Genomic DNA, 54,405 nt, shown 5'->3' on the forward strand with positions numbered 1-54,405 from the left:
CTGGGCGGCGTACGCCTCACGTCCCACCTTGGTCGCGGTGAAGGCCCCGCCGCCCGCGACGACGAAGCTGCCGGACATCACGGGGTCGCCGGTCCGCTTGAGCACCGGGTCGGCCTCACCGGTCAGCAGCGACTCGTCGACCTCCAGGCTGTCGGCCTCGGCGACCGTGCCGTCCACGACCACCTTGTCCCCGGGGCCCAGCTCGACCACGTCCCCGAGGACGATCTCGTGGGTGGAGATCTCGGCGGCCTTCCCGTCGCGCCGGACGGTGGGCTTCGCCTCGCCGATCACCGCGAGGCTGTCCAGGGTCTTCTTGGCGCGCCACTCCTGGATGATGCCGATGCCGGTGTTGGCGACGATCACGAAGCCGAAGAGGCTGTCCTGGATCGGCGCGACGAACAGCATGATCACCCAGAGCACGCCGATGATCAGGTTGAACCGGGTGAAGACGTTGGCCCGGACGATCTCGGTGACCGAGCGCGAGGACCGTACGGGTACGTCGTTGACCTCGCCCCGTGCCACCCGCTCGGCGACCTCGGCGGTGGTGAGGCCGGTGGCGTCGTGAGCCGACGGCGGCAGATCGACGGGGTGCACGGGGTCGAGCTCCGCCCCCGCGTCGATCATGGCCGGCCGGGAGGGTCCGGGATTGTGCTCCCCGGAGGAGTCGAGTGCCCGCTGCGTCATGGTTAGAAGGTACGGGCGTGCGGTGCGGATCACCCGCCGGGGGGTCGAAGATCCGACCAGGGGAGGAGCAAGTCGGTCCCGTGGTCGTACGAGGGGGGCGCGGCTCCCGTACGGGAACCGGGGTCAGCCGCCCTGGATCCCGTACGGGAACCGGGGTCAGCCGCCCTGAAGCCGTCCGGCCTCAGGCCGTCCGGTCGGCCCGTGTGCTCGTGCTCGTGCTCCTGGTCGTGCTCGCGCCGGGGCCGGCCTCCGTGCCCAGCGCGCCGTCCGCCGCCTCGGCCCCGGCGGCGTCCTTGGCCTCCGCCTGGGCGGCGTGCCGCTTGAGGGCGGCGTCGCGCCCGCGGACGTACCAGATGCCGATCAGCCCGAGTCCGGCTCCGGCCAGGGGCGTCCACACCCACCAGGTGTGCCCGCGGTCGGCGAACCAGCCGTAGAAGGGGAGCTGGGCGAGGAAGAGGACGAACCAGATGATCGTGCCGCCGACGACGGTGGAGACGACGGGGCCCTCCAGGGGCTCGGGCGCCTCGTGCTTCGGTGTCCACTTCTCCATGAGTTCAGTGTATGGGGCCACGCGAGCGGGGGTTCGCGGGCCGGACGGCCCAAGGGCCACGCGGGTCTACGCGCGGAGATAGCGATCTTCGCCTTATGTATTCATACTGAATCTGCTTTGGGCTGGCTCGATTTGTTCGTCTGAACATCCAATTTCGATCACCTTTCGCCCGTCCCGTCTCCCCGCTCCTCTACGTACGACTGAGGTCACCCATGCCCCCCTCGGCCACCGCTCCGGTCGACGCCCCGCAGCCTTCGTCTCCGCAGCCCAAGGGCAGCCTGGTCCGGTACTTCAGGATCTCCGAGCGGGGGTCGAGCGTCGCGCGGGAACTCCGCGGCGGGTTCGCCACGTTCTTCGCGATGGCGTACATCATCGTGCTCAACCCGATCATCCTGGGCAGCGCGAAGGACATGTACGGCCACCAGCTCGACAACGGTCAGCTGGTCACCGCCACCGTGCTCTCCGCCGCCTTCTCCACGCTCCTGATGGGTGTCATCGGCAACGTGCCGATCGCGCTCGCCGCCGGGCTCGGGGTCAACACCGTCGTCGCGCTCCAGCTCGCCCCCCGGATGAGCTGGCCGGACGCGATGGGCATGGTCGTCCTCGCGGGCATCGTGGTCATGCTGCTGGTCGCGACCGGGCTGCGGGAGCGCGTGATGAACGCCGTACCGCGGTCGCTCCGCAAGGGCATCGCGATCGGCATCGGCCTCTTCATCCTCCTGATCGGCCTGGTCGACTCCGGCTTCGTCTCGCGCATCCCGGACGCCGCCCTCACCACGGTGCCGCTCCAGCTCGGCGGTGACGGCCACCTCACCGGCTGGCCGATCCTGGTCTTCGTCCTGGGCGCGCTGCTCACGCTGGCGCTGATCGTCCGCAAGGTGCCCGGCGCGATCCTGATCTCGATCATCGCCATGACGGTCCTCGCCCTGGTGATCGACGCGGTGGCCGGCCTGCCCGAGGGGTCCTGGGGCCTGACGACGCCGGCCTGGCCGGGCAACCCGGTCTCCGCGCCGGACTTCGGTCTGCTGGGCGAGGTCAGCCTCTTCGGCGGCTTCGCCAAGGTCGGCTATCTGACCGGCGCCCTCTTCGTCTTCACCGTGCTGCTGTCCTGCTTCTTCGACGCGATGGGCACGATCCTGGGCGTCGGCGACGAGGCCAAGCTGATGGACGAGGACGGCAACTTCCCCGGCATCAACAAGGTGCTGTTCGTGGACGGCATCGCGGTCGCCGCGGGCGGCGGGAGCTCCTCCTCCGCCACCACCTGCTTCGTGGAGTCCACGGCGGGCGTCGGAGAGGGCGCCCGCACCGGACTGGCGAGCGTGGTGACCGGCCTGCTCTTCTCGGTGGCGCTGTTCCTCACACCGCTGGCGACCATGGTCCCGTCGCAGGCGGCCACTCCCGCCCTGCTGGCGGTCGGCTTCCTGATCATCGCGGGCTCGGTGCGGGACATCGACTGGAACGACTACACGCTCGCGGTCCCGGCGTTCCTGGCGATGCTGATGATGCCGTTCACGTACTCGATCACCAACGGCATCGGCATCGGTTTCATCGCCTTCTGCGTGCTGCGGCTGGCGGCGGGCCGGGGCCGGGAGGTCCCGATCGCGATGTACGTGGTGTCGGCGGTCTTCGTCTTCTACTACGCGATGCCGGCGCTCGGCCTCACGTGACGGGGTCTCCGGGGCCTGGCCGTCACGTCAACGAGTCTCTCGCCGTGATCGAGTCTCTCGTCGTCATCGAGTCCCGCGCCGTCAGCGGCTCTCCGGTCGTCCTCAGGTCTCCGGTGGTCGCTGGGTCTCCGGTGGTCACCGGCTCTCCGGTCGTCGCCGGGCCGTAGAACTTCTCCGTCTCGTCGACGGCCGCGTTGAAGCGTTCGTCGAAGTCGTCGCGAATGAGCGTCCGGACCACATAGTCCTGGACGCTCATTCCGCGTTTGGCGGCGTGCTGCCGGAGCCGGTCGAGCAGCTCACCGTCGATGCGCAGGCTGAGCACTGTCGATCCCATGCCAAGCAGGGTCGCCGCCCCGGGGCGCTTTTGGCGTCACTTTCCGCTCCCGTCTCACTCGTTCGGGTGATCGGTTTCTCGCGCGCGTACCATCGGGTGGTATTTAGTTTGGGTAATGAGTTACGCTAACAAACATGCCTGACCTGATCCACGACGGTGCCAGTGCCGCCGCCGTGAGCTCCCTCCGCTCAGCCGTGATGCTGCTGGGCCGGCGCCTGAAGCACCAACGCGTCGACGAATCGCTGAGCCCCACCGAGATGTCCGTGCTCGGCACCCTTGCCCGCTGCGGCTCGGCCACCCCCGGCGAGCTGGCCCGCAAGGAGCACGTACAGCCCCCCTCGATGACCCGCATCGTCGCGCTGCTGGAAGCGAAGGGACTCGTCAGGCTGGAAGCGCACCCCGATGACCGTCGGCAGAAGATGGTCAGCCAGACCGAGCAGGCCGAGGCCATGCTCGCGGAGAGCCGCACCAAGCGGAACGCCTGGCTGGCCCAGCTCGCCGAGGGCCTGGACGAGGACGAGTGGGAGACGCTGCGGGTCGCCGCGCCCGTGCTGGAGAAGCTCGCCCACCTGTGACCCCGCGGGCGCGTCGGCGGACCGTCGCCCCGGACCGGATGAGAGAGCCGGTCCGGGGAAGACGAACCGCCGGAGCGCCCGTCGTCACGTCCTCGTCGGACCGCACGCCGCAGACGTATGAGGAGATGAACCCTTTTGAGTACGGGATCCGGAGCAGACTCCGCCCCCGCACCGACTTCCGCCCACGAGAGCAAGACCGGCGGGACCTTCTCGTCGCTGAAGATCCGTAACTACCGCCTGTTCGCGACGGGCGCCGTGATCTCCAACACCGGTACCTGGATGTCCCGCATCACGCAGGACTGGCTCGTCCTGAGTCTGACGGGTTCCGCGACGGCCGTAGGTATCACCACGGCCCTCCAGTTCCTTCCCATGCTGCTCTTCGGCCTGTACGGCGGTGTCATCGCCGACCGCCTCCCGAAGCGGCAGATCCTGCTCGTCAGCCAGGCCATGCTCGGCCTGTGCGGTATCGCGCTGGCCGTCCTGACCCTCTCCGGCGTCGTCGAGGTCTGGCACGTCTATCTGGTCGCCTTCCTCCTCGGCATGGTGACCGTCGTCGACAACCCGGCCCGCCAGTCGTTCGTCTCCGAGATGGTCGGCCCCGCGCAGCTCCGCAACGCGGTCAGCCTGAACTCGGCGAACTTCCAGTCCGCCCGCCTCATCGGCCCCGCCGTCGCGGGTGTCCTGATCACCACGGTCGGCAGCGGCTGGGCGTTCCTGCTCAACGGCCTCTCCTTCCTGGCCCCGCTCATCGGCCTGCTGATGATGCGGACGAGCGAGCTGCACGCCTCGGTGCGGGTCCGCCGGGCCAAGGGGCAGCTGCGGGAGGGCCTGACGTACGTACGCGGGCGCCCCGAGCTGATCTGGCCGATCGTCCTGGTCGGCTTCGTCGGCACGTTCGGCTTCAACTTCCCGATCTGGCTCACCGCCTTCGCCGACGAGGTCTTCGACGGCGGCGCCGGGATGTACTCCTTCTTCAACATCCTGATGGCCGCCGGTTCGCTGGCCGGCGCGCTGCTCTCGGCCCGCCGCCGCTCCACGCGGCTGCGGATGCTGGTGGCCGCGGGCACGGCGTTCGGCCTGCTGGAGATCGCCGCCTCGCTGTCCCCGTCGGTCTGGCTCTTCTCGATCCTGCTGGTCCCGATCGGCATGCTCGGCCTGACGACGAACATCACCGCGAACACGAGCGTCCAGATGGCCGCCGACCCCGAGATGCGGGGCCGGGTGATGAGCCTGTACATGATGGTCTTCGCCGGGGGTACGCCGGTGGGCGCCCCGATCGTCGGCTGGATCAGCGACACGTACGGCGCCCGCGTCGGCTTCGCGTCCGGCGGCGCCATCTCGGTGATCGCCGCCCTGGGCGTCGGCTTCGCCCTCGCCCGCGTGGGCGGCCTCCGCCTGAAGGTCGACCTCCGCCCCGGCCACCCGCACGTGCGCTTCGTACCGCGCAAGCAGCTGGCCACGGCGGCGTGAGCCACGCGAAAGGCGCCCTCACCCGGAGAGATCGGGAGGAGGGCGCCTTTCGTGTGTCCGGGGCGGTCCGGGGCGCGGGCCCGGGGCGGTCCGGGACGCGCGGGTCAGTCGCGGGGGAAGGAGTCGGTCTTCAGGACCAGGTCCATGGAGGTGTCGGTGAGATCGACGTCGAGGCCGAAGTCGACGACCAGCTTCCTGTGGTAGTCGCCGTCCTTGGGCTCCGAGTGGAGGAGGCAGCGGCCGGTGTACGGATCGACGATGAGGAACAGGGGGACGCCGGCGGCCGCGTAGGCGCCCTTCTTGGGCCCGTAGTCGGCCGCGGCCGTGCCCTTGGAGATGACCTCGCCGACGAACTCGATGTGCTCGGGGAGCCAGCGGCCGCGGCTGTCCTTGGCCGCCTGGTCGAAGAGCTTCACGATGTCGGGGGCGAAGCCGTTGCCTTCGCCGAAGTCGATGCGGACGTCAGAAAGCAACCGGTCCTCGGCGAATCGAGGCAGAAGTTGCTTGATGATGGCCAGAATGATGCGCCAGTGCGTGTCCCGCTGTGGCGACATATGGACGGTCCCCTCGACGATCTCGACCTTGAATCCCTCGGGGGTGGGCTCAAGCCACTCGAACATCTCGTCCAGAGTCAGCTCGTCGCTGATGTCGGCCATCTCGATCCTGTCGGTGTCTACGACGGTCATCGTGCCGCTCCTCCCCGCCGCCGCACGGGCGTGCGGGCAGCCGCGTAGGACAACGATAGGGCCGGCCCCCCGGACACGCCCGGACCCGGCTTACGCCTTCCCGGTGCCGGGAGGTGGTACGGGCCTGGGCGCGGGACAGGGGGGCGGTGCGGTTAGGCTCGAAGGGTGGACCCGAAGACCAGAAACCGCATCATGGCGGCCGTGCTCGTGCTCATGTTCCTCGTCGTCGCCGTGGCGGCCGCCTTCGGCAGCTGAGGCGGGGGGCGTGCGCGGCGTCTGTGGCGTGCGCGGCGGTGCACCGGGCGGTGCCTCCGCGCCGCGCTGAGCCAGCACCACCGCACCGACGACCCCCGCCGCGCCCAGGAGCTGGAGCGGCCCCAGCGTCTGCCCCACGAAGAGGTAGCCCAGGACCGTGGCGCACAGGGGCGAGGCGAACGACAGGAACGAGGCGGCGAGGGCCGGCAGCCGCGCTATGCCGTTGAACCACACGACGTACGAGATCAGCGCCCCGACCACGCCCAGGTAGGCGAAGCCGCCGACGTTGGTCCAGGTCAGACTGGACGGGAGCGGTTCGCCGAGCAGGGTGACGGGGAGCAGGACCAGGCCGCCGACGGTGAGCTGCCACCCGGTGAACGCCAGCAGCGAGACCCCTTCGGGGCGCCCCCAGCGCTTGGTCAGCACGATGCCCGCCGCCATGCACACGGCCCCCAGGAGCCCCGCGAGGACGCCGACGCCGTCCAGGTCGGCCTGCGGCTGGAGGACCAGCAGCGCGACCCCCGCGGCGGCGAGCGCGCAGGCGCCGATGTGCAGGGGACGTATGCGGGTGGCGAGCAGGAGCGGGCCCAGGAGCAGCACGATCATCGGCTGGACGGTCATGACGAGGGCGGCCACGCCGCCCGGCAGGTGGTAGGCGGCGAGGAAGAGGAAGTAGAAGAAGGCGCCGATGTTCAGGACGCCGAGCACGGTGGCCCGCGCCCACCAGATGCCCCGGGGCAGTACGCGGGTCACCAGGAGCAGGACGATCCCGGCGGGCAGGGCGCGCAGGGTGGAGGCGAGCAGGGGCCGGTCGGGCGGCAGGAGTTCGGTGGTGACCAGATAGGTGGAGCCCCAGACGGCGGGGGCGAGGGCGGTGAGGAGGGAGATCCGGACCAGGCGTCGGTCGGTCATGGCGTGCTCCTGGGGGTGTCAGACCGGGCCGTACGGGGGGTGTCGACGGTGCTCGTACGGGGTCATCGGCGCCCGAACGTCTCGCTGAAGCAGGTCAGCGCGCGCTCCCGGCGGCCGGGGTGGGCGCGGGTCTCGGCGGGGTGGCCCAGGGGCATGAGCAGGGCGATGTGCAGGTCATCGCGGCCGCCGACGCCGATGGCCCTCTTCACCGCGTCCTCGTCCCAGCCGTTCATCGGGCTGGTGGCGAGCCCGGCGGCCTCGGCGGCGATCATCAGGAAGGAAGCGGCGATCATCGCGTCCTTGACGGCGTACTCGCGGGCCAGGCCCCGGGCCCGCAGGTCCTCGTTGAAGAGCCGGGCGTGTTCGGGCGAGGCGGCGGCGAAGGCCTCGGACCACGCCCCGCCGGCCTGGGCCGTCTCCCAGATGTCGCCGCGGTCCTCCTGATGGGCGGCGGACTCCGCGACGAACACGAGCATCACCGGGGCCTCCTGGGGGTGCGGCTGGCCCCCGGTCGCCTCGGTGAGGGCCCGGAGCCCGGCCGGTGAGGTGACGGTGACGAGGGAGCGCGCCTGGAGGTTGAAGCTGGAGGGCGCCTGGAGGGCGAGCCCGGTGAGTTCGTCGAGAACAGCCACGGGTATCGGGTCGGGCCGGTAGTGACGGATGCTGCGGCGGGCGCGGATGACGCGGGCGACGGTGGTGAGGTCGTCGTCGGTGGTGAGGTCGTCGGTAGTGAGACCGTCGGTGGTGAGGTCGTCGGCTGCGGAGCCCGCCCGGCAATCTTTCGACGTCGAACTATCTCTCATGGAATGGAAAGTAGGGCACGAGGTAGGCTGGCGTCAAACAGTTCGACGTGGAAGTATCCGGTCCGGATGAGGCCGGCGATGGACAAGGTGGGGCGCAGATGCGCGACTCGGTCGACGACTTCCTGGACCAGTGGGCCGCCCTGCGGTCCGATCTGGATCTGGAGGCCATGGGTGCGGTGGGCAGGCTCCTGCGGCTGACCCGGCTCGTGGACAAGGAGGTCAGCCGCTACCTGGCCGAACACGGCATGGAGCGCTGGGAGTTCGACGTACTCGCCACACTCCGCCGCAGCGACCGCCCGCTCACCCCCAAGGAGCTGGCCGCGAGCGTCATGGTCAGCTCCGCCGCCCTGACCAACCGGATCGACCGGCTGGCCGCCCGCGGCCTGGTGGCCCGGGAAGCCGTGCCCGGCGACCGGCGCAGCCTGCACGTCACGCTCACCGGCGCCGGACGGGTGCTCGTCGACAGCACGGTGGAGGGCCATGTCCGCAACGAGCGCAGGATGCTCGCCGATCTGGACGCGGAGGACTGCGACGAGCTGAACCGGCTGCTGCGGACGCTGGTGGTCACGCTGGAGGGCGGCCGCTGACGGCTGGGCCGGGTGCGCGGGGAGCGGGCGTGCCGGGGAGCGGGTGTGACGGTGGGCGGGCGTACCGGGGGAGCAGGTGCGCCGGTGGCGTGTCCGGGAGTGCGTGCTTGCCTGGAGTGGACTCGAAGGAGTTGGCTGGGGGGTCATGAAGTACACACAGCTCGGACGCACCGGACTCAAGGTCAGCCGACTCGTGCTCGGGACGATGAACTTCGGCCCGCAGACCAACGAGTCGGACAGCCACGCGATCATGGACGCCGCGCTCGGCGCGGGCCTGAACTTCTTCGACACCGCCAACGTCTACGGCTGGGGTGAGAACAAGGGGCGCACCGAGGAGATCCTCGGCACCTGGTTCGCCCAGGGCGGCGGCCGGCGCGACAAGGTGGTCCTGGCCACCAAGGCGTACGGGAACATGGCCGCCGACGGCGACGCCTGGCCCAACCACGACAAGCTCTCGGCCGTGAACATCCGGCGGGCGGTCGACGCCTCGCTCAAGCGGCTCCAGACGGACCACATCGACGTCTACCAGTTCCACCACGTCGACCGGAACACCCCGTTCGAGGAGATCTGGCAGGCGATCGACGTCCTGGTCCAGCAGGGCAAGATCCTGTACGCGGGTTCCTCGAACTTCCCCGGCTACAAGATCGCCCAGGCCAACGAGCAGGCGGCCCGGCGCGGTTCGCTCGGCCTGGTCAGCGAGCAGTGCCTCTACAACCTCGCCGAGCGCCGCGCCGAGATGGAGGTCATCCCGGCCGCGCAGGAGTACGGCCTCGGGGTCATCCCCTGGTCGCCACTGCACGGCGGCCTGCTGGGCGGCGTCATCAAGAAGGAGGCCAAGGAGGGCCGCCGCGCCTCGGGCCGCTCGGCCGACGCCCTGGCCAACAGCACGGTCCGGTCCCAGGTCCAGGCGTACGAGGACCTGCTGGAGAAGCACGGCCTGGAGCCCGGCGAAGCGGCCCTGGCCTGGCTGCTGACCCGCCCCGGCGTCACGGGCCCGATCGTCGGCCCGCGCACCACCGAACAGCTGGAAGGCGCCCTGCGCGCGCTGGAGTTGGAACTCCCGGAGGCGGTACTGACCGGCCTGGACGAGATCTTCCCGGGTCCGGGCCCTTCACCGGAGGCTTTCGCCTGGTGAGGTGAGCCCTGAGCCTTCGAGGTCCTGCCGGCCGCCGTCCCCACCGGGGCGGCGGCCGGTCGTGGTGTCCGGTCGTGGTGCCCGGCACGGCGAGGTCCGCTACCCCGCGAACCCGTCCAGCGCCGCCAGTACCGCTCGCCGGGTCGCGGGCCCGCCCAGGTGCCCGGCGTCGTCGATGACCGTCAACTCCGCCTCGGGCCAGGCCCGGCCGAGCTCCCAGGCCGTGATCAGGGGGCTGGCGAGGTCGAAGCGGCCGTGGATGAGGGCGGCGGGAATGCCGATCAACCGGTGGGCTCCGTCAATGAGTTGGTTCTCGCTGAGCCAGGCGTCGTGGGAGAAGTAGTGGGCGCAGATGCGGACGAGGGCCTGCTGTGCGCGGTCCGGGCGACTGCTGTACGGGGGCGGGCCCGGGTTGGTCTCCTGGGAGAGGACCGCGTCCTCCCAGGCGCACCAGGCGGCGGTGGCGCGTTTCCGTACGGCGGGGTCCGGGCTCTCCAGGAGACGGGCGTAGGCCCTGACCAGGTCGGTGGGGTCCGTGGCCTCGGGGACTCCCTGGCGGAAGGTGTGCCAGGCCTCGGGGAAGATCTGGCCGACGCCACGGTAGAGCCAGTCGATCTCGCTGCGGCGGGTCGTGGTGACCGAGGGAATGACGGCCTCCGTGACCCGTTCCGGGTGCGCCTGCGCGTACGCCAGGATGAGGGTGGAGCCCCAGGAGCCGCCGTAAAGCAGCCAGTTGGTGATGCCGAGGTGTTCCCGGAGGCGTTCCATGTCGGCGATCAGGTGGGGGGTGGTGTTGTGCCGCATGTCGGTCGCCGGGTCGCTCGCGTGCGGGGTCGACCGGCCGCAGCCGCGCTGGTCGAAGAGGATCACGCGGTAGCGGTCCGGATCGAAGTACCGGCGGGCGCGCGGCGTGCACCCCGACCCGGGACCGCCGTGGACCACGAGGGCGGGCTTCCCGACCGGGTTGCCGCAGGCCTCCCAGTACACGTGGTTGCCGTCGCCGACGTCCAGCATCCCGCTCTCGTACGGCTCGACCGGCGGGTACAGGTCGTCGGGCTGTATCCGGTCCACCTCAGCGCCTCCCCATCGGAACCCCGTGAACCGGACACCCTACGGGAGCCCCCGCACCCCGCGACGAGGCCGAGGAGCCCCCCCCGCACCCTCTCGGCCTCGACCGCCTCCACCGCATACGCCCGGATGGCTCGGCGGCACCGCGTAGAACAGCCGCCGGTGAACGCTGGTCGACGCCGGAAGGTAACTCCCCTTCGACCGAGTGAGGTTCGGGCATCCCTCGGCCTTCGGCCCTCGCGGTTTCGTCGGCGGGCCAACGAACCTGACGGGCCTAACCCATGTGGGCGCACACGAGTACGATCCCGTCCTGGCCCGTTCCGCCTCCGCCGACCCGGTCATCGACTTCGTCGATCCGACGCAGACGCCGGCATGCATGCGGGGGCCGTCCACGGCTCGCCCGACGCCACGATCTGCTCAAGGTGCCGCTGGCGTACCCGGCCATCACTGTGCCGGGAGTACAGGCAGTGCAAAATCACCTGCTGGTTCCGGCCAGGGGCGGCCGTACCGAATCAGGGCTCGGCTCCTCGTTGTAGATGCGCGACGGAATGGCGACGGTCTCGCCCTGCACCTCGACCTCGAAGGGCATCGCCGGCGCGCGAGCCTGGTCTCCGGCATGACCGCCAGGACGCTCCTCACGTCACCGGCAAAACGGGTCGGAATCGCTGCCACCAGGGCGTAGGCGACGTTCGACGGATCCCGAGGCAGCTGCACAACAGGAGGATAAGCCGCGGACCTCTCGGTCTCTCAACTGCCCACCTCAACGCTGCGGGACAGCCCTCAGGGTACTGGCGGGAGGCTGGAAGGGTTCAACAATGAAATACGCACGAGGCGCAACGTATGTGAAGATAAGTCTCAATGCTGGCCTCTCGGCAGCATTTTGTGGTGTAAGGCAGGCGAGTCCATGGGATATTGCAGCTGTCTGCTGGCGAGGGCATATCGGTAGCCGGGTGACTATAGCCCATGGAAGGGAATATGGTGGGCGGATCAGATGAGTTCTGTTGTGCTGCGAAGGGCGTCATGGGTCGCCATATCCTGGGTTGTTGTCGCAGGCCTGGGCATCGCTATGGTCGCGACTGTGTTAACGTCACGGCCGTGAGCGGGTTCCGTGCTGGATGGCAGGGGATTCCCGTGTTCCTGGCGCTCGCAGGTGTTATCGGCAGGGTCGCAAACTGTAAAGTTATCCTGCGAGGGGGCGAACTCGTGGTGGTGAACCCGCTACGGACGCATGTCCTTCCTGCGGCAGCAGTTCGCAAGGTGTCAGTCAGCGATGACGGAACCCTTGAAGTGGCCCTCGAGGGAGAGCGGATCATCTCGGTTTTCGCTTTCGGGGGGTCGATTTTCGACCACTTCAGAGGGTCGAGTCGAGAGGCTGAGAGGAAAGCCTCCGCATGGCTTCGGTCTGCTGAGGTAGGAGGCGAATTGGCCGTCGCCAATCCGCAGCGCCGCTGGACGCGCTGTCTTCACGCTGACGCTTCCCTGGTCCTGTGTTTTGCGATGTCGGTCGTAGGTGGCATTTGGATGGCTTTCCACTAATTGATGCGTGGAGCCCGGGAGGAATCCTCGGGCTTCGGCTGTCTCCTTCTGCCTCGGCTTCTGCCTTGGGGGAAGTGGTGTGAGATAGGTGGTCGATGAATTTCTGAAAACTTCTAGAGTTGCCTCTGGTTGCTGGTATGCTCCAACTTCTCCATTTCGCTGGCCTTGCCTCTCCGGGCCATAAAACTGGTCCGAGGGGCTGGTGATAGCGCTGGTTTGTTACCGTTCTCCCAGCAATTCCCTTGGCGTCGAGCCTTCGTGGCGGCTATCGGGTTCTTGGGCGAGTCGTCTCGGGCCTTCGGCCGGGCGTAACCTGGGCGCCGTGAACGTGACTCCCCGGGTGCTTGCCGTCCTGAACGAGATCCTTGCCTCCGCCCTCCCCGAAAGGCGTGGGGCGTTGTGGCATCTGGCTGAGGCGGGGCGGGAGTTGGACGCCAATCTCGTGCGGCTGCCGGCCGGGGCCGAGGTCGGGGAGCATCAGGAGGACGTGCTCGATGTGTTCCTGGTCGTGCTGGAGGGTGGGGGACGTGTGCGTACGAGGGACGGGGGAGAGGGCCTGGAGGTGGGGGCCTCCAGTGTCGTCTGGTTGCCCCGGACCTCCCGGCGGGCCCTCGTCGCGGGGCCGGACGGGCTGACGTATCTCACCGTTCATCGGCGTCGGCCCGGGATGGCCATCAAAGCGCCGACGGGTGAGGCGTACGAAGGGGGTGAAGGGCCCTGCATGCTGGATCGGGTCTGCCCGGAGTGCGGGCGGTTGTCCGAGGATTCCGCGCCCGTTTTTTGCAGCCGGTGCGGGGAGCGGTTTCCGGAGCGGTGAGGCCGGAGCGGTGAGGCCAGGGCCGTGACCCCTGCCTCGGTGCCCCTCGTGCTTCGTGCGGTGAGGCCGGGCCCGCGACCCTGCCTCGGTGTCTCTCGTGCTTCGTGCGGTGGGTGAGGTCGGGTCCGTAAGCCTGCCTCAGTGTCCGTCGCACTGCGTCAGGTCAGGCCGTCCCGGCGGGGTCTTCTTCTCCAGCAGGGCTGACAGGTTCTTCGTGTACATGTCCTCCCACACCTGCCCGCCCAGGATCTTCCGTAGCGCCGAGCACACCTCACCCTTCAGGAGTGGCGTCTCGGGGCGCATCGCCACGCCGTACCCCTCCACGCCCTGGATGTTCTCTAGCCGCCGCACCTTGCCCGGGTTGGCCTTCTCATAGCCCGCGAGGATGATGTCGTCCGAGGCCACCGCGTAGACGTCCGACTTCACGTCCAGCAGCTTGTCCAGGCAGTCCTGGTACGTGTTGGGCTGGGACTCCGTCATCGTGAAGCCCCGCTTGGGCAGCTCCGTCTCGTACGTCGACTCCCGTGCCGTACACACCTCGACGCGCAGGCGGAGCAGGTCGCTGGAGTCGTTGATCGTGTACTTGCTCGACTTCTCGCGGACCAGGAAGCTCCGGCTCGCCTCGTAGTACGGGCCCGCGAAGTCGACGCTGTATCCGCCGGGCGTCGCGGTCTTCCGTTCGGGCGTGATGCTGTACGAGGCGATGACGAGGTCCACCCGCTTCGCTTTGAGAGCGGTGCTCCGGTAGTCGGTCGGGACCGTGGTGAAGTCGACCTCGTCCCGGGTGTACCCCATGTGGTCGGCGATGGCGTAGGCCAGGTCGATGTCGTAACCGGAGTACGTGTCCGTCTTCTCGTCGTACATGCTCAGGCCCGGCTGGTCGTCCTTGATGCCGATCTTCAGGGTGTGGTTCGTGTCCTTCCACTTCTCCGGCACGGTGTCGCCGGCTGAACCGGCCGAGCCGGCCGTGGTGCTGTCGCCCTCGGCCTTGTCGCCGCCGATCCCGTTCGCCACCAGCCAGCCCGCCGTGCCCAGCAGCGCCACGCACAGCGTCGCCGTCGCCGCCTTCAGCCATGGTCGCTTCCGGTGGCCGCGCGGCGCCCGCTGACCGTCCGGCGCTCCCGGACCTCCCGGTGCCCCCGGACCTCCCGGTGCCTGCGGTCCGTCCGGAGCCCCCCGACCGCCCGGCGCCCTGGGCGCAGCGGGGACGGGAGGGCCGAGCGGTTCGGGAAGAGGAGTGACGGGAACGGGGGCGGGGGTGCGTACGGGGCCGGGTGCCGGTTCGGACACGGCCGTCGGCGGGTGTGTCGCCCCGCCGGCCGCCGCCGCGTTCGGGGCGAGCGGGTCGCCCAGCACCTCCCGCAGCATCGCCTCCGCCGTGGCCGCGTCCAGGCGCTCGTTCGGGTCCGGGAAGAGGAGGCCCTGGATCACCGGGCCGAGGGGGCCGGCGTACCGGAGGACCGGGTCGGGGGACTGCCGGATGTTCTCCTGGACCTCCCACACCTCCCCGCCGTCGAAGGGGACCCGGCCCTCGACCATCTCGTACAGCGTGATCCCCAGCGCCCACAGGTCGGAGGCGGGGGTGGGGCCGGGGGAGCCGGGCGCGAAGAGTTCGGGTGCCAGGTACCGGGGCGTGCCGATGACGCTGCCGGACCGGGTCACCTGGGCGGCGCCCTCGAACGTCGCGATCCCGAAGTCCACCAGGATCGCCAACCCGTCGTCCCGGACCAGCACATTGCCCGGCTTCACATCGCGGTGGACGACCGCCGCCGCGTGCACCGCCCGCAGCCCCTGGAGGATCTGGAGGCCGATGTCCGCCGCCCTCGGCACCGCGAGCACCTTCTCGGCGCGCAGCAGACCCGCGAGGGACCTGGCTTCGAGCAGCTTCATCACGATCCAGACCTGGTTGTCGGTCTCGACCTGGTCGTGGACCGTCACCACGTTCGGGTGCTCGATCTTGGCGATCGCCTCCGCCTCGCGGCGGGCCCGCTGCATCGCCGAGGCCTGGGTGCCGGCGGTCATCGAGTTCCGGTCGAGCAGGCCCTTCACGGCGACGAAGCGGCGCAGCCGCCGGTCGTGGGCCTTCCAGACCTCGCCCATGCCGCCGCTGCCGATCGGTTCCAGCAGCTCGTAGCGGCCCTCGATCACCACCTGGGGGCGGCCGGGGGAGGCCTCGCGCCGCGGAGTGCGCGGCCATTCCCGCGATACCCCGGAGTCCGCCGGTGCCTCGGAGTCCGCGCGCGGGAGGTGGTCGCCCACCCGGCGGTCCTCAGGGCCGCCATGACCACCGGCGGACCAGCCGTTCGCTCCGCCGGACCCGGTCCTGTCTCTGCCTTGCATGCGACCCCCTGTGCACTACATGGACCAGGCCACAGTAGACGTTCCGTCAGAGCTCCACAGGGTTGCGCCGGATGGTGTTACCGGGCGGGCTCAGGAAGCCGCGCCGCCGTTGCTCTTCAGCAACTGCCCGTTGACCCACTGACCTTGCGGCGAGCACAGGAAATCCACCAGGTGCGCGGTGTCCCGGGGCGTGCCGAGGCGGCCCAGCGGGGTGCCCCGGGTCAGGGCGTCGCGCAGCTCGTCGTTCATCCAACCGGTGTCCACCGGGCCGGGGTTGACGACGTTGGCCGTCACTCCGAGGTGGGCCAGCTCGTGGGCGGCGGCCAGGGTGATGCGGTCCAGGGCGCCCTTGCTCGCGCCGTAGGGCAGGTTGCCCACGGTGTGGTCGCTGGTGAGCGCGACGATGCGGCCCGTGGCGGTGTTCGGCCCGCTGGTCGGAGCGGCCCCTCGCACGTCGCCGGAAGCGCCGTCGGAAGCGCTGTCGCGCGCGCTGCGGAAGCGCAGCCCGTACTCGCGGATCAGCAGCCAACTGGCCCGCGTGTTCACGGCGAAGTGCCGGTCGAACGCCTCCACGGTGGTGTCCAGGAGCCCCGAGTCCACCGACTCCGCGTGCGAGAGGATGAGCGCCGTGACCGGGCCGAGGCGCTGCTCCGCCGCGTCGAAGATGCGGGCGGGGGCGTCGGGGGCGGTCAGGTCCGCCTCGATGGCCGCCGTACGGGCTCCGGCGCCCTCCAGCTCCTCCGCGATGGCGGTCGCGGCCCCGTCCTCGGCGCCCCACTCCATGCGCCGGTCGTAGGGCGTCCAGTAGGTGAAGGCGATGTCCCAGCCGGAGGCCGCGAGCTGCCAGGCGATGCCCGCGCCGATGCCGATGCTGCGTCCGACGCCGGTGATCAGGGCGACGGGGCGGGCCGACTCCGACTTTGATTCCGACTCCGGTCCCGGTCCCGGCCCCGACTCCGGCCGCGACTCCGAGGCACCTTCCGGGGTCACCTCCGAGGCCGGTGCCTGGGCGGGCGAAGGCTGTTCGTTGATCGTCACGGGCCGATCCTTCGTGATCCGTACGCGTACGTCAACGACTTTCCCGTCCATGGCCCCGGCACCTTCGTGCCCCCGCTGATCTGCGCTGATCCATCCTCCTGGTGGGCCGACAGGATCTTTGTGTTTCCCCGGAGCTGATGGACACGCCGTTCTTCCACCCGCAGGAGACGCCGGAGCGGGTGGAGTTCCACACGTCGCGGGCGGTGGGCGGTGGGCGGTCGGCTGACGGAGATCGAGGGCATCGTGCCGCTGGTGAGGTTCCTGGTCACCGAGGGCGGCTGGACCACCCGGCCAGACGATCTTCGCCAATGGTGGCTGCACGGTCCGCTGATCCCCTTTCGGACGTAGACGTACGGGAGGACCGCGTGACCCTGGACCTGCACAGGCTGCAACACCTCGTGGCCGCGGCGGAGGAGGGCGGGTTCCACCCGCGCGGCCGAGCGCTCCTGGTCCGGGCCCACCCGTACGTCGCCCCCACCTCCGCCGCCCCGGGCCCGGCGGGGGTTCGGCCTGCCTCTCTGATCAGGCGGCGCGTCCGTACGCCGGGGGCTCGCAGCCCGTATCGCATGCGCCGTAGCCGCCGTAGCCGCAGTCCGCGCCGTTGGCGCAGGTCTCATCGCCCTCGGCCTGCGCCGCGTTCCGGAGCAGGTGCCGCTGCCGGGCCCGCAGGGCGGCCCAGGAGAGCAGGAGGGCACCCGTCAGCAACCAGGCCCCGGGCCACACGAGGGGCCACCAGTCGGCGGTCGGGTGGAAGAAGGCTTCGGCGGCGGTGCCGAGCATGGCGGCTCCGTGGCTCCAGCACAGCAGCACCCCGGACCAGCGCGTAGCGCGGTCGATGCTGCGGAATTCGGGTCTGGCCTGCGGCCCGTACCCCTTCATCTTCTCCCCGTTCGTCGTGATCGTCTCTGCCCGATATTGACCGCTCATCAGTTCGAGTGCGAGGTTCCCCTGCCTGTAGGGGTGGTTTTCAGCCCCATTTAGTTGAGGGTCAAACAGTTGCCACCAGGGAAGTTAAGGGAAACACAGGGCTTTCCTGGACATAAGGGTCGGCAAGGTCGGCTTGTTCTGGCACGTTTGGGGGTTTCTGGTAGAGGACGTGTTCGTGTTACGTGAAGAACCCGTGACAGCGTTCGACCTCCAGTGACCGGTGGGGTTGCTGTGACGCATGTTCTTTCTAGGGGTTTGCATGGTTCCGCGTGCTTCCGGTATGCCGTTTCGGCGTGCCCGTACATCCGGCAGACACGCTCTGACCGCCGCCTTGGTGGTGGTATCGCTCGGCGCTTCGGCGCTGCCCGCTTTCGCCACCCCGGCGAACACCCCGGCGAACACCCCGGCGCCGGCCTCGGTGTGGGGACCGGGCGGACCGAAGGCGGAGATGCCGCCGGTGAGGGTCGGCTCCAACAAGCCGGTGCCCACGCAGGCGCAGGCGCCCGCCCCGCAGGAGGTGGCCGACTGGCGTGCGGCGGAAAAGAAGCGTGCCCGAACCCCCGCTCCGGGCAAGGCGGCCACGGTGGCGTCGCGCTCCTCGTCGGCCGCGACTGCGGCCTATGTGCCGGAGGGGCAGGGGTCGGTGCCGTGGCACGAGATCTCCGACTTCCGGATCACCGATTCGCTGGTGGCCCGGGTGAACCACTCCAACGGCAACCTGATGCTGGCGGGGACGGACTTCGAGGTCGCGGGGGTAGGGCAGAAGCTGCGGCTGGCCCGTACGTACAACTCGCTGGACGCCCCGTGGGGCAAGGTGTCGCAGCGGTGGTGGCAGGAGTACGAGCGCTACCTGAACCTGTCGGCGGCGGACGAGGTGGTCCTGTACAAGGCCACGGGCGGGGCCCTGCGCTTCGCCAAGGAGTCCAACGGGACGCTCACCACCCCGAAGGGCTACTCCAAGGACCTCGAGAAGAACGCGGACGGCACGTACACGCTGACCGACCGCAAGTCCGGCTCGAAGGACACCTACAACGTCAACGGCACGCTGACGAAGGTGACGGACAAGAACAACGGCACGATCACCGTCACCCAGCACGACGAGGGTTCCGAGCACAAGGGCTTCAAGCTCACCGAGACCCGCTCCGGGCGGTGGGTGGACCTGGTCAAGACGTATCCGAACCAGTGGCAGGCCAAGGACCACACCGGCCGTACCGCCGTCCTCGACCTCAACCCGGCGGGTGACCTGGCGAAGACGACGGACACCGAGGGCAAGGCCACGCTCTTCGGCTACGACTCCTCGCGCCGCCTGACGAAGATCACCACCCCCAACGGCCGGGTGACGGTCTTCACCTACGACAACCAGAACCGGGTCACCTCGATGCTCCGGGCCACGGAGCTGAACGGTTCCGGCCACACCGGCCCGACCTGGAGCTACGCCTACTCCGCCGCCACCCCCTCGGCGGCCGGCACGACCACGGTCACCGATCCGGAGCAGCAGGCGACGAAGTACGAGCACGACGCGGACGGCCAGGTGCAGAAGGTCACCGATGCGCTCGACCGCCCCCGCTCCAGGAAGTACGACGCGAACCGCAACGTGGAGGAGGCCGCCGACGCCATGGGTGTCGGCGGCGTGGGCGGGAACGTCACCACGTATGGCTGGGACGCCCGCAACAACCCCACCGGCTCCACTCTCCCCACCGGGGCGACGGCGAGCGTGACGGGCTATCAGACCATCGCGGGAGCCGACCTGCCCGGGACGCTGACGACGGCGGACGACGAGAAGACGAACTACACCTACGACACGGCGGGCAACACCAAGTCCGTCGCGGTCGAGGGCACCGGCGGCGGCAACCAGTCCTTCGACTACAACCCCGCCACCCCCACCTGTGGCGGCTTCCAGGGCCAGGCCTGCAAGGTCACCACGAAGATGACGGCGGCCAAGTCGGCGTCCACCACCTTCACCTACGACGCCAAGGGCAACCTCTCCAAGGTCACCCCGCCCTCCCCGCTGGGCACCAGCGCCTACACCTACGACTCGCTGGGCCGCCCGGAGACGGTCATCGACGGGCGGGGCATCAAGACCGTCTACGTCTACGACAACCGTGACCGCGTCACGATGGTCTCCTCCACGAACGCGACCGTCCGGTACACGTACGAGAGCGACGGCAACCTCATCCAGCGCTCCGACAGCACGGGTGTGATCACGTACGCGTTCGACCCGCTCTCCCGCGAGACGGTCCGCACGCTCCAGAACGGGTCGCAGACGGTCCTGGCCTACACCCCGGCGGGCAACGTCGACACGTACAAGGACCCGGCGGGCCTGACCGACTACACCTGGAACAAGGTCAACAAGCTCAAGGAGTTCAAGGACCCCCAGGGCAAGGTCACGACGTACGAGTACAACGCCAACGACGTCCGCACCACGACCACGTACCCCGGCAGCACGGTGCACACGGTCACCCCGGACAAGTCCGGCCGCCCGGAGAAGATCAAGGCCACCAGCCCGAAGGGCACCCTGGTCGACCTCACGTACACCTACGGCTACGGCACCGGCGGCGCGACCGACGGCAGCAAGACCCGCACCTCGACGGACGCGGTCGCCGGCACGAAGACGAGCTACGAGTACGACAGCGCCGGCCGCTTCTCGTACGCGGCGGAGAACAAGGGCGCCACCCTCAACTCCTCCTGGCAGTACTGCTACGACCTCGCCGGCAACCTCACCTCGCAGGGCGTCGACAAGGGCTGCCCGCGCGGCACCACCTACACCGTCAACGACGCGCAGCAGATCACCGCGAAGGACGGCTCCACGGCGAACTGGTCCTACGACCGGATCGGCAACGAGACGGCCGGTGCACCGACTCCTGAGGGCACCCGCACCGGGGCGAAGTGGTCGGACTACTCGCAGATGACGTCGGTCACCACCGGCGGCAAGACGTACGCGGGCCAGTACGGCTCCACCGACCAGTCCGAGCGCATCAGGCTCGGCGACACCTTCTTCCACAACGGACCGCTCGGCCTCTCCGCCACCAGCACCGCCGGAGTGGACACCGGATTCAACCGCGAACCCGGGGGCACGCTGAACTCCATGACCCGCGGGGGCAAGAACCACTACTACCTGACCGACGCGCTCGGATCCGTGGTCGCCCTGGCCGACGAGACCGGCACCAAGGTCAACACGTACGCCTACAGCCCCCGTGGCGTGCAACGCGCCACCACGAGTGAGCAGGTGCCGCAGCCGTACCGCTTCGCCGGCGGCTACCAGGACGCGACCGGCCTGTACCACTTCGCGGCCCGCTACTACGACCCCAACATCGGCCGCTTCACCACCCCCGACCCCTCCGGCCAGGAGAAGAACCCCTACCTCTACGCCGCAGGCGACCCCGTCAACCAGATCGACCCCACCGGACTCTGGTCGGTCATGGACACCATCAGCACCACGATCGCTGTCGTCGGGCTGGCTGCCGCTATCCCGACCGGCGGAGCGTCACTGACGGTCCTCACTGCCATCGGGCTTGTCGGGGCTCAGACCGGGCTGGCCGTGACAGTCGGCTGCGGCCTCTCAGGGAACTGCTCATGAAGAGGCGGAGAAACACATGGCAGAGCGAGGCACCCCACCACTTTATGTTCCCGTGGCCGTGCTACTCCTGGTCGCGTCGGTGATTGTCAGCGCTTTCACCGGCGACGCGCATCCTGGAATCCGCACCACAGCAATGGTCGTCGGCGGAATAATCGCCGTCGGTCTGGTGCTCCACAAAGCTCGGTCGATGCGGAAACACTGAAGTAATCGCTGAGGCTGAATATCTCACCGGTGAGGGGCCCGTCCGGCGGACGGGCCCCTCACCGCGACCGGGACCCTGCTTGCCGGAGGCGGAAGCGCTGCCTGGGGAATGGAGACCTGCGCATGAAATTCGCACAGCTCGTCGCCGTGCTGGGAACGCTCCTGATGCTGATCGGAGCAGTCACGGCGGTGATCGCCGGACCCGTATGGCTCGCAGTTGTCCTTTCCTCGGGCGCGCTCTGTGGCCTCGCCGGCGTCATGGCGACGCACGTCAGGTCGTGAGCGGTTGCCCGGATTCTTCGGCCGGAAAGGCAGGGGCGGTGGAGCCATTCCGTACCTATGACTCCACCGCCCTACTGCTCCACCGCCCTATTGCCGAAGAAGGGGAAAGGCATCGGTGAGGATCCCTCTCACCCGGCCGGCCGAAACTCCGACATGCGGCGGCGAGCCCATCGGCGGAGACTCGGCTCGGGAAGCGTCTCCGGGGCCCCGCTCCCGGGCATACCCGTACCGAGGAGGAACACCATGACCACATCGATCAGCGACCCGGTGGTGGAGAAGTTCGTCGCCGCCGTCAACGCGGGTGATGAGTCCGCCTTCACCGCCGTTCTCACCGAGGACGCCACGATGTCCGACGACGGCAGCGAACGGGATCTGGCGGCCTGGACGGAGAAGGAGATCTTCTCCCCGAAGGCGAACGGCAGGATGAAGGTCGTGGACGCCTCGGACGACGGCCGCGCGCTCGTCGTCGACTACACCAACGACATGTGGGGCACGATGCGGACGCGCTGGGTCTTCACGGTCACCGGCGACCGCATCAGCCGCTTCGAGACGGGCCAGGCACCGGCCTGAGCGCGGAGACCTCTTCTTGCCTGACCCGCCTGACCCGCCTGCCCGCAAGCCCTTACGCCCCGCGTTACCCGTCCCGCAGCCACGGCCGCAGCTTCTCCGGATTGCGGACCACCCAGATCCGGGTGACACGGCCGTCGGCAACATCGAACGAGGCCACGGTCATGACGGTGCCGGCGCGTCGGGCCACCAGCCCCGGCACACCGTTGACCGACCGCTCCAGGAGCTCAAGGCCAGGCGCCTTGTCGGCGATGGCGACCATGTACTGGGCGATGCGCGCATCGCCCTCGATCGGACGCAGGACCGTACCGACCAGGCCGCCGCCGTCGGCGGTCAGCACGGCGGCGGGGTCGAGCAGGTCGACGAGGGCCGGGATGTCTCTGGCCTCCCACGCCTCTTTGACCCGCCGCACCGCGTCGGCCCGCCCGGCCGCCGACACCGGAGCCTGGCTGCCGCGCACCCGCCGCCGGGCGGAGGCCGCGAGCTGCTTGCAGGCCGCGGGGGTCCGGCCGAGGACGTCGGCGATCTCGGCGAAGGGGTAGCGGAAGACGTCATGCAGGACGAACGCCACCCGCTCGGCGGGCGTCATCGACTCCAGTACGACGAGGAAGGCCATGGTCACCGATTCGTCCAGGACCACCTGGTCGGCGGGGTCGGTGGGCGTCGCGGGGTCGGTGGGCGTCGCGGGGTCGGTGGGGCCCTCGCCCCGGCCACGGCTCCACTCGGCACGGTCGGGCAGCGGATCGGGCAGCCACGCGCCGACATAGCGCTCCCGCCGGGCCCGCGCCGAGCCGAGCACGTCCAGACAGATACGGCCGGTCACCGTCGTCAGCCAGGCACCGGGGGAGAGGATCTCGTCCCGTCGGTCGGGCGGCTGCGCGTACCAGCGCGCGTAGGCCTCCTGCACGGCGTCCTCGGCCTCGGTCAGGGAGCCGAGCAACCGGTAGGCGACGTTGACGAGTTGACGTCGCTCAGCGGCTACGGGATCGGTGCTCGCCCCTGCTGCCCCGGCTGCCTCCGCTGCCCCCACGCCCCAGACCGCCCCTTCGCCCCGGACCGCCCCCACGCCCCGGACCGCCCCTACGCCTTACCTATCGCAGGCCCGCGTCGTCGGACTGGTGAGACCTTACCGATCCACTGCCCCGGGGAGGGGCGGAAAAGGGGACCGTGGCATGGCCACCCAGGCGACGACGGCACAGCAGCACCGCTTCTCGTTTCTGCGGATCACGATCGCGCTCCAGACCCTGACCATCTTCGTCCAGGCGATCTCCGCCGGACTGCTGTTCACCACGGAGTACGGGGAGGTGCTGCACAGCGTCGGCGCGCGCGTGATGTACGGGGCGTCGATGCTGTACGTGCTCGCGGCGGTGCTGGCCTGGAGGCCGGGCGGCGGTTCGCCCCGGCAGATCTGGTACGCGACCGGCTTCCTGGCCCTCGCCTCGGCTCAGGTCGCGGTCGGCATCGCCCACCTACCGTCGGTCCATCTGCCGCTGGGAGTCCTGATGTTCGGGCTGAGCGTGCTGGCGCTGGCCAGGCGCCGTTGACGTCGCTCAGGGCCGATCGACCCGGTAGAGGTAGTGGGCCCGGTCGTCGACGGGGTTGTCCGGCTCCAGGTCGCCTTCGGCGACCCGCCGCAGCCCGGCCTTCTCCAGCGCCCGCCAGGACGCCCGGTTGGCCGCCGACACGGCCACCAGAACACAGGGGGCATCGGGATGCTCGTCCCAGATCGCCTGGACGGCCGACCGGATCATCTGCGGCCCGACCCCGCGGCCGACGAGCGTCGGCTCCCCGATCAGGTAGTCGATGGTCATGGCCCCGGCAGGCACCTCGATCAACGTGCCGATCTCTGCCAGATACTCGGGGTAGTCGGCCAGGCGGCACCGCTGCACCAGTCCGACCGGGCTGCCGTCCAGGCAGGCGAGCAGGTCCTCCGAGGGCTCCTCACCCCTGGCGGCGGCCCCGAAGTCCCGTCGTACGGCCTCGATCGAGGTCTCGTGGTTCCACCACCGGGCCACGTGCGGCTGCTCCAGCCAGGAGATCAGCAGGGGGAAGCCGTCCTCGGTCAGCCTGCGCCAGCTGATCATCGGGGGGCCTCCGGCGGGCTGGTGGCGGCAGGGCCCCCGGGCCACGCCGTCACCAGCCCACCCGGCCGGTCAGCAGAGCGCGCGTCTCGCCGCTGACGGCCGGCAGGTCGCCCCGATCGGCCCAGGTGAAGTCGTCGTGCTCGGAGAGGGTGACCGCCCCGGCCGCCCTCGTCGGTGATCAACGCGCCGACGACATACTTCTCGATGCCGTTCCGCCGGGCCTCGGTCAGGAGATCCTCGGCGAGGGAGTCGGGAAAGAGGGAGGTCACGTCAGCAGCTCCATTCCGGCAGCGGTTCCGGCTGTACGAGTGGCCGTAGCGGGACGGGGCCGCCCCCTCTCCCGGCTACGGAGCGACCGCGCGGACCAGGAGCGTACCGATATGCGGACCAGGAGCGTACCGATATGCCGGGGACGCAGCGAGTGGTTCGCCACGGCCGGTGCTGAGGAATCAGGCGTGCCCGGCCTCCGGGCCGGGGGCGGTCATGACCCAGGTGGCGCGCAAGAAACGTGGTGCAAGGATGGCCCCATGGAGTTGACCCGCAGCGGCAGCGGCAGCGGCAGCGAAGCCGTCCACTACGTACGGTTTCAGTCGCCGCACCGGAACAGGAGAGGGCACTTCACCGGCGTCTTCGGACTCATCAACATGCTCGCCCGGGAGGGCAGGCTGACGGAGGAGCAGGAACTCTTCCGCCGTAAACACAACAGTTGGTACAACGCCGCGTACACGGACCCCTCGACCGTCGACCCTGCCGTGTACGACCACGAGATCAACCCCGGCGCGGCAGCATGGTTCAAACCGTCGGCCAGGCATCTTCTCGCGAGGGTCCCCGGCTATCTCGAAATTCTCGCGGCCCACGGCGTCGATTGCCGGCTCCTGCGTTCCGCGGATCCGGGGCGCGTCATCTATGAGGACGACGTGCAGGTCGTGGTGGTGCCGTACGCGTAGGCTCCGCGGCTCTCGCGTCGCGCGCCTCGAACGGACGGACCCGCATCTGCAACTTCCCGCTCCCTGCTCCGGACGCACCTGACCGGCGCGCGGCCTGCGCGATCCCGTGGAGCACGATCGCAAGGCGTAGGGATCGGTGCAGAGATTTTCCGACCGACACGTGCCTGCCGGCGGCGAAGGCCGGACGAGCCCGGCATCGGAGACGCCGCAGCGCAGCGCAGTACGGTCGTGAGCTGATCGGCCTGTACAACGTCCTGGAGAGCTGCGACAGGCTCAGTCGAGCCAGCTGGACCCGGAGGTCTCGTGAAGAACGCGCGGTTGTGGAAGTCCTTCGTCCCGGTGGTCGTGAACCTGCTGTTCGGGATTCCGGCCATGGTGCCGATCTTCCTGACCTGGTACTTCCTGTCCAACGGGCCGCTGGCGGAGCTGGGATGGACACGGCGGGACCCCAACGAGGACGACGGGATGCTGTTGTGGCTGGTCATCGTCGTCCCGGTGGTCGCCTGCTTCGGAGGCGTCTGGGCCCTGATCAATTTGTGGATGCGGGGCAGGCTGTTCACCGAAGCGCCGCCGTACCCGTACTGGCCCCTGTCGGTGACGCTGACCCTCGCCCCGTTCTTCCTGGCCATCGGACTCGCCTGAGCGAACGTAGCCGGACGAATCCTCCGGCTGCGAAACGGCGATGCCCGTCCCTGGAACCCGCCGGGGAAGCGGGTTGCCCTCGCACCTGTGCGGAGGGAACTTCAGGAGGCGGCGAAGTCCACGAACGACGCCCAGGAGGCAGGGGAGACGGCGAGCGCGGGGACGGTGACGTCCTTGGAGTCGCGGACGTGGACGGTGTGGGGGCAGGTGGCGACCTCGATGCAGTCGCCGCCTTGGCTGCCGCTGTAGGTGGACTTGGACCAGGTGAGCGCCACCTCTACGCAGTTGCCGCCCTCGCTGCCGCTGTAGCTGGACTTGAACCAGTGGAGGCCAGTGCTCATAGTTCCTCTGCCATCTTTTCGATCGTTTCCAGGGTCCTCTCCGGAGTGTAAGCCTGGGCCCGTGTGACGCCATACTTGCCGAACAGGTTCCCCAGTTGCGGATGTTCGGTGACGAAGAAGCTGCCGCCCTGCCCCTCGATATAGGCGAGCTGCTGGCGCTTGTCGGTCTCCAGCAGGACGAAGGGCCCGTCCAGCGCCGCGTGGTCCTCGCGGTAGGGGTCCATCAGCTGGATGCGTACGTGCCGGAGCCGCGCCACATCGGCGAGATGGTGGAGCTGGGCCTTCATCACCCGACGGCCGCCGATCGGCCGGGTCAGCACGATCATCTCCAGGACGAAGCTGATGTCGGGCAGCGGCCTGCGGGACAGCAACTTCTGTCGTTCGAGTCGTGCAGCGACCTTCGCCTCGATCTCCTCGTCGTCGTAGTTCGGGTAGCGGCTCATGAAGACCGCCCGCGCGTACGCCTCCGTCTGGAGAAGGCCGGGAATGACCTGGTTCTCGTACGTGTGCAGGGCCCACGCCTTCTCTTCCTCGTCCGCGAACGGCGTGAACCAGTCCGGCAGCGGACTGCGCTGCCTCGACTGCTTCGGCGGCTTCGGCGCGGCGACGATCAGTGCACCTTGTGCACCCAGCACCTCATCCGCCCGCTGCACGAAGACGCCCTTCGGCGGTCGTGCGCCCCGTTCCACCATGGCTACTTGGGACTTGGAGTAGCCGATCCGCTTGCCCAACTGCTCCTGCGACAGGCCGGCCCGCTCGCGGAAGTGCCTGAGCAGCAGTCCGAACATCTCGGCGGCGCTTTCGGGCTGATCACTGGAGTGCACGGGCTCACCTCGTATGTACACCACTGTCCACAACTTGCTTGTGACTCTGGTCACGGTACGTGTCCGCCGCAACGCTTAGCGCATGGAACTCCGAAATTCACTGGATCCGGTGCCGTCCTGGATCCCCGCCTCCGGCCACGCCCTCCGTCACGTGGGCATCCACTTCGACGCCGTCCGGGCCATCGGCATGCTGGGCGAGGAAATTGCCTACGAGATCATGCAGTTCACCGACTTCCATGCCGGGCCGATCGTCCGCTCGGGAATCGGGGAGCGCAGCATGTACTTCCTGCTCGCGCCCGGTACGGCTGCCGGGCACCGGTGGCCGCCCGGGGTGGAGGCGATGAACCGCAATGCTCGGGGTGCGGCGTTCGTGGGGGTGCCCGCGTTGGACGGGATGACCTGGCCGCTGGACTGGCGGTCGCGGCCCACGGCACAGGACCCGTTCGTGGATGCGGAGCTGCTGCACGAGATGGCCTGGCTGCGGGCGCGGGAGGGGCACGCGGTGAAGGAGTGATCGGCGCGTGTCGGCGCGTTCAGTGGCCGCGGTAGATCTCGCGCCGATGGCCGACCGCCAGCACCCAGACGATGAGCTGACCGTCCTCGACGGTGTAGACGGCCCGGTAGTTCCCCACTCGGAGACGCCAGCGGGCGTGGTGGCCCTGGAGCGGTTTGACGTCGAACCCGGAGAGGTCGCCGGTGTCCAAGGCCTTTTGGAGATCCGCCAAGCGGCCGAGGATGCGTCGGGCGTCCGGCAGGGGGACCTTGAGAAGGCTGCGCTGTGCGTGGACCGTGAAACGGGTGACGTGGCCCATGGATCAGTTGGCCGACCGGAGGAGTGCGGCCATCTCTTCCAGGGACACCGAACCCTCGGTGCCTTCGGACTCGGCCTGGTCGGCGAGGCGGTTGAGCCATTCGTCCTCGTACCGTTCATCGGCTTCGCGCAGGCGACGGTACTCGTCGATGTCGATGAGGACGGCCTCACTCTTGCCGCGGCGCGTGATGATCGTGGGTGTCTCGTCGCGGCGGGCGCGGTCGATGACATCCGCGAGGTGCTTGCGGACCTCGGCCATGGACTCGATTGCAGGCTCACTCATGACATGAATGTACCAGGTGTACATCTGTCACACGAGGTGGGATGGGTTGGGTGGCGCAGGGCGACAGCGCGGCCTCGATAGTTCACTTGCTGGAAATGCTCCACGCGCTGTCGTCGGTGGTGGCCTCCGCGCCGAGGTCCCTCCACTCGGTGCCACTCAGCTCGAAGGCGTCCAGGAGGTACGCGGAGATCGCGTCGGCGACGAGGGCGACGCGGGCGGGTTCCTCGTCGGTGGTCTCGGCGACCATCTCGCCCGCGAGGCCGCCGAGGGTGTGCTCGCCCTCGGCGATGGCGAGCAGGCTCTTCGGGGGCGGGCTGAGGTGGTAGGCGTCCGTGAACCACTCCGGCCCCCGCGTGGAGAGCTGGGACCGGTCCTTGCCGCCCGCGATGACCAGGGCCGGGGTGGTCATGGTGGAGTAGTCCGGCCGCATGAACGGAAGATGTTCGACGGCGAACGGGGTGAGGGTGTCGCCGGTTCCGGTCGCGGCGATCAGCGCGCCGGCCGAGACCGCCGAGTGCGAGAAATCCTCTCCGGGCACGCCGTCGGCGTCGAGCACGCGCGCGCCGAGGAGCGCGCCGGCGGTCTGGGCGCCCCAGGAGTGGCCGACGACCGCGACGCGCCCACGGTCGACGCGGGTCTCCAGGCCGCCGGCCTGGCCGAGGATGTCGTCCAGGCCGTCGACGACCGCGTGGAGGTCGGCGATCCGGACGCGCCAGATGGTGGCGAAGCGCGGGTCGTCCCACCCGAGGCCGTTGCGGCGGGAGTCCAGGTGGGTGGGCTGCACGACGACGAATCCGGCTGCGGCCCAGCGGTCGACGAGAGGTCCGTATCCGTCCAGGGACCAGGCGTTGCCGTGGGAGAACACGATGACCGGCAGGTTCTGGCCCGACCGCGGGGCGGTGACCTTCACCTGTAGGTCGATGCCGCGGTCGGGTACGGGAACGGTCATGGGCTTGACCGCGAAGGTCTGCTGGTCGAGGCGGCTGGAAGGTATCGGGGCCGTGGAGGCAGGGGAGGGCGTGGGGGCCGCCGAAGAGGCCGTGGGGGCCGGGGAGGCCGTGGAAGGTATGGAGGGCGTGGCGGCCGTGGAAGACATGGCGGCCGTGGAAGGCATGGAAGGCATGGAAGGCATGGGAGACCTGCGCTTTCGCCGTGGGATCGCTCTGCCATAATTTGGCGGAGCGCCGTTCCGCCAATTTAGCGGAACATTGTTCCGCGAGCAAAGGGGATCCCGTGCCCGAACCGGTCGGAGTACGCCAGGCACAGGCACAGCGCACCCGCAGTGGCGTGCTGGCGGCCGCAGCGGCGGTCTTCGTGGACCAGGGCGTCCAGGCCCCGATTCGCGACATCGCCCAGCGCGCGGGCGTCGGCGTCGGCACGATCTACCGGAACTTCCCGACCCGGGCGGACCTCGTCACCGCCGTCTACCGGCACCAGATCGACACCTGCGCCGCACTCGCGCCCCAGCTCCTGGAGGAATCCGCCTCCCCGTTCACCGCGCTGACCCGCTGGGCGGACGCGTTCGTGGAGTTCCTGGTGACCAAGCACGGTCTGGGCGCCGCGCTGGGGTCCGACGACCCGGGGCTGGAGAACCTCCACACCCTCATGCTCGACACTCTGGTCCCGGCCTGCGCGACGCTGCTCGAGGCCTGTGCCGACGCCGGCGAACTCCGCCCCGGCATCACCGCCTACACGCTCATGCGCGCCATCGGGAACCTCTCCATCACCGGCCCCGACTACGACCGGGCCGACGCCAGGCACATGGTCGCCACGCTCCTCGACGGATGCCGTCGCGAGGCCTAGCGGCAGAACCCGGTCCGGCCGCTCCCACCGCCTGCTGCGCGCCCGCTGCGTGCCTGGTCGGGGATGGTGCGGTGGGTTCCGGTGCGGCCTGGGAGCGGTACGGGGACGAGCCCGTTGTCAGAGGCTGGTGGCAGCATCGTCACCAGGAACACGTCTGCGGCTGATCGCGTCGGAAGCGCTCACCGATGTGCGTGTCACCGCTGATCTGCTCCACGATGCCGCGTTCACTACGCGTGGATGCGGCGTTCACTACGCGTGTCGTGTCGTCATGTCGTGTCGTGTCGTCGTCGACCACACAGGGAGGAACACATGGCTCAGCTGCTGAGGGTCCAGAATTTCACCGTCTCCAGTGACGGAGTCGCGGCCGGTGAGGACCAGACCCTGGAGAGGCCCTTCGGCCATGTCGAGCCGGAGCGACTGTTCTCCTGGGCCGGCGCCACGGCGAGCTGGCCGATGCGTACGGACCCGGGGGGAAGCCGGGGGCTGGACGACTACTTCACGCGGGACTACGGCCGCAACATCGGCGCCGAGATCATGGGCCGGAACAAGTTCGGCCCCCAGCGCGGGCCCTGGCCCGACCACGCGTGGCGCGGCTGGTGGGGCGAGGAGCCCCCGTTCCGTACGCCGGTGTTCGTCATGACCCACCACGAGCGCCCCTCGTTCACGCTCTCCGACACCACGTTCCACTTCGTCGGCGGCGAGCCGGCCGACGTTCTCGCGCAGGCGCGGGAGGCGGCCCAGGGCAAGGACGTGCGGCTCGGCGGCGGGGTCACCACCATCCGGGAGTTCCTCGACGCCGATCTCGTCGACACCCTGCATGTGGTGGTCTCGCCGGTGAAGCTCGGGACCGGGCTGCGGCTCTGGGAGTCGCCCGACGAGCTGCTCGACCGGTTCCACCTGGAGGCCGTGCCCAGCCCGAGCGGGGTGACGCACCACCTGTTCTGGCGGAAGTGAGGGGGCCCCGGCCCGTTTACGGAACCCGCGCGACCGCCACGTACAGCCCGCTCTCCTCCGGTACGGGGGCCGGCGGGCCGTGGACCCATTCGGGGGCCGTCACCAGGCCGGGCTCCACGAGCTCCAGGCCCTCGAAGAACCGCGCGAACTCCTCGCGGGTCCGCAGCGCCAGCCGGATGCCGCCCTTCTTGTACTCGTCGGTCCCCTGCTGCCCGCCCTCGGGGTTCACATCGGAGGCGCCCTGCGAGAGGACGGCGTAACTGCCGGGGGCAAGGGCGCTCGTGAGCGTACGGAGGATGCCGCGCGGGTCCTCGTCGTCGGGCAGGAAGTGGAGGAGGCCGAGGAGGGAGAGGGCCACCGGGCGGTCGAAGTCCAGTACCTTGCGCGCGGCTTCGAGGATGGCGGCGGGCTCGCGCACGTCGGCGTGGACGTAGTCGGTGGCGCCCTCCGGCCGGCTGACCAGCAGGGCTTCCGCGTGGCGCAGGACGATGGGGTCGTTGTCGCAGTAGACGACCCGGGAGGAGGGGCGGATCTCCTGGGCGATCTGGTGCAGGTTCGGGGCGGTGGGGATGCCCGTACCGATGTCCAGGTACTGCGTCACGCCCTCGCCCGCCAGCCAGGCCGTCGCGCGGTTCATGAAGGCCCGGTTCTGGCGGGCGCCGATCTTGGCCTCGACGGGGAGGTGTTCGGCCACCGCCTGGTCCACGGGGTAGTTGTCCTTGCCGCCGAGCAGCCAGTCGTAGACCCGTGCCGAGTGGGGCCTGCTGGTGTCGATCGGGGGGTGGGGCAGTTCTGTCGTCATGCCGGACTCCCGGGGCGGGGGGATGTGGACGTGTGGGCGTGGGGCGTGTGGGCGTGGGATGTGTTGACGTCGGGCGCGTTGACGTGGGGCGCGTTGACGTGGGGCGTGTGGACGTGGGGCGTGGGGTGCGTTGACGTGGAGTGTGTGGGCGTGTGGATCCTTCCGTCGGAGGAGTCTGGCACAGCAACTTCGGCGCGGTGGTGTGGTGTTGGGTTCCGGGCGCGTTGGTCTGCGTACGGCTGCGAGCGCGGGCGGCCCGGTGCCGCATTGACCTCGGGTGCCGGGCGCCCGCAAGATCCCAGGTGTGGAACCTGACATACCTCCTTCGCCGTGGGACCCGCCCTCGTCCTCGCCCCAGCCGCCCGTGCCGCCCGCGCCTCCGTCCGGCGGCCCCGGCCGGCAGCAGGGCGCCGGGGTCGGCCCCGGCGGGCAGCAGGGCGGCGGACCCGCCTGGCAGCAGGGCTGGCAGGGCCCTCCGCCGGGGGCCGCCCCCTCGTACGGGCCGGTGCCCCCGTACGGGTACGCCCCTCCGTACGGGCCCGTCCCGCCGCCCGGTCCCGTACGTGCCGAGGCCGGGTCGCGCTACGACCAGCAGGGGCGCAACGGGCAGGGCGGGCGGTTCGGGTGGCTCGGGGAGCTGTCGCTCGTCGTGTTCCTGGTCTTCGTCGCCATCGTGGTGGTTTCCGGCATCGGGGCCGTCCTCGCGGCGGTGCTGGACGCGGAGCCCGTGTCGGCGGAGAGCGAGGCGTTCTTCGAGGACCCGGTCGCCGACATGGCCATCCAGCTCGTCGGTATCGCGATCGGGATACCCATCGTCCTGTGGGGCGCCCGCTACCTGGGCAGGCGCCCGGCCGGCACGGTCTCCTCGGTCGTCGGACGGCTGCGGTGGAGGTGGCTCGGGCTGTGCGCCGCCGTCGCCTTTCCGCTGATCATCGTCCAGTTCGGGGTGCTGTTCGCCTGGTCCTGGGGGGAGGAGCCGGCCGAACCGGCCGGGGACGGCTTCCCCGGCTGGACCGCCTTTCTGGTGAGCCTGGTCGTGCTGGCGGCGCTGGTGCCGTTCCAGGCGGCGGCGGAGGAGTACGTCTTCCGGGGCTGGCTCGTCCAGGTGATCGGGCGGGCCGTGCGCTCGCCGTGGCCCGCCGTCGTCCTCGCGTCGCTCCTGTTCGCCCTGGCGCACGGGTTCGGCGAACTCACCGGGTTCGTCCTGCTCTTCTACTCGGCGCTGTGGTGGGGCTGGCTGGTGATCCGCACCGGAGGCCTGGAGGCGGTGATCGCCCTGCACGTCGCCAACAACCTGCTCGCCTTCGGCCTCGCGGCGGGCTTCGGGGAACTCGCCTCCACCGGGACGGCGGCCGACGCGCCCTGGCAGTCGATGGTCGTCGAGTTCGTCTTCGCCCCGCTGTACTGCCTGGTCATGGCACGGATGGCGGACCGGCGGGGGGTCGAGCGGGTGAGTGCCTGAACTTCCCGCGTTTTACGTTGCGCCGGGGCCGGTGCCGGGGCCGGTGCCGGCCCCGGTGCCGGTGCTGGCACCGGGGCTGGGGCTGGGTGGGTGTGCCGGTGGTCGCGCGAGGGGGCGGACGGGTAGGCCGTCGTCCGGGGCCGGATTCAGAAATCCACGGTCAACTGCGCCTGGACGTGGGCCCGTAGGACCCCCGCCATGTCCGTCGCGCAGTCGCTGATCAGCCACTGGATCTGGAGGCCGTCCATCAGGGCGATCAACTGCTGCGCGGCCGCACACGGTTCGACGTCGTCGCGCAGCTCGCCCGCCTCCCGGGCCTGGCGGTAGGCGCGTTCGGTGTTGGCGACCGAGGTCCGGTAGCGGGCCTCGAAGTACGCGTGGGCCGGGTGGTCCGGCGAGGTGGCCTCCGCCGCGACCACCGAGAACAGCTCGACGATCCCGCGCCGCTTGGCGTTCAGCTCCGCGAGGTCCACCAGCCGGCGCAGATGGTCGACGCCCCGGGTGACGCCCAGGGCCAGCCACTCGTCGTCCACGTCGTCGCGGCGCTGGAGCACCGCGAGGAGCAGCGCCTCCTTCGTCGGGAAGTGGTGCAGGAGCCCCGGGTGGGAGATGCCGCAGCGGGTGGCGATGACGCGGAGCGAGGCGCCCCGGTAACCGGCCTCGCCGAACAGGGTCATCGCCTGGTCGAGGATCTCGGTCCGCTTGGCCCGGCCCTTCGCGTAACCGCGCCGCGCTCCCGACGTCACGCGCCTTCACCCGCTGTCATCGGACGCCTTTCTCGTTTCTCGCTCCGCCTCCGCGCCGCCTCTGAGCTGCGCCGCTCCGGCCCAGATTCTCACAGGCCGGAATCGCGCCCCTGTGAATACTTACCAAGCGGTCGGTATTGAGCGTACGGTACTGCGGAGTGCCGTCGTGAAAGGAACTCCTGTGGGCCTCCAGCCGCCGTACCTCGACCCCGCGCTCCCCGTCGCGGACCGGGTCGCCGATCTCCTGGGCCGCATGACGCTGCCCGAGAAGGTCGGTCAGATGCTCCAGCTCAACGCCAAGGAGGGCGTGCGGCACCTCGTGGAGGAGCTGCACGCGGGGTCGATCCTGCACGCCTCGCCCGAGCGGGTGCTGGAGGCCGCCGCCCTCACCGAGAAGACCCGGCTGCGCATCCCGCTGATCGTGGCGGAGGACTGCATCCACGGCCACTCCTTCTGGGAGGGCGCGACGATCTACCCGACGCAGCTCGGCATGGCGGCCACCTGGGACGCCGGCCTGGTGGAGCGGATCGCGCGGGCCACGGCGGTGGAGGTCGCGGCGACCGGGGTGCACTGGACGTTCTCGCCGGTCCTGTGCATCACCCGGGACCTGCGGTGGGGCCGGGTGAGCGAGACCTTCGGCGAAGACCCGCACCTGATCGGTGAGCTGGCCTCCGCGATGGTGCGCGGCTACCAGGGAGAGGGCCTCGCCGACCCGACCGCGATCCTGGCCTGCGCCAAGCACTTCGCCGGGTACTCCGAGACCCAGGGCGGCCGCGACGCCAGTGAGGCGGACATCTCCCGGCGCAAGCTGCGCTCGTGGTTCCTGCCGCCGTTCGAGCGGGTCGCGAAGGAGGGCTGCCGGACGTTCATGCTCGGCTACCAGTCCATGGACGGCGTGCCGATCACCGTGAACGACTGGCTGCTGGGCGAGGTGCTGCGCGGCGAGTGGGGGTACACCGGCACGCTGGTCACCGACTGGGACAACGTCGGCCGCATGGTGTGGGAGCAGAAGATCTACGCCGATTACGCGCAGGCGTCGGCGGCGGCGGTGCGCGCGGGCAACGACATGGTGATGACGACGTCGAAGTTCTTCGAGGGCGCCCAGGAGGCGGTGGCGGAAGGCGCGCTCACGGAGGCCGAGATCGACGCTGCCGTACGCCGCATCCTGACGCTCAAGTTCGAACTCGGCCTCTTCGAAGACCCGCGCCACCCCGACGCCGCCCGGCAGGCCGAGTTCATCGGCAGCGCCGAGCACGCGGCCCTCAACCTGGAGGCGGCCCGGCGCTCGCTGGTGCTGCTGACCAACGACGGCACGCTGCCGCTGGCGGGAGGCCTGGAGGCGGGCGAGCCGGGCACGCCGGGCACGCTGGGTGAGCCGGGCGATTCCGGTGCGGACGGTTCCGGTGCGGACGGTCCCGGTGTGGGCGGTTCCGGTGTGGACGGTCTCGTGGTGGGCGGTGGCGGACGGGCCCGAGCCGCGGCCTCCGGCCCCCGTACGGTCGCCGTCGTAGGTCCCAACGCCGATGACGCGCAGACCCAGTTGGGCGACTGGGCGGGCTCCTCGGGGCAGGCGGACTGGCTCCCGGACGGGCAGCCGCGCACCATGATCCGTACCGTCCTCGACGGCTTCCGGGACCGGGCGCCCGCCGACTGGACCGTGGCGTACGCGCCCGGCGCCCGCATCCTGGGCGTCGGCCCGGACCCGGAGGGGGAGTTCTTCCCGGACGGGCAGCCGCGCCCCGAGGTCGTCGTCCCGGCCGTGCCCGACCCGGCGCTGATCGGTGAGGCGGTCGCCGCCGCCGAGGCCGCCGACTACGTGGTCGCCGTCGTCGGCGACCGCATCGAGCTGATCGGCGAGGGCAAGTCGACGGCCACCCTCGAACTCGTGGGCGATCAGGTTGCGTTGCTGGACGCACTGGCGGCGACCGGCAAGCCGCTGGTGGTCGTGGTCATCAGCTCCAAGCCGCTGGTGCTGCCGCCGTCCGCGCTCGGCGCGGCGGCGATCGTGTACGCGGCCAACCCGGGGATGCTCGGCGGTACGGCGGTGGCCGAGCTGCTGCTCGGGCTGATCGAGCCGACCGGCCGCCTCCCGCTCTCCTTCGCCCGGCACGCGGGCCAGCAGCCGACGTACTACAACCAGGTGCGCGGCCAGCACGGCGCGCGCTACGCGGATCTCACGCAGAGCCCGGCGTTCGCGTTCGGGGAGGGGCTGAGCTACACCACGGTGGAGTACACGGACCTGGAGATCCTGACGGCCGTCGTCGAACCGCACGAGACGGTGCGCGCCCGGGTGACGCTCGGCAACACCGGGTCCCGGCCCGCGCTGGAGACCCTCCAGGTGTACGTGAGCGACACGGTGACCTCGGTGACCTGGGCGGAGAAGGAGCTGAAGGCGTACGAGCAGGTGGCGCTGGCTCCGGGGGAGTCGCGCCAGGTGCTGATCGAACTCCCCGTCGCCGCCTGCACGTTGGTGGACGCGCAGGGGCGGCGCGTGGTGGAGCCGGGCCGGTTCGAGCTGCTGGTGGGTCCGTCGTCGCGGGACGAGGCGCTGCTGCGGGGGGAGTTCACGGTGAAGGGTTGATACGGGAGGGGCGCTCGGTGGGGGCGGCGGGCTCGGGGGGTTCCGGGGCCTCGGGCGGTGGTGCGGGTGTCCGTGAGGCGCGCTGGCCCAGCACCACCCCGCACAGCGTGAGCACGAGCCCGAGGACCTGCCGGCCGGAGAGGCTCTCCCCGGCGAGCAGGAGCCCCAGCAGCACGCCCGTCACGGGGTTGAGCAGCCCCAGCAGGCCGACCGTCCCCGCGGGCAGGTGCTTGAGCCCCAGGAACCAGGCGGCGAAGGCGATGGCCGTCGCCACCACGGCGAGGTAGCCGAAGCCGAGGAGCGCGGGGCCGTCGAGCGCGGGCGGCGCCCCTTCCACGAGCGCGGCGCAGGGCACGAGCAGCAGCCCGCCGCCGAGCAACTGCCAACTGGTGGCGGCGAGTACGTCCACCTCGCCGCTCCACCGCTTGGCCAGGACGTAACCGTACGAGGACATCGCCATGGCCCCCACGGAGGCGAGCACCCCGACCGCGTCCACGGTCCCGGTCGCCGTGAACACCATCAGGCAGACCCCGGCGACACCCGTCATGGCCCCGGCGAGGTGCTTCCAGCCCGGCCGTTCACCGACGAGGGGCCAGGCGAGCATCATCATGAACAGGGGCGCGAGGGCCATGATGATCGACGCCAGGCTGGTGGGGAGGCGCTGCGCCGCCACGTACACGAGCGCGAAGAAGCCGCTCATGTTGAGGGCGCCGAGGACCAGGGACTTCCACCACCAGCTTCCGCGCGGCAGCTTCCGGCAGACGGCCAGGAGGAGGAGTCCGGCGGGGACCGCCCGGAAGGCGGCGCCGTACAGGGGGTGGCTCTCGGGGAGGTACTCCCGCGTGACGAAGTAGGTCGTACCCCAGGCCACGGGGGCCACCGCCGTGACCAGCGACCATTTCAGGTTACCTTCCATGGAAGCTATTGTGCCTTCCATGGAAGGTAATTTTCCGGATGAGGCTCCGGACGGCCCGGTCGCAGCTGTGGCGGAGTCCGCTCCGGCCGGCGCGGGTCTCGACCACGTGGCCCGCGTCCGGGCCGAGTGGGCCCGGGAGCGCCCGGACGTGGACACCTCCCCGCAGGCGGTCATCGGCCGGCTGCACCGCCTGGGCCACCTCCTGACCGCCCGCCTCACCGCCGTCTACGGCGCGCACGGGCTGTCGGAGGGTGAGTTCGACGTACTGGCCGCGCTGCGCCGGGCCGGGGAGCCCTTCGAGCGGGCACCGGGTGAGCTGGCCGCGCACACGATGGTCACCACGGGGGCGATGACCAAGCGGATCGACCGCCTCCAGCGCGCCGGCCTGGTGACCCGGCGCCGCTCGGCGGCGGACGGCCGGGGCCGGGTGGTGGCGCTGACCCCGGAGGGCCGGTCCCTGATCGACCGGGCGTTCACCGAGCACATGCGCAACGAGCGGGAGCTGCTGGACGCGCTGGACCCGCGGGAGGCGCGGGAGCTGGAGCGGCTGCTGACGGGGTGGCTGGCGCGGGTGGAGCCGCCGGGCGTGCCCGCTACGGCTCCCCGTAGACCCGGCGGGTGAGGTCCGCGCGGAGCCGGGTGAGGCGGTCGATCTCGGCGCCGAGGAGGGTGCGCGGACCGGGGAAGACCAGGAGGAAGCGGTTCCGGACGAGAACCTGGCCGGGCGCGGGCGCGGGAAGCGGCGCTTCGGCCACGGCGAAGTGCGCGGCGGTGGGCAGCCCTTGGGGGACGGAGGCCAGGGCGACCTGGCGCGTGGTACGGGGGAGGGGCGGGGTGACGGGCATGCGGGGGCTCCTGGACTCGGCTTCCGGTGTACGGGCGTACGGACGTACGGGCGTCCGACGGAGGCCCGAGGAAGGTCTGATGGAGGCCCGAACGAGGCCCGAGCGAGGCCCGAAGGAGGTCTGAGGAATGCCCGAAGGAGGCCCGAACGGGGGCCTGAAGCGGGGCCGAAGAGCGCCGAGGCAGGCCTCCGCGTGAGGAGAACGTGAGAAAAACAAGAAGAAGAAGCGTTTCGGCGTGACGGCGTTGAGCCGTACGGGTGTGGCGCGGCACTCCGTTGGCCCTTCGGGCGAGCACAATGGGGCGGCGGTTCGTGCAGAGGTGCCGAGGCCCTCTCCCGCACCTTGCGCTGAAGGAGGACCGGTGGCTGATGGCTGGGCGGTTCAGCGGACGGGGCCCGGTGACCAGGCCCGTACCCAGGCGAGGGAACAACTGCTGGAGGCCGCACGGGAGCTGTACGGGGTCATCGGCTACCGGGAGACGTCCGAGACGGACCTGTGCGAGGCGGCCGGGGTCACCCCCGAGGTGCTCCGGCAGGAGTACGGGACGCGGGAGGGGCTCCTGATCGCCCTGCACAACCGGGTCACCACCATCGGCCTGCGGGCCGCGGAGGCCGCCCTGCTCTCCGAGGGCATCGACGAGTGCTCGATCGCGGAACGGGTCCGGCGCCTCTTCGACGCGTACGTGGGGTCCGTCACCCGGGACCCGCGCGAGGCGCGCGTGACCTTCGTGGAGGTGCTGGGCGTGAGCGCGGTGGTGGACGAGCACTGCAAGCTCTGGCGGGCGCTGTGGACGGAGTTCCTGGCCGGTGAGGCCGAGCGGGCGGTGGAGAGGGGGGAGGCGGAGGACAGGGACCACCGCGTCGACGTCATGGTGATGGTCGGCACGGTCCACGAACTGATGGCCCACCACACCCGCCGCTCCCGCCGGGCCCGTCCCGAGGAGGTCTCCGGCGAACTGACGGAGCTCGCACTGACGATGCTGGGGTCGCAGCGGGTGGGGTGAGGGGGCCGAGGCGGTGCGAGGCCGGTCACCGGCCGGCGAGGAGGCCGGGCAGGGCGCGCATGTCGTCGAAGACGACGGTGCCGGGGCCTTCGAGGTGGTGCGGCTCGAACTCCTTCTCCCCGTCGGCCGGCAGGCTGTGCCCGAGGTGGGCCTCGATCTCCTTCGTCATCGCCTGGCTCGAGCGGCCCATGAACCGGTCGACGATCGCGGCTTCGGTGAGCTTCCACCCCGACTGGGCCAGGGCGAGGGCATCCACGCGCACGGCGATGCGCTCGCTGTCGACCAGCACCCCGTCGCAGTCGAATATGACGAGTTCGACGGGACGGATCATGTCCGCAGAATGGACGGGGCCTCCCGGGCAGGTCGTGGGCTGTGGTTGCGGCGGGCGGGCCAGGATAGGGGGCGTGACTTCGTCCTCGTCCTCCCCCGCCGACATCCCGACCCGTATGCCTGACGGCAGCCCCGGCACCATGCAGCGGTGGGTCCTGGAGCCGACGGTGTGGGCGAAGCTGCTGGATGAGAGCGGGTTCGACCTCGTTGGTTCCGGCACCGTGCACGACCCGGGGCCTGACGGCGGGGTGCCGGTGGCCACCAGCCTCTTCCGGGCGAGGAGGCGGGGCGGGGCTCCTTCTCGGTGGGAGCCGTCGTCCGGGCAGGCCGGCCCGCCCGTGTGACGGCTGGTCCGTGGGCCGGCGGGGCAGCGGTGCACGCGTTGGTGAAAGGGCCCGGGGCGGTGGGGCGCCCTGTGGCAGGATGCGTCGCAGACCCTGGACCGCGCGGGTACGGCGGAACTGCCGCAGCAGAGGTGAGGAGCCCCGCGAGTCCGGAACGCCCCCGGACGGGAGTCCCTTCGGCGGCAGCGGTGGTGGCGGCCCCTGACCCTCTGCGGCCCTCCGCCTACCGAAGGACGAACGAACCATGGACAGACGCGCCCTGATGCTGGCCACCGGCGGACTCCTCGGCGGTGTCGGCGCCGCGCAGGTGCTGGCCGCCGGACCGGCCGCCGCCGAGCCGCTTCCGGCCGTGGTCGTCTTCGACGTGCGGGCCTACGGCGCGGTCGGGGACGGTGCAACCGACGACACCGCCGCGTTCCGCTACGCGTTGACCCTCGCGCGGGCCGTACCCGGCGGCGGGGCGACCCTGCTGGTGCCGCCCGGCTCGTACGCGCTCGGGGAGTCCCTGCTGCTCGGGCCCGGCATGACCGTGCAGGCCCACGGGGCGCGGCTGTTCCGTACGGGCAACACCTCGGCCCTCGTCAAGAACTACACGAGCGGCATGCCCGCCGTCGACGCGTACGAGGGCGCCGGGAACATATCCGTCTTCGGCGGTACGTGGGACATGCGTGGCAGCCAGTTCACCTCCACGTGCCCCGCCTTCGTGTTCACGCACGCCGACGGGTTCACCGTCCGGGACGCGACCGTCCTCGACGTCCCCCAGGCGCACGCGATCGAACTCAACGCCGTGCGGCGGGCCCGGATCGTCGACTGCCTCTTCGACGGTGTGTACGCCGGGACCGGTACTCCGGCCGTGCCGAACCGGCTCGAGGCCGTGCAGATCACCGCCGCGACCAGCGCCGCCAACCTGCCCGCCCCCGCCTTCGACGGCACCCCCTGCGTGGACGTCCTGATCACCGGGTGCGTGATGCGCAACTCCCTGCCCACCACCGCCCCGTACGACGCGCTCTGCGGAGACCACTACGTGGCACCCGCCGGTGCGCCCGCCTCGCACCGGCGGTCGCACCGGAACATCCGCGTGCTGGGCAACCGGGTGGAGAGCAGCGGTGCCTACGGCGTCCGCGCCACCGACTGGCAGCAGTCCGTCATCGCCGACAACACGATCGACTCGGCGGCGATCACCGGCATCCACGTCGGCTCCGGTTCGGGCACCCCGCTCCAGGACATCTCCGTCACCGGCAACACGATTCGCGGCGCGGGCTCCGGCGGCGGGATCGTCGTCTCCAACACGTCATCCGGGCGCAACAGTTCGGTGGTCGTCAGCGGCAACCTCATTCGCGCCACGAACGGCGAGACCGGGATCTACGTCGGCCGGACGGACGGGGCGTCGATCACCGGCAACGTCGTCGCCACGACCGGCCACCCGTCCGGCGGGAACTGCCAGGGCATCCAGATACAGCGCTCCCCGCACGCCGTGATCACCGGCAACCACCTGTCGGACATCCACGGTGACGGCATCGGTGTCGACACCGAGTCGACCGAGGCCCTCATCGCCCAGAACACCGTGCTCGGCGCGTCCCACAACGGCATCGCGGTGGCCTCCTCCGAAGCCGCAGTCCGCGACAACCGGATCACCGGGGCGGGGAAGGGCGGTTCGGCCGGGAGCTACGCGGTCCGGATCGGCGGCAACGCGCTGAACGTGTCGGTCCAGGGCAACGTCGCCCGCGTCGGTGAGGGCGGCGGCGCCGAGGCCGGGGTGGGCGTGATGGCCGGCAGCCAGGGGGCCTGGGTCACCGGCAACGACCTGCGCAACTGGACCACCGCCATCCGCGACCAGGGCACGGGGACCGTGGCCACCGGCAACCTCGGCTGAGGCGAGGGGCCTGGGGCCGGCCGCCCCTGTCCCGGGCGGGGTGGCGGGCCGGGGGCCCGTGCGGGGTAGCAGTCCGAGGCCTCGGTGTGGGGTGGCGGCGGTCCGGGCCCCGTGCGGTGTGTCGGTCCAGGGGCCGTGCGTCCGGTGGGGCTGGTGGCCGGGGGTGCCTCAGATCGGTGGTTTGGCGGGTGCCTCAGGCTGGTGGACCGAGGGCGCCTCGGCCGGTGACCGGGCGTGCTTCGGGCTGGTGGTCGGAAGGATGCCCCCGGGCCGGTGGCCGACGGGTGCCTCGGGCCGGTGGACGTCCTCGGCACCTCATACCGATACCGGCGCCGCCCGGTGCCGTGCGTACGGGCCGCCCAGCCCCCACGCCTGGTGCATCGCGTCGGCGAAGGCGGCGGCCAGGAGGTGTTCGCCGGTCGGGCCCGGGTGGGTGCCGTCGTATGTGTCCGTGTGGATGTCGTAGCCCGGCGGGCGCGAGGCCAGCAGGAGCGGGGAGGACGGGGTGTCCAGGTCGGCGACGGCCTTGGCGAGGAGTTCGTTGAAGCGGGCGCAGGAGGCGGCGAAGGGGGCGTCCGTCTCGGCCCGGACGTTGGGTATCACCGGGAGCAGCACCATCCGCAGGTGCGGGTTGGCCGTGCGGGCCGCCGTGATGAACGCGCGGGCGTTGGCGGCCGTCTGCTCGCTGTCCGTGTAGAACCCGAGGTCTATCAGGCCGAGCGAGACCAGCAGCACGTCCGCCTCCGCCTCGCGCACCGCGTCCGCGATCACCGGGGCCATGTGCAGCCACCCCTCGCCCCAGCCCGCCAGGTGCCGGCGCGCGTCGGGCGGGAAGGACGGGTCGGCGTACGCGTGGGAGAGCGGGGCGTTCGCCTCGGGGTCGTACAGCGTCGTGCGCGGCCCGACGATCTCGTACGGGGTCGGCCAGACCGCCTCCAGGTGCTGCCACATCCGGTAGCGCCAGGTGAAGTCGCCGGTGGCGCCGATGGTCATGGAGTCGCCGACCGGAAGAAAACGCATGGCGTCATCATGGCCGATCACGGCTGTGGCCTGCGACGTGACGATGGACACGGTGGTGGCCGCGGTCCCCGGACCGACGGTGGACGGCGCCGTGACGGGGGACACTTGGGCCATGCGTCCGTATCCGAGCCGTTCGGCAGGTCTCGCCGTCCCCGCCGCAGCCCTCCTGCTGCTCCTGGGGGCCGCCTGCCCCGCCGTCGCCGCCGACGGGGAGCCCGACCGTGACTTCACGATCGAGGACCCCCGCATCACCGAGTCCAGCGGCCTCGCCGCCAGCCGTCTGCACCCCGGCGTCTACTGGACGCACAACGACAGCGACGACGGCCCCTACGTCTTCGCCGTCGACTCCCGCACCGGGAAGACCGTCGCGACCATCACCATGCGGGGCATCGGGGAGCCGCGTGATGTGGAGGCCATCTCGATCGGGCCCGACGGTGACATCTACGTCGGTGACATCGGGGACAACCTGGACGGGACCTGGTCCCATGTCTGGATCTACCGCTTCCCCGAGCCCAAGACGCTTCGCGACGCCACCGTCACCGCCACCCAGTACGACGTGAAGTACGCCGACGGCGCCCGCAACGCCGAGGCGCTGATGGTCCACCCCAGGACCGGACGCGTCTACATCGCCTCCAAGAACGAGGACGGCGGCGGCCTCTACGAAGGCCCCGCGGAGCTCACCACCGGGGCCACGAACACGTTCCGGCGGGTGGGGGAGGTGCCGTGGGTGACGGACGGGGCCTTCTCGCCCGACGGGGGCTCGCTGGTGCTGCGCTCGTACTTCAGCGCCCGCGTGTACGACTTCGAGGACGGCCGCCTCGGCGAGAGCCGGTCGATCGCCGCGCCGTTCCAGCGGCAGGCGGAGTCGGTGACGTACACGGCGGACGGCTCGGCCCTGATGTTCGGCTCCGAGGGCGTGCGCAGCGGTGTCGTACGCGTGGAGGTCGAGGGGGGCGGCAAGCCGGGGGCCGGCACGGGGGGCCAGGAGCAGGGGAAGCCTTCGGGGGGCGGCAGCCCGGCCGAGGGGGACGAGGGGGCGGGCGGCGACCAGGGGGACGACGGCAAGGGCAGCGTGGGGCTCGGTGCGGTGATCATCATCGGGGTGGGGGCCCTGTGGTTCGCGTTGAGGCGGCGGGGGCGGGGGTAGCGGGCAAGCGCCCGCGTGGGGGGCGTGATGGGGGCTCGTGCGGGGCGTGGATGGGGAGCGCCCGTGCGGGCGTGACGGGAGGGGCCCGCACGGGGGCGTGGCTGGGGAGGGCCCGGTAGCGGCCCGGGACGGCCCGGTCGGGGCCCGGACGCCGGGTCACGTACTGCCGCGCCCCCCGCGACCGTCCCTCACCCGCCGTCCCTCACACGCCGTCCGTCGCCCGCCGTCCCTCACCCGCCGTTCGTCACCGGCCACACCTGGTAGTGCAGCGTCCTGTCCCGCTTGATCCGGTGCACCAGCGGGACGAGCAGCCCCTGCACGACCGGGTACTTCCGCGACAGCATCCGCGCCGCGTGCGTGTTCTCCTTCGTGCCCGGCCGCAGCAGCCGTGCGTGGGCGCTGATCTTCGGTCCCGTGGGTACGCCCCGGACCGTGCAGGGGGCTAGCTCCACCTTCGGGTGGTTGCGCATCCGCTCGACCTTCCAGGCCGAGGAGAACGTACGGATGAAGGCGTGATCGCCCTCGACGGCGATGTTGACGGGCGTGCCGACGGACGTGCCGTCCTGCCGGTGGGTGCTCAGCAGGACGGTGTACTGCTTCACGAAACGAGCGAGTTCCTGGCTGGCGTCCATACCTCCATTGGGGCACGGGCCGGGCGCGCTGTCATGTCCGCTCCGCCGTACGTTCCGCCGTCCGGTCATCCTTCCGCTTCTGCTGTACGTTCCGCCACCAGGGCCTCGAAACCGGCGATCAGCCGCTGGAGCCCGAACGCGAAGTGGTCGAAGTCGGCGCTGAAGGTGTCCTCGGACATCCCCGCCATCATCGGGTACGCGCCGCTGAGCATGGCCCGCTCCAGGTAGGGGCGCTGGCTCTCCCAGAACTCCTCGTCGTTGAGCCCGGTCTGCGCCACCGCCTCCGCCGCGTCCCCCTGGGTGCGGGCGAGGCCCTCCACGAAGCTGTTGACCGTGATGATCACGCCGATCAGCTCGGGGTCGCGCAGGTTCATCGAGCGCAGCGCGGCGAGCGAGAGCTCCAGGCCGCGCAGGGCGCTGGGGCCGAGCACCGTACGGGCCTGGTTGATCTTCAGCAGCCAGGGGTGGCGGCGCAGGTTGTCCAGGTAGGTCCGGGCCATGGCGTCGATCGCCACCCGCCAGTCGTCCGGTACGGGGTGGTCGGCGGCGGGGCGGCCGGGCTCGGCGGACAGGGGTTCGCCCAGCACCCGGTCGAGCATCAGGTCCAGGAGTTCGGCCTTGCCGGGGACGTACCGGTAGAGCGACATCGTGCCCGTGCCGAGCTCGGTGGAGAGCCGGCGCATGGAGACGGCGGAGAGCCCTTCCGCGTCCGCGACGGCGATGCCCGCGGTGACGATCCGGTCCAGCGTGAGGCCCGGTTTGGGGCCGCGGCTGGGGCGTTCTCCGGTGCCCCACAGGAGTTCCAGGCTGCGCGCGATGTCGCCGCTCCCGGTCGTGGTGCCGTCCGTCGCCGCCGCTGTCGATCCGTCTTTCGCCATGGGGGCAGCGTAATGCGCCGGAGAGGATGTGGGTACGCCGTACTCTCATCTGGGTACAGCGTACTCATCATCGGGTACGGTGTACCCAGTTCGCTCTCGGGTCAGTCGGAGAAGCAGGGGGTTGTGCCATGTCCATGCGCGGAACAGGCGTGAGGTCCACGTCCGGGTACGCGGTGTTCGCCGAGGGGGTCGTCAAGCGGTACCGGGCGCGGGGGAAGGGCGGGGTGGAGAAGCGGGCGCTCGACGGATTCGACCTCACCGTCCGCCCCGGCACCGTCCACGGTCTGCTCGGCCCGAACGGCGCCGGGAAGACCACCGCCGTACGGGTCCTCGCGACCCTCCTGCGGTACGACGGGGGCCGGGCCGAGGTGGCCGGGCTCGACGTGGGGCGCGAACCCCGCCGCGTACGGAGCAGGATCGGGCTCGCCGGTCAGTACGCCGCCGTCGACGAGGGCCTCACCGGGCGGCAGAACCTGGAGATGTTCGGGCGCCTCTTCCACCTCGGCAACCGCGGGGCCCGGCAGCGCGCCGCGGAGCTGCTGGACCGGTTCGACCTGGGCGAGGCGGCCGACCGGAGCGCCAAGGAGTACAGCGGCGGCATGCGGCGCCGGCTCGACCTCGCCTCCTCGATGATCCTCTCGCCCGACGTGCTCTTCCTGGACGAACCGACGACCGGGCTCGACCCGCGCGGCCGGGGCGAGGTCTGGGACGCGGTACGGGCCCTGGTCGCTGGCGGCACGACGGTGCTGCTCACCACGCAGTACCTGGACGAGGCGGACAAGCTGGCCTCCCACATCACCGTCATCGACCGGGGGCGGGCCATCGCCGACGACACCCCGGACGCGCTGAAGAACCGCGTCGGCGGCGACCGGATCGAGGTCGTCGCCGCGGACGGGGGCGACCTGGCGGCGGTGGCGCGGGCCGTCGGCCGGGTGGCCGGGGGCGGGCTCGTCGTCACCGACGCCGCCACCCGCCGGGTGCACACCCAGGTCGCCGACCGGGTGGCCGCGCTCACCGAGGTGGCCCGGAGCCTCCAGGACGACGGGATCGCGGTGGAGGACATCGGGCTGCGCCGGCCGAGCCTGGACGACGTCTTCCTGCGGCTGACGGGACACGGTGCGGACCACGGCGAGGACCAAGGCGCGGACCACGACACCGCCCAGGACCCGGCGCACGACACGGCCCAGGACTCGGCGCGGGAGGTGGCGGCGGCATGAGCACGCTCGAACGGAACCCCGTACCGACAGCACCGGAACCGGCACCGGCACCGGCACCGGCACCCACCGGACCGGTCCGTGAACACGGCCTCGCCTACTGGGCGGTCTCCGACTGCTGGAACATCACCCGCCGCACCCTCACCCACTACCAGCGCCAGCCCTCCGCCATCGTCTGGCAGCTCGGCTTCCCGATCCTCTCCGTCCTGCTGTACGGGTACATCTTCGGCAGCGCCATGAAGGTGCCCGGAGGCGGCGACTACCGGGAGTTCCTGATGCCCGGCATGTTCGCGATGACCATGGCCATGGGGTTCATGAACACCGCCGTGGCCGTCGTCACCGACGCCGGCAAGGGGGTCGTCGACCGGTTCCGGTCCATGCCGATGGCCCCCTCCGCCTTCGCCTCCGGGCGCGGGACGGCCGACCTGGTGGTGGCCGCCGCCGAACTGGCCATCCTGGCCCTCACCGCCCTGCTCATCGGCTGGCGCGCGGGCGGCGGGGTGATGGCCGCCCTCGGGGCGTTCGGGCTGCTCCTGCTGCTGCGGTTCAGCCTGATCTGGGTGGGTGTCTGGCTGGGCCTGCTGGTCCCCACACCGGAGGCGGCGGGCGGGCTGTACGCGGTCGCCTTCCCGCTCACGATGATCTCCAGCACCTTCGTCGCCCCGTCCCTGATGCCGGACTGGCTGGGCACCGTCGCCGCCTGGAACCCCATCTCCTCGACCGCGACCGCCACCCGTGAACTGTTCGGCAACCCGGTGGCCGGCGGCGGGACCTGGGTGGAGGAGAACGCCCTGCTGATGGCCGTGGTGTGGCCGGTGGTGATCACGCTGGTCTTCCTGCCGCTGGCGGTGCGCCGGTTCCGGATGCTGGGCAGGTGAGGCGGTCCGGGCGGGTGGGAGGCGCCTCGGGGCAGTACGTCTAAGGTCCCACCCATGACCGAACGCGAACCCGCCTTTCTGCGCGCCACCCGCACCTCCTACGACACCATGGCCCCCGACTACGCCGCCTTCTCCCGCGAGGAGTTGGCGGCGAAGCCGGTGGAGCGGTCCGTGGTCGCCGCCTTCGCCGAGCTGGCCGCCGCGCACGGACTCCCCGTCGCCGACGTGGGGTGCGGGACCGGCCGGGTGACGGCACATCTGCACGGACTCGGCCTGGGACTGGACGTGTTCGGGATCGACCTCTCCCCGGGCATGCTGGCCGTGGCGCGGGAGGAGCACCCCGGTCTGCGCTTCGAGGAGGGCTCCATGCTCGGCCTGGACGTGCCGGACGGCTCCCTGGGCGGCCTGCTCGCCTGGTACTCGACCATCCACGTCCCGGACGAGGAACTGCCGCGCGCCTTCGCCGAGTTCCACCGCGTCCTGGCCCCGGGCGCCCCCGTACAGCTCGGCTTCCAGGCCGGGGACGAGCCGTTGCGGCTGACCGAGGGGCTGGGCCACGAGGTCTCGCTCGTCTTCCACCGGCGGCAGCCGGAGCGGATGGCCGCACTGCTGCGGGCGGCGGGACTGGAGGTGCGGACCGTGCTGTGGAAGGAGCGGGAGACGGAGGGGCCGTTCCCGGAGCGGGCGCCGCAGGGGTTCGTACTGGCGCGGAGGCCGATTGTCAGTGGTGGCTGTGACGATGGGGACACCAGCACGACGGATTGAGCAGCACGACGGATTGAGGGGGACCCCATGGGCGCCTGGGACATCGGCCACTTCGACAACGACACCGCGGCCGACTTCGGCGGGCGGGTCGACGACGCGGAGCCGGAGAAGAAGGCGGACGTGCTCCGGGCGGCCCTGGCCGCCGCCGCCGACACCTCCCCGCAGGACTATCTCGACAGCGGCGAGGAGGCGGTGGCGGCGGCCGCTCTGGTAGCCGCCCAGTGCCCCGGCGGGGAGCCCGTCACCACCGCGTACGGCCCCAAGGACCCGCTGCCCCCGCTCCCCGCCGACCTGCGCTCCCTGGCGGTCCGGGCCCTGGACCGCCTCACCGGCGCGAACGCGGAGCCGCTGGACCTGTGGGCGGATGCCGGGGCGGAGGCGGAGTGGCTCGCGGGGATAGCCGCCCTGCGCGCGGTGCTGGCGGCGGCCCCGGGGGAGTGAGCGGCCCCCGCCCTCAGCGTTTCGGGCGGCCCGCCCGCACCAGCTCGGCGACATCGAGGGTGACCTCGGCGCCGATGGAGGCGGGCAGCGGGGCCTCCTGACCCGGGGCGTACACCTCGTGGCGGTCGTAGCCGGCGGGCATCATCGTAGGGCGGGACAGGCGAGTACGGCGCTGTCGGCATAGGCCACCCGGTCGGGTGAAGCGGAAACGGCCCGGCACACCGCGTGGGTGCCGGACCGTCTCCGTACAGCCGAGCCGTACAGCCGTAAAGCCGAGCCGTACTGCCGTACAGCGCTACGAACAGGGAAGGGCTACAGCTTCTCGATCACGTAGTCGACGCACGCCGTCAGCGCCTGTACGTCCGCCGGGTCGATCGCCGGGAACATCGCCACGCGCAGCTGGTTGCGGCCCAGCTTGCGGTACGGCTCGGTGTCCACGATGCCGTTGGCGCGCAGCACCTTGGCGACGGCCGCCGCGTCGATCTCGTCCGCGAAGTCGATCGTGCCGATGACCTGCGAGCGCTGCGCCGGGTCCGTGACGAACGGGGTCGCGTACTTGGACTCGTCGGCCCAGCCGTAGAGGTGGCCCGAGGAGGCGGCCGTGCGGCCGGTGGTGAAGTCCAGGCCGCCCTGGGTGTTCATCCACTTCAGCTGCTCGTTCAGCAGGAAGAGGGTGGCCAGCGCCGGGGTGTTGTACGTCTGGTTCTTGAGGGAGTTGTCGATCGCCGTCGGCAGCGAGAAGAACTCCGGGATGTGCCGGCCCGAGGCGTGGATCCGGGCGGCGCGCTCCAGGGCGGCCGGGGAGAACACGCCGATCCACAGGCCGCCGTCGGAGGCGAAGGACTTCTGCGGGGCGAAGTAGTAGACGTCGGACTCGGTGATGTCGACCGGCAGGCCGCCCGCGCCGGAGGTGGCGTCCACCAGGACGAGGGAGCCCTCGTCGGCGCCCGCGACGCGCTTGACCGGGGCCGCGACACCCGTCGAGGTCTCGTTGTGGGTGAAGGCGTAGACGTCGACGCCCGCCTCGGCCCGCGGGTCCGGGTGGGTGCCGGGGTCGGAGGCGATGACGGTGGGGTCGGACAGCCAGGGCGCGAGCTTCGCGGCCTTGGCGAACTTGGAGGAGAACTCACCGAAGTTCAGGTGCTGGGACTTCGCCTCGATCAGACCGTGCGTCGCGATGTCCCAGAAGGCGGTGGAGCCGCCGTTGCCGAGGATGACCTCGTAACCCTCGGGGAGGGAGAAGAGGCTGCGTACACCGTCGCGTACCTCGCCGACCAGGTTCTTGACCGGGGCCTGGCGGTGGGACGTACCGAGGAGAGAGGTTCCGGTGGCGGCCAGCGCGTCGAGCGCCTCCGTCCGCACCTTGGAAGGACCGGCGCCGAAGCGTCCGTCGGCGGGCTTGATGTCAGCGGGAATCTGGATGTCGGCCACGAGTCGGAGCGTAGTCCCTCGGTGGTACGGCTCAGCAACCGTGTCCGTCCGGTGAGACGCGCGCTCCGACCCGTGGGCGCCGGTCCGCAGGCCGGAGATCAGGCGTCGTGGCCGAAGGGGCAGCCCAGCTCCACCGGCAGCTCGTGCAGGTCGTTCTGGGTCACGATCGGCTTGTTGCGCAGCTCGGAGGCCGGTACCGCCAGTTCCAGTTCCGGGAACCGCTCGTAGAGGGCCGGGAGCGCGATCCCCGCCTCCAGGCGGGAGAGCGCCGCACCCGGGCAGACGTGCGGGCCGTGGCCGAAGGCGATGTGGCGGTTGGGGGTGCGGGTGGCGTCGAACTCGCCCGCCGTCGGGCCGTACTGCTCCTCGTCGCGGCCCAGCGCCCCGAACGAGACGATCAGGCCCTCGCCCTTCGGGAGGATCTTGTCGCCGACCTCGATGTCCTCCGTGGCGAAGCGGATCAGGACGTGCGAGGTCGGGGTGTTCCAGCGCAGCGTCTCCTCGATCACGCCCTCCCACCCGATCTCCCCGTTCAGCACCTTCTCGCGCTGCTCGGGGTGGGTCTGGAGCGCCTCGACCACGTTGACGATCAGGCTGATGGTGGTCTCGTGCCCGGCGGCGATGATCAGTTGCAGCGTGTTGACGATCTCCTCGTCGGTGAGGTGGTCACCGTTCTCGGAGGCCGCGATCAGGGCGCTGGTGAGGTCGTCGCCCGGGTCGGCCCGCTTGTCGTCGACGATCTTGGTGAAGAGGGTCCCGAGGTCCGCCATCATCTGCGGGACCTCCTCCGGCGGCGTCTGCGTCGAGAAGAACTTCTCGAACAGCTCCTTGAGGCGCGGGTGGTCCGCCGCGTCCACGCCCATCAGCTCGCTGATGACGTTCATGGGGAGCGGGTAGGCGAACTCGGCCTTCAGGTCCACCGGCTGCCCGGCCGGGAGGGCCGCCAGCCTCTCCAGGCTCGCGTTCGTCAGCGCCTCGATCCCGGCGCGCAGCCGCTCCACCCGCTTCACCGTGAGCGCCTGGGCCACCAGCGTACGGAGACGGCGGTGGTCGGCCCCGTCGACCGTCAGCATCGAGCGGCCCGGGTTGGCCAGGCCGATCAGCGGCCAGTCCATCGGTATCTCGCCGCGCTGCCAGGCGTTCCAGACGTTGATGTCCTTGACCACCCGGCTGTCGGTGAGCAGCGCGCGCGCCTCGGCGTGGCGGGTGACCGCGTACACGTGTACACCGCCCGGCAGCTCCACCTCCGCCAGTGGTCCGGCCGCCCGCAGCGCGGCGCTCTCGCCGTCGAGGTCGGTGACGAACGGATCGAGCGCGATGCGGGTCATGCGGGGCCTCCGAGGCTTGCGGGTCTGCCGAGGGCGGGCGTGGGAGTGAAGAGCACCGGCAGATCCGTCAGACCGCGCAGCCACGGCGACGGGCGGCGGGTGAGCTGCTCGGCGGAGACGGCCAGGTCCACGTCCGGCAGCCGGTCCAGCAGGACCTCGATGCCGGTACGGGCGATGACCTCGGCGGTCTCCTGGGCCGGGAAGGGGCAGCGGTGCTCGCCGTGGCCGAAGGAGAGGAAGGCGTTGTTGCCGCCGGTCAGCGCCGAACCGTCGGTCCGCACCTGCGGGTCCCCGTTGGCGGCGGCGAGGCCCAGGAGCAGCAGGTCACCGGTGCGGACGTGGCGGCCGCCGAGGTGGGTGTCGCGGGTGGCCCAGCGGCCGGCCACGTTCTGTGTCGGGGTGTCCTCCCAGAGGACCTCGTTCATGGCTTCGGCGACGCTGTGCCGGCCGCCCGAGAGCGAGGCGGCGAACCGGTCGTCGGTGAGCATCAGGCGCAGCGAGTTGCCCATCCAGTCGGCGGTCGGCTGGTGCCCGGCCGCCATCATCACCATGAGGTCCTGGGCGATCTCCTCGTCGGTGAAGCCGCCGGTGTCCGCGATCATCCGGCTGGCGACGTCGTCACCGGGCGCGGCGTGCTTGTCGGCCAGCAGCTGGAACATCGAGGTCGCCAGGTGCTGCTGCCCGGCGAGCGCCCGCTCCCGGCCGTCGATCATGTCGTTGATCGCGCCGACCAGGGGGTGGGCCTCCTCGTCGGAGAAGCCGTAGATCCTGGCCAGCACCAGGGCGGGCAGCAGCTTGGCGTACTCCGCGATGATGTCGACCGAGCCCTTGGTGCAGAACCGGTCGATCAGCTCGTCGGCGAACTCCTCCGCGTACCGCTTCAGGGAGAACGGGTCGACGCCCTCCAGCGCGTTGCTGATCATCATCGCGCGGACGCTGTGGCGTTCGCCGACCGTGTAGAGGATCGAGGGCTGCTTACGGCCGATCATCGGCAGCAGCGGCCAGTCGTCGGGGATGCGCTCCCACTGGTTCCACAGGTCGGAGTCCCGGCTGAAGAGGGCCGGGTCGCCGGTGACCTGGTGCAGCTCGCGGTAGCCGAGGACGAGCCAGGCGGGCACGTCGCCGTCGAGCACGACCGGGGCGACGGCGCCGTGGTCGCGCCGCATGTCCCGGTAGAGCTGGACGGGGTCGCTCTGGAAGCGGGGCCCGGACAGGGGTACGGACCCGTGGGTGACGGGGCAGCCGGAGATGGTGGTCACGGGGCGGGCTCCGGGGTCGGGGCAGCCGTCGCCAGCGCCGCTTCGGGGGCGTGGAGGCGGGCGGCGGAGAGCGCGGCCAGGTGCTCGACGAGCGTGATGAGCACGTACTTGCTGGAGGACCGGTCGCGGGCGTCGCACTCCACCAGCGGCACGTCGTCCGCGAGGTCCAGCGCCTCGCGGATCTGCTGCTCGCTGTGGAGCGGGCCGCCGAAGTCGTTGCACGCCACGATGAACGGCGTGCCGTGGTGCTCCAGGCGGTCGATGGCGTACCAGGAGTCGGCGAGCCGGCGGGTGTCCACCAGGACGACCGCGCCGAGCGTGCCGGAGAACAGCCGGTCCCACAGGAACCAGAACCGCTCCTGTCCGGGCGCGCCGAAGAGGTACAGCACCGAGCGTGCGTCGAGCGTGATGCGGCCGAAGTCGAACGCCACGGTGGTGGACGTCTTGGCCTGTACGCCGTCGAGGTGGTCGACGGCCTCGCCCGCGCGGGTCATGGTCTCCTCCGTGTTGAGCGGACGGATCTCGCTCACGGATCGGACCATGGTGGTCTTGCCGACCCCGAAGCCGCCGACGACAACGATCTTCAGTCCGTTGTCGGTCGTCGCGCTCAGGGCGGCGCGGTCAGAGGTTGCGGAGTCCAACGAGCACCTGTTCCAGGATGTCGGGGTCGGGGAGCCGGTCCGCGACACGGGCGGTACGGGGGTGGCGGGCGCTGATCCGGCCGGTGTCCAGCAGGTCGCACAGCATGATGCGGACGATGCTGACCGGCAGGTTCAGGGTCGCGGAGATCTCGACGACGGCGGTGGGGCCCTGGCACATCCGCAGGATCGCGACGTGCTCGGACTGCATGCCGGGGGCCGGGTCGCACTCGGCGACGACGAGGGTCACCAGGTCGAAGGCGGCCGAGTCGGACCGGCTGCGCCCCCCGGTGAGGGTGTACAGCCGGTCCGGATCGTCGTCGCGGCCCGGACGCGGGCGGGGTGCCGTCGTCATACGGCCGAGCTCTCTGCCACGGGTGAGCGCGGCGGGGCGACGAGGTGTTCGCCGAGCTGCTCGACGAGCTCGCTCATGTTGTGGCCCACCAGGCCCACGTCGGAGTCCTCGTCGGCGACGACGGCCAGGTGTGCGCCGGCGCCCGCCTCGACGATGAACAGCACGCCGCCGTAGAACTCGGCCATCGCGGAGCGTACGCCGCCGGTGCCGTCACCGAACTCGATGGACGCGCCGTGCGAGAGGCTCTGGATACCGGCGGAGATCGCGGCCAGCTGGTCGGCCTGGTCGATCGAGAGCTCGGGGGTGCGGCACAGCTTGAGGCCGTCGCGGGACAGGACGAGGGCGTGGCGGGTGCCGGGGGTGCGGTCGAGCAGCCCCTCCAGCAGCCAGTTGAGCTTCTCGTCGGTGGTCGCGGTCATCGGGTGTTGCCTTCCGGGTGCGGGGAGTTGGCACGTACGGCCCGGCTGAAGGTGCTGAAGCGCGCGGCCTGGACCTTCGGGTCGGTGGTACGGGCCTGGGGGTTGTCGGCTCCGCCGGGGGTGGCGTTGCCGGTACGGGACTCGGCGGCGGCCAGCGTGCGGCCGCGGCGGCGCTTGGGCAGGCCGCTCTCGCCGAACGCGGGGACGGTGCCGGTGGATTCGGACTCCGACTCCACCGCCGGGGTCGGGGGCGCGGAGCGGGCGGAGCCGTCGGAGCCCCCGGAGGGCTCGGCGCCGGTGGAGCCGGCCGCCCCCGGTTGCCCGGGCTGCCCGGGTCTTCCCGTCGCCCCTGCATCGGTGCGGTACACCAGGCAACCCTTGCTGGCCCCGCCTGCGCC

General features: G+C 70.9%; 58 protein-coding genes and 2 pseudogenes (1 of these 60 cut by a window edge). 27 read left to right on the top strand and 33 right to left on the bottom strand.

Annotated features, from left to right (window positions below; genetic code table 11):
* Both AB0917_RS04530 and AB0917_RS04535 read right to left on the bottom strand, forming a co-directional pair.
* Positions 1-684, bottom strand: partial view of an HAD-IC family P-type ATPase gene (locus AB0917_RS04530; protein WP_366817966.1) — the beginning only. The gene continues 1,794 nt to the left of window position 1, outside the view; 684 of the gene's 2,478 nt are visible here — the first part of the coding sequence; it begins with the start codon at positions 682-684; its stop codon lies off the left edge, out of view.
* Positions 685-865: 181 nt separating this feature from the next.
* Positions 866-1,234, bottom strand: coding sequence for a DUF2530 domain-containing protein (locus tag AB0917_RS04535; RefSeq protein WP_366817967.1), 369 nt, complete (start codon positions 1,232-1,234; stop codon positions 866-868).
* Between the two features lie 212 nt (positions 1,235-1,446).
* Here AB0917_RS04535 and AB0917_RS04540 point away from each other — a divergent pair, with 212 nt between their 5' ends.
* Complete coding sequence (locus AB0917_RS04540) at positions 1,447-2,901, top strand: NCS2 family permease (RefSeq protein ID WP_366817968.1); 1,455 nt, start codon at positions 1,447-1,449, stop codon at positions 2,899-2,901.
* 22 nt (positions 2,902-2,923) lie between these two features.
* Here AB0917_RS04540 and AB0917_RS04545 read toward each other — a convergent pair whose 3' ends face one another.
* The gene (locus AB0917_RS04545; protein ID WP_366817969.1) at positions 2,924-3,235 is read right to left on the bottom strand and encodes a hypothetical protein; all 312 of its coding nucleotides are present in this window, start codon (positions 3,233-3,235) and stop codon (positions 2,924-2,926) included.
* Positions 3,236-3,369: 134 nt separating this feature from the next.
* On the opposite strand from AB0917_RS04545, the gene AB0917_RS04550 reads away from it, so the two are divergent.
* Together AB0917_RS04550 and AB0917_RS04555 are read left to right on the top strand one after the other, a co-directional pair.
* Complete coding sequence (locus AB0917_RS04550; RefSeq protein WP_366817970.1) at positions 3,370-3,810, top strand: MarR family transcriptional regulator; 441 nt, start codon at positions 3,370-3,372, stop codon at positions 3,808-3,810.
* A gap of 135 nt (positions 3,811-3,945) precedes the next feature.
* A complete protein-coding gene (locus AB0917_RS04555) occupies positions 3,946-5,280 on the top strand; it encodes an MFS transporter (protein ID WP_366817971.1) in 1,335 nt (444 codons plus the stop codon).
* Positions 5,281-5,384: 104 nt separating this feature from the next.
* Here AB0917_RS04555 and AB0917_RS04560 read toward each other — a convergent pair whose 3' ends face one another.
* The 3 genes from AB0917_RS04560 to AB0917_RS04570 form a co-directional block, all read right to left on the bottom strand.
* Complete coding sequence (locus tag AB0917_RS04560) at positions 5,385-5,966, bottom strand: Uma2 family endonuclease (protein ID WP_366817972.1); 582 nt, start codon at positions 5,964-5,966, stop codon at positions 5,385-5,387.
* A 90-nt stretch (positions 5,967-6,056) separates the two neighbouring features.
* Positions 6,057-7,133 carry an EamA family transporter gene (locus AB0917_RS04565; protein ID WP_366817973.1) on the bottom strand — a complete coding sequence of 359 codons (1,077 nt, stop codon included), beginning with the start codon at positions 7,131-7,133 and terminating at the stop codon, positions 6,057-6,059.
* A 62-nt stretch (positions 7,134-7,195) separates the two neighbouring features.
* Positions 7,196-7,936 (bottom strand): nitroreductase family protein, encoded by a 741-nt coding sequence (locus AB0917_RS04570; RefSeq protein ID WP_366817974.1) that lies wholly within the window; start codon positions 7,934-7,936, stop codon positions 7,196-7,198.
* A gap of 98 nt (positions 7,937-8,034) precedes the next feature.
* Here AB0917_RS04570 and AB0917_RS04575 point away from each other — a divergent pair, with 98 nt between their 5' ends.
* Both AB0917_RS04575 and AB0917_RS04580 read left to right on the top strand, forming a co-directional pair.
* Entirely contained in the window at positions 8,035-8,523 is a 489-nt protein-coding gene (locus AB0917_RS04575) for a MarR family transcriptional regulator (protein ID WP_366817975.1), read from the top strand.
* Positions 8,524-8,668: 145 nt separating this feature from the next.
* Positions 8,669-9,658: an aldo/keto reductase gene (locus tag AB0917_RS04580; RefSeq protein WP_366817976.1), complete on the top strand. Its 990-nt coding sequence runs from the start codon at positions 8,669-8,671 to the stop codon at positions 9,656-9,658.
* A 99-nt stretch (positions 9,659-9,757) separates the two neighbouring features.
* Here AB0917_RS04580 and pip read toward each other — a convergent pair whose 3' ends face one another.
* Positions 9,758-10,729, bottom strand: coding sequence for a prolyl aminopeptidase (pip, locus tag AB0917_RS04585; protein WP_366817977.1), 972 nt, complete (start codon positions 10,727-10,729; stop codon positions 9,758-9,760).
* A 1,855-nt stretch (positions 10,730-12,584) separates the two neighbouring features.
* Between pip and AB0917_RS04590 the strand changes: the two genes are divergently transcribed.
* Positions 12,585-13,079, top strand: a complete 495-nt coding sequence (locus AB0917_RS04590) for a cupin domain-containing protein (protein ID WP_366817978.1) — start codon at positions 12,585-12,587, stop codon at positions 13,077-13,079.
* A gap of 138 nt (positions 13,080-13,217) precedes the next feature.
* Here AB0917_RS04590 and AB0917_RS04595 read toward each other — a convergent pair whose 3' ends face one another.
* Positions 13,218-15,419 (bottom strand): serine/threonine-protein kinase, encoded by a 2,202-nt coding sequence (locus AB0917_RS04595; RefSeq protein ID WP_366817979.1) that lies wholly within the window; start codon positions 15,417-15,419, stop codon positions 13,218-13,220.
* A 90-nt stretch (positions 15,420-15,509) separates the two neighbouring features.
* Complete coding sequence (locus AB0917_RS04600; protein ID WP_366818025.1) at positions 15,510-16,313, bottom strand: SDR family oxidoreductase; 804 nt, start codon at positions 16,311-16,313, stop codon at positions 15,510-15,512.
* Positions 16,314-16,579: 266 nt separating this feature from the next.
* Between AB0917_RS04600 and AB0917_RS04605 the strand changes: the two are divergent.
* Positions 16,580-16,788 (top strand): annotated as a pseudogene (locus AB0917_RS04605) (short-chain dehydrogenase); the annotation flags it as partial.
* A gap of 191 nt (positions 16,789-16,979) precedes the next feature.
* Here the strand turns inward: AB0917_RS04605 and AB0917_RS04610 are convergent.
* Positions 16,980-17,384, bottom strand: a complete 405-nt coding sequence (locus AB0917_RS04610; RefSeq protein WP_366817980.1) for a hypothetical protein — start codon at positions 17,382-17,384, stop codon at positions 16,980-16,982.
* A gap of 334 nt (positions 17,385-17,718) precedes the next feature.
* Here AB0917_RS04610 and AB0917_RS04615 point away from each other — a divergent pair, with 334 nt between their 5' ends.
* The 3 genes from AB0917_RS04615 (at position 17,719) to AB0917_RS04625 (ending at position 22,014) form a co-directional block, all read left to right on the top strand.
* Positions 17,719-20,961 (top strand): RHS repeat-associated core domain-containing protein, encoded by a 3,243-nt coding sequence (locus tag AB0917_RS04615; protein WP_366817981.1) that lies wholly within the window; start codon positions 17,719-17,721, stop codon positions 20,959-20,961.
* 324 nt (positions 20,962-21,285) lie between these two features.
* Positions 21,286-21,444, top strand: a complete 159-nt coding sequence (locus AB0917_RS04620; RefSeq protein ID WP_366817982.1) for a hypothetical protein — start codon at positions 21,286-21,288, stop codon at positions 21,442-21,444.
* A gap of 243 nt (positions 21,445-21,687) precedes the next feature.
* Positions 21,688-22,014: a nuclear transport factor 2 family protein gene (locus AB0917_RS04625; protein ID WP_366817983.1), complete on the top strand. Its 327-nt coding sequence runs from the start codon at positions 21,688-21,690 to the stop codon at positions 22,012-22,014.
* 64 nt (positions 22,015-22,078) lie between these two features.
* Here the strand turns inward: AB0917_RS04625 and sigJ are convergent, their stop codons facing one another.
* Positions 22,079-23,041 (bottom strand): RNA polymerase sigma factor SigJ, encoded by a 963-nt coding sequence (gene sigJ / locus AB0917_RS04630; protein ID WP_366817984.1) that lies wholly within the window; start codon positions 23,039-23,041, stop codon positions 22,079-22,081.
* A 142-nt stretch (positions 23,042-23,183) separates the two neighbouring features.
* Between sigJ and AB0917_RS04635 the strand changes: the two genes are divergently transcribed.
* Entirely contained in the window at positions 23,184-23,555 is a 372-nt protein-coding gene (locus AB0917_RS04635; protein WP_366817985.1) for a hypothetical protein, read from the top strand.
* A gap of 6 nt (positions 23,556-23,561) precedes the next feature.
* Here the strand turns inward: AB0917_RS04635 and AB0917_RS04640 are convergent, their stop codons facing one another.
* The gene (locus AB0917_RS04640; RefSeq protein ID WP_366817986.1) at positions 23,562-24,095 is read right to left on the bottom strand and encodes a GNAT family N-acetyltransferase; all 534 of its coding nucleotides are present in this window, start codon (positions 24,093-24,095) and stop codon (positions 23,562-23,564) included.
* 527 nt (positions 24,096-24,622) lie between these two features.
* Here AB0917_RS04640 and AB0917_RS04645 point away from each other — a divergent pair.
* Both AB0917_RS04645 and AB0917_RS04650 read left to right on the top strand, forming a co-directional pair.
* Entirely contained in the window at positions 24,623-25,042 is a 420-nt protein-coding gene (locus AB0917_RS04645) for a hypothetical protein (protein ID WP_366817987.1), read from the top strand.
* A gap of 303 nt (positions 25,043-25,345) precedes the next feature.
* A complete protein-coding gene (locus AB0917_RS04650) occupies positions 25,346-25,684 on the top strand; it encodes a hypothetical protein (RefSeq protein WP_366817988.1) in 339 nt (112 codons plus the stop codon).
* Between the two features lie 101 nt (positions 25,685-25,785).
* Here AB0917_RS04650 and AB0917_RS04655 read toward each other — a convergent pair whose 3' ends face one another.
* Both AB0917_RS04655 and AB0917_RS04660 read right to left on the bottom strand, forming a co-directional pair.
* Entirely contained in the window at positions 25,786-26,025 is a 240-nt protein-coding gene (locus AB0917_RS04655; RefSeq protein WP_366817989.1) for a DUF397 domain-containing protein, read from the bottom strand.
* The gene (locus AB0917_RS04660; protein ID WP_366817990.1) at positions 26,022-26,849 is read right to left on the bottom strand and encodes a helix-turn-helix transcriptional regulator; all 828 of its coding nucleotides are present in this window, start codon (positions 26,847-26,849) and stop codon (positions 26,022-26,024) included. Before AB0917_RS04660 ends, AB0917_RS04655 begins: the two co-directional genes overlap by 4 nt.
* Before the next feature lie 82 nt (positions 26,850-26,931).
* On the opposite strand from AB0917_RS04660, the gene AB0917_RS04665 reads away from it, so the two are divergent.
* Positions 26,932-27,363 (top strand): hypothetical protein, encoded by a 432-nt coding sequence (locus AB0917_RS04665; RefSeq protein WP_366817991.1) that lies wholly within the window; start codon positions 26,932-26,934, stop codon positions 27,361-27,363.
* A 19-nt stretch (positions 27,364-27,382) separates the two neighbouring features.
* On the opposite strand, the gene AB0917_RS04670 is transcribed toward AB0917_RS04665, so the two are convergent.
* From AB0917_RS04670 to AB0917_RS04680, 3 genes are all read right to left on the bottom strand, one after another.
* Entirely contained in the window at positions 27,383-27,661 is a 279-nt protein-coding gene (locus AB0917_RS04670) for a type II toxin-antitoxin system RelE/ParE family toxin (RefSeq protein WP_366817992.1), read from the bottom strand.
* Between the two features lie 3 nt (positions 27,662-27,664).
* Positions 27,665-27,943 carry a type II toxin-antitoxin system Phd/YefM family antitoxin gene (locus AB0917_RS04675; protein ID WP_366817993.1) on the bottom strand — a complete coding sequence of 93 codons (279 nt, stop codon included), beginning with the start codon at positions 27,941-27,943 and terminating at the stop codon, positions 27,665-27,667.
* An 82-nt stretch (positions 27,944-28,025) separates the two neighbouring features.
* A complete protein-coding gene (locus AB0917_RS04680; protein ID WP_366817994.1) occupies positions 28,026-28,892 on the bottom strand; it encodes a chlorophyllase in 867 nt (288 codons plus the stop codon).
* A 4-nt stretch (positions 28,893-28,896) separates the two neighbouring features.
* Here AB0917_RS04680 and AB0917_RS04685 point away from each other — a divergent pair, with 4 nt between their 5' ends.
* The 3 genes from AB0917_RS04685 (at position 28,897) to AB0917_RS04695 (ending at position 30,700) form a co-directional block, all read left to right on the top strand.
* Positions 28,897-29,115 (top strand): hypothetical protein, encoded by a 219-nt coding sequence (locus tag AB0917_RS04685; RefSeq protein WP_366817995.1) that lies wholly within the window; start codon positions 28,897-28,899, stop codon positions 29,113-29,115.
* A gap of 61 nt (positions 29,116-29,176) precedes the next feature.
* Positions 29,177-29,746 carry a TetR/AcrR family transcriptional regulator gene (locus AB0917_RS04690; protein WP_366817996.1) on the top strand — a complete coding sequence of 190 codons (570 nt, stop codon included), beginning with the start codon at positions 29,177-29,179 and terminating at the stop codon, positions 29,744-29,746.
* A 309-nt stretch (positions 29,747-30,055) separates the two neighbouring features.
* A complete protein-coding gene (locus AB0917_RS04695) occupies positions 30,056-30,700 on the top strand; it encodes a dihydrofolate reductase family protein (RefSeq protein ID WP_366817997.1) in 645 nt (214 codons plus the stop codon).
* Positions 30,701-30,716: 16 nt separating this feature from the next.
* On the opposite strand, the gene AB0917_RS04700 is transcribed toward AB0917_RS04695, so the two are convergent.
* Positions 30,717-31,502 (bottom strand): SAM-dependent methyltransferase, encoded by a 786-nt coding sequence (locus AB0917_RS04700; protein WP_366817998.1) that lies wholly within the window; start codon positions 31,500-31,502, stop codon positions 30,717-30,719.
* A gap of 304 nt (positions 31,503-31,806) precedes the next feature.
* Here AB0917_RS04700 and AB0917_RS04705 point away from each other — a divergent pair, with 304 nt between their 5' ends.
* Positions 31,807-32,964 (top strand): type II CAAX endopeptidase family protein, encoded by a 1,158-nt coding sequence (locus tag AB0917_RS04705; protein ID WP_366817999.1) that lies wholly within the window; start codon positions 31,807-31,809, stop codon positions 32,962-32,964.
* 146 nt (positions 32,965-33,110) lie between these two features.
* On the opposite strand, the gene AB0917_RS04710 is transcribed toward AB0917_RS04705, so the two are convergent.
* Positions 33,111-33,710 (bottom strand): TetR/AcrR family transcriptional regulator, encoded by a 600-nt coding sequence (locus tag AB0917_RS04710; RefSeq protein WP_366818000.1) that lies wholly within the window; start codon positions 33,708-33,710, stop codon positions 33,111-33,113.
* A 181-nt stretch (positions 33,711-33,891) separates the two neighbouring features.
* Between AB0917_RS04710 and AB0917_RS04715 the strand changes: the two genes are divergently transcribed.
* Positions 33,892-36,291 carry a glycoside hydrolase family 3 N-terminal domain-containing protein gene (locus tag AB0917_RS04715; RefSeq protein WP_366818026.1) on the top strand — a complete coding sequence of 800 codons (2,400 nt, stop codon included), beginning with the start codon at positions 33,892-33,894 and terminating at the stop codon, positions 36,289-36,291.
* Here the strand turns inward: AB0917_RS04715 and AB0917_RS04720 are convergent.
* Positions 36,275-37,207 (bottom strand): EamA family transporter, encoded by a 933-nt coding sequence (locus AB0917_RS04720; protein ID WP_366818001.1) that lies wholly within the window; start codon positions 37,205-37,207, stop codon positions 36,275-36,277. The genes AB0917_RS04715 and AB0917_RS04720 overlap by 17 nt on opposite strands.
* A 106-nt stretch (positions 37,208-37,313) precedes the next feature.
* Here AB0917_RS04720 and AB0917_RS04725 point away from each other — a divergent pair, with 106 nt between their 5' ends.
* Positions 37,314-37,829 carry a MarR family transcriptional regulator gene (locus AB0917_RS04725; protein ID WP_366818028.1) on the top strand — a complete coding sequence of 172 codons (516 nt, stop codon included), beginning with the start codon at positions 37,314-37,316 and terminating at the stop codon, positions 37,827-37,829.
* On the opposite strand, the gene AB0917_RS04730 is transcribed toward AB0917_RS04725, so the two are convergent.
* Positions 37,801-38,052 (bottom strand): hypothetical protein, encoded by a 252-nt coding sequence (locus AB0917_RS04730; protein WP_366818002.1) that lies wholly within the window; start codon positions 38,050-38,052, stop codon positions 37,801-37,803. The genes AB0917_RS04725 and AB0917_RS04730 overlap by 29 nt on opposite strands.
* 361 nt (positions 38,053-38,413) lie before the next feature.
* On the opposite strand from AB0917_RS04730, the gene AB0917_RS04735 reads away from it, so the two are divergent.
* Positions 38,414-39,055 (top strand): TetR/AcrR family transcriptional regulator, encoded by a 642-nt coding sequence (locus AB0917_RS04735; RefSeq protein ID WP_366818003.1) that lies wholly within the window; start codon positions 38,414-38,416, stop codon positions 39,053-39,055.
* A gap of 25 nt (positions 39,056-39,080) precedes the next feature.
* On the opposite strand, the gene AB0917_RS04740 is transcribed toward AB0917_RS04735, so the two are convergent.
* Positions 39,081-39,386 carry a hypothetical protein gene (locus AB0917_RS04740; protein ID WP_366818004.1) on the bottom strand — a complete coding sequence of 102 codons (306 nt, stop codon included), beginning with the start codon at positions 39,384-39,386 and terminating at the stop codon, positions 39,081-39,083.
* Between the two features lie 587 nt (positions 39,387-39,973).
* Between AB0917_RS04740 and AB0917_RS04745 the strand changes: the two genes are divergently transcribed.
* Complete coding sequence (locus AB0917_RS04745; RefSeq protein WP_366818005.1) at positions 39,974-41,602, top strand: right-handed parallel beta-helix repeat-containing protein; 1,629 nt, start codon at positions 39,974-39,976, stop codon at positions 41,600-41,602.
* A 315-nt stretch (positions 41,603-41,917) separates the two neighbouring features.
* On the opposite strand, the gene AB0917_RS04750 is transcribed toward AB0917_RS04745, so the two are convergent.
* On the bottom strand, positions 41,918-42,622 hold the full coding sequence (locus tag AB0917_RS04750) for a GDSL-type esterase/lipase family protein (RefSeq protein WP_366818006.1): 705 nt from the start codon (positions 42,620-42,622) through the stop codon (positions 41,918-41,920).
* Between the two features lie 112 nt (positions 42,623-42,734).
* On the opposite strand from AB0917_RS04750, the gene AB0917_RS04755 reads away from it, so the two are divergent.
* Complete coding sequence (locus AB0917_RS04755) at positions 42,735-43,769, top strand: WD40 repeat domain-containing protein (protein ID WP_366818029.1); 1,035 nt, start codon at positions 42,735-42,737, stop codon at positions 43,767-43,769.
* Positions 43,770-43,999: 230 nt separating this feature from the next.
* Here the strand turns inward: AB0917_RS04755 and AB0917_RS04760 are convergent, their stop codons facing one another.
* Together AB0917_RS04760 and AB0917_RS04765 are read right to left on the bottom strand one after the other, a co-directional pair.
* Positions 44,000-44,401: a PPOX class F420-dependent oxidoreductase gene (locus tag AB0917_RS04760; RefSeq protein ID WP_366818007.1), complete on the bottom strand. Its 402-nt coding sequence runs from the start codon at positions 44,399-44,401 to the stop codon at positions 44,000-44,002.
* A 65-nt stretch (positions 44,402-44,466) separates the two neighbouring features.
* Positions 44,467-45,279 carry a TetR/AcrR family transcriptional regulator gene (locus AB0917_RS04765; RefSeq protein ID WP_366818008.1) on the bottom strand — a complete coding sequence of 271 codons (813 nt, stop codon included), beginning with the start codon at positions 45,277-45,279 and terminating at the stop codon, positions 44,467-44,469.
* 149 nt (positions 45,280-45,428) lie between these two features.
* Between AB0917_RS04765 and AB0917_RS04770 the strand changes: the two genes are divergently transcribed.
* The 4 genes from AB0917_RS04770 to AB0917_RS04785 are packed head-to-tail and all read left to right on the top strand — an operon-like array spanning position 45,429 to position 48,577.
* Positions 45,429-46,496 carry an ATP-binding cassette domain-containing protein gene (locus tag AB0917_RS04770; protein WP_366818009.1) on the top strand — a complete coding sequence of 356 codons (1,068 nt, stop codon included), beginning with the start codon at positions 45,429-45,431 and terminating at the stop codon, positions 46,494-46,496.
* Positions 46,493-47,371: an ABC transporter permease gene (locus AB0917_RS04775; RefSeq protein ID WP_366818010.1), complete on the top strand. Its 879-nt coding sequence runs from the start codon at positions 46,493-46,495 to the stop codon at positions 47,369-47,371. The genes AB0917_RS04770 and AB0917_RS04775 overlap by 4 nt, the downstream gene beginning before the upstream one ends.
* A gap of 54 nt (positions 47,372-47,425) precedes the next feature.
* Positions 47,426-48,136, top strand: coding sequence for a class I SAM-dependent methyltransferase (locus AB0917_RS04780; protein WP_366818011.1), 711 nt, complete (start codon positions 47,426-47,428; stop codon positions 48,134-48,136).
* Positions 48,137-48,163: 27 nt separating this feature from the next.
* Positions 48,164-48,577 carry a DUF4259 domain-containing protein gene (locus AB0917_RS04785; protein ID WP_366818012.1) on the top strand — a complete coding sequence of 138 codons (414 nt, stop codon included), beginning with the start codon at positions 48,164-48,166 and terminating at the stop codon, positions 48,575-48,577.
* Positions 48,578-48,590: 13 nt separating this feature from the next.
* On the opposite strand, the gene AB0917_RS04790 is transcribed toward AB0917_RS04785, so the two are convergent.
* The 8 genes and pseudogenes from AB0917_RS04790 to AB0917_RS04825 form a co-directional block, all read right to left on the bottom strand.
* The gene (locus tag AB0917_RS04790; protein ID WP_366818030.1) at positions 48,591-48,719 is read right to left on the bottom strand and encodes a hypothetical protein; all 129 of its coding nucleotides are present in this window, start codon (positions 48,717-48,719) and stop codon (positions 48,591-48,593) included.
* Between the two features lie 170 nt (positions 48,720-48,889).
* Complete coding sequence (gene serC / locus AB0917_RS04795; protein WP_366818013.1) at positions 48,890-50,008, bottom strand: phosphoserine transaminase; 1,119 nt, start codon at positions 50,006-50,008, stop codon at positions 48,890-48,892.
* A gap of 98 nt (positions 50,009-50,106) precedes the next feature.
* Positions 50,107-51,336, bottom strand: coding sequence for a cytochrome P450 (locus tag AB0917_RS04800; protein WP_366818014.1), 1,230 nt, complete (start codon positions 51,334-51,336; stop codon positions 50,107-50,109).
* The gene (locus AB0917_RS04805) at positions 51,333-52,595 is read right to left on the bottom strand and encodes a cytochrome P450 (RefSeq protein WP_366818015.1); all 1,263 of its coding nucleotides are present in this window, start codon (positions 52,593-52,595) and stop codon (positions 51,333-51,335) included. Before AB0917_RS04805 ends, AB0917_RS04800 begins: the two co-directional genes overlap by 4 nt.
* Positions 52,592-53,236, bottom strand: a complete 645-nt coding sequence (locus AB0917_RS04810; protein WP_366818016.1) for an ATP/GTP-binding protein — start codon at positions 53,234-53,236, stop codon at positions 52,592-52,594. The genes AB0917_RS04805 and AB0917_RS04810 overlap by 4 nt, the downstream gene beginning before the upstream one ends.
* On the bottom strand, positions 53,217-53,588 hold the full coding sequence (locus AB0917_RS04815) for a DUF742 domain-containing protein (protein WP_366818017.1): 372 nt from the start codon (positions 53,586-53,588) through the stop codon (positions 53,217-53,219). Before AB0917_RS04815 ends, AB0917_RS04810 begins: the two co-directional genes overlap by 20 nt.
* Positions 53,585-54,007: a roadblock/LC7 domain-containing protein gene (locus tag AB0917_RS04820; RefSeq protein WP_366818018.1), complete on the bottom strand. Its 423-nt coding sequence runs from the start codon at positions 54,005-54,007 to the stop codon at positions 53,585-53,587. The genes AB0917_RS04815 and AB0917_RS04820 overlap by 4 nt, the downstream gene beginning before the upstream one ends.
* Positions 54,004-54,405: pseudogene (locus tag AB0917_RS04825) on the bottom strand (hypothetical protein); the annotation flags it as partial. The gene AB0917_RS04820 and the pseudogene AB0917_RS04825, both read right to left, overlap by 4 nt.

The sequence above is a fragment of the Streptomyces sp. NPDC007346 genome (assembly GCF_040703535.1).
Taxonomy (GTDB): domain Bacteria; phylum Actinomycetota; class Actinomycetes; order Streptomycetales; family Streptomycetaceae; genus Streptomyces.

Excerpts from the sequence above, each read along its gene's own strand:
- AB0917_RS04535 (WP_366817967.1), bottom strand. The coding sequence starts at position 1,234 with ATGGAGAAGTGGACACCGAAGCACGAGGCGCCCGAGCCCCTGGAGGGC.
- AB0917_RS04540 (WP_366817968.1), top strand. The coding sequence starts at position 1,447 with ATGCCCCCCTCGGCCACCGCTCCGGTCGACGCCCCGCAGCCTTCGTCT.
- AB0917_RS04545 (WP_366817969.1), bottom strand. The coding sequence starts at position 3,235 with ATGGGATCGACAGTGCTCAGCCTGCGCATCGACGGTGAGCTGCTCGAC.
- AB0917_RS04550 (WP_366817970.1), top strand. The coding sequence starts at position 3,370 with ATGCCTGACCTGATCCACGACGGTGCCAGTGCCGCCGCCGTGAGCTCC.
- AB0917_RS04560 (WP_366817972.1), bottom strand. The coding sequence starts at position 5,966 with ATGACCGTCGTAGACACCGACAGGATCGAGATGGCCGACATCAGCGAC.
- AB0917_RS04565 (WP_366817973.1), bottom strand. The coding sequence starts at position 7,133 with ATGACCGACCGACGCCTGGTCCGGATCTCCCTCCTCACCGCCCTCGCC.
- AB0917_RS04570 (WP_366817974.1), bottom strand. The coding sequence starts at position 7,936 with ATGAGAGATAGTTCGACGTCGAAAGATTGCCGGGCGGGCTCCGCAGCC.
- AB0917_RS04575 (WP_366817975.1), top strand. The coding sequence starts at position 8,035 with ATGCGCGACTCGGTCGACGACTTCCTGGACCAGTGGGCCGCCCTGCGG.
- AB0917_RS04580 (WP_366817976.1), top strand. The coding sequence starts at position 8,669 with ATGAAGTACACACAGCTCGGACGCACCGGACTCAAGGTCAGCCGACTC.
- AB0917_RS04595 (WP_366817979.1), bottom strand. The coding sequence starts at position 15,419 with ATGCAAGGCAGAGACAGGACCGGGTCCGGCGGAGCGAACGGCTGGTCC.
- AB0917_RS04610 (WP_366817980.1), bottom strand. The coding sequence starts at position 17,384 with ATGAGCGGTCAATATCGGGCAGAGACGATCACGACGAACGGGGAGAAG.
- AB0917_RS04620 (WP_366817982.1), top strand. The coding sequence starts at position 21,286 with ATGAAATTCGCACAGCTCGTCGCCGTGCTGGGAACGCTCCTGATGCTG.
- AB0917_RS04625 (WP_366817983.1), top strand. The coding sequence starts at position 21,688 with ATGACCACATCGATCAGCGACCCGGTGGTGGAGAAGTTCGTCGCCGCC.
- AB0917_RS04635 (WP_366817985.1), top strand. The coding sequence starts at position 23,184 with ATGGCCACCCAGGCGACGACGGCACAGCAGCACCGCTTCTCGTTTCTG.
- AB0917_RS04640 (WP_366817986.1), bottom strand. The coding sequence starts at position 24,095 with ATGATCAGCTGGCGCAGGCTGACCGAGGACGGCTTCCCCCTGCTGATC.
- AB0917_RS04645 (WP_366817987.1), top strand. The coding sequence starts at position 24,623 with ATGGAGTTGACCCGCAGCGGCAGCGGCAGCGGCAGCGAAGCCGTCCAC.
- AB0917_RS04655 (WP_366817989.1), bottom strand. The coding sequence starts at position 26,025 with ATGAGCACTGGCCTCCACTGGTTCAAGTCCAGCTACAGCGGCAGCGAG.
- AB0917_RS04665 (WP_366817991.1), top strand. The coding sequence starts at position 26,932 with ATGGAACTCCGAAATTCACTGGATCCGGTGCCGTCCTGGATCCCCGCC.
- AB0917_RS04670 (WP_366817992.1), bottom strand. The coding sequence starts at position 27,661 with ATGGGCCACGTCACCCGTTTCACGGTCCACGCACAGCGCAGCCTTCTC.
- AB0917_RS04675 (WP_366817993.1), bottom strand. The coding sequence starts at position 27,943 with ATGAGTGAGCCTGCAATCGAGTCCATGGCCGAGGTCCGCAAGCACCTC.
- AB0917_RS04680 (WP_366817994.1), bottom strand. The coding sequence starts at position 28,892 with ATGACCGTTCCCGTACCCGACCGCGGCATCGACCTACAGGTGAAGGTC.
- AB0917_RS04695 (WP_366817997.1), top strand. The coding sequence starts at position 30,056 with ATGGCTCAGCTGCTGAGGGTCCAGAATTTCACCGTCTCCAGTGACGGA.
- AB0917_RS04700 (WP_366817998.1), bottom strand. The coding sequence starts at position 31,502 with ATGACGACAGAACTGCCCCACCCCCCGATCGACACCAGCAGGCCCCAC.
- AB0917_RS04720 (WP_366818001.1), bottom strand. The coding sequence starts at position 37,207 with ATGGAAGGTAACCTGAAATGGTCGCTGGTCACGGCGGTGGCCCCCGTG.
- AB0917_RS04730 (WP_366818002.1), bottom strand. The coding sequence starts at position 38,052 with ATGCCCGTCACCCCGCCCCTCCCCCGTACCACGCGCCAGGTCGCCCTG.
- AB0917_RS04740 (WP_366818004.1), bottom strand. The coding sequence starts at position 39,386 with ATGATCCGTCCCGTCGAACTCGTCATATTCGACTGCGACGGGGTGCTG.
- AB0917_RS04745 (WP_366818005.1), top strand. The coding sequence starts at position 39,974 with ATGGACAGACGCGCCCTGATGCTGGCCACCGGCGGACTCCTCGGCGGT.
- AB0917_RS04750 (WP_366818006.1), bottom strand. The coding sequence starts at position 42,622 with ATGCGTTTTCTTCCGGTCGGCGACTCCATGACCATCGGCGCCACCGGC.
- AB0917_RS04755 (WP_366818029.1), top strand. The coding sequence starts at position 42,735 with ATGCGTCCGTATCCGAGCCGTTCGGCAGGTCTCGCCGTCCCCGCCGCA.
- AB0917_RS04760 (WP_366818007.1), bottom strand. The coding sequence starts at position 44,401 with ATGGACGCCAGCCAGGAACTCGCTCGTTTCGTGAAGCAGTACACCGTC.
- AB0917_RS04765 (WP_366818008.1), bottom strand. The coding sequence starts at position 45,279 with ATGGCGAAAGACGGATCGACAGCGGCGGCGACGGACGGCACCACGACC.
- AB0917_RS04775 (WP_366818010.1), top strand. The coding sequence starts at position 46,493 with ATGAGCACGCTCGAACGGAACCCCGTACCGACAGCACCGGAACCGGCA.
- AB0917_RS04780 (WP_366818011.1), top strand. The coding sequence starts at position 47,426 with ATGACCGAACGCGAACCCGCCTTTCTGCGCGCCACCCGCACCTCCTAC.
- AB0917_RS04785 (WP_366818012.1), top strand. The coding sequence starts at position 48,164 with ATGGGCGCCTGGGACATCGGCCACTTCGACAACGACACCGCGGCCGAC.
- AB0917_RS04790 (WP_366818030.1), bottom strand. The coding sequence starts at position 48,719 with ATGCCCGCCGGCTACGACCGCCACGAGGTGTACGCCCCGGGTCAGGAG.
- AB0917_RS04800 (WP_366818014.1), bottom strand. The coding sequence starts at position 51,336 with ATGACCCGCATCGCGCTCGATCCGTTCGTCACCGACCTCGACGGCGAG.
- AB0917_RS04815 (WP_366818017.1), bottom strand. The coding sequence starts at position 53,588 with ATGACGACGGCACCCCGCCCGCGTCCGGGCCGCGACGACGATCCGGAC.
- AB0917_RS04820 (WP_366818018.1), bottom strand. The coding sequence starts at position 54,007 with ATGACCGCGACCACCGACGAGAAGCTCAACTGGCTGCTGGAGGGGCTG.